The organism is Kitasatospora sp. NPDC036993 (assembly GCF_055607525.1).
Genome location: NZ_JBVJRP010000009.1, coordinates 215,900 through 271,058, shown reverse-complemented (window position 1 = coordinate 271,058; position 55,159 = coordinate 215,900). Strand labels below are relative to the sequence as shown.

The following is a 55,159-nucleotide window of genomic DNA, read 5'->3' as shown; positions in this document are numbered from 1 at the left end:
TGCTGCTGTTCGTGATGGGGCTGGGCAAGTGGCAGGAGACCAAGTCGGACGTCTGGCTGTTCGGCTCGCTCGGCTTCCTGCTGGCGCTGGTGGTGGTCTCGCTGATCCCCACCGGCGGCAAGGGCGGGAAGGGCGGCAAGAAGGGCTGAGCGGGTGTCCTGAAACCCCCGGAGGCGGGCCCGGACGGCGGGGCTCCGGTGATCAGGGAGAATGGAGCCCATGAATGCCCCTTCCTCCTCGTACCGCTCCGGGTTCGCGTGCTTCGTCGGCCGGCCCAACGCGGGCAAGTCGACCCTGACCAACGCTCTGGTGGGGACGAAGGTCGCGATCACCTCCGACCGCCCGCAGACCACCCGGCACACCGTGCGCGGCATCGTGCACCGCCCGGACGCCCAGCTCGTGCTGGTCGACACCCCCGGTCTGCACAAGCCGCGCACCCTGCTCGGCGAACGCCTCAACGACCTGGTCCGCACCACCTGGGCCGAGGTCGACGTGATCGGCTTCTGCCTGCCCGCCGACCAGAAGATCGGCCCCGGCGACAAGTTCATCGCCAAGGAGATCGCCGGGATCAAGAAGACCCCGAAGGTCGCCATCGTCACCAAGACCGACCTGGTCGACTCCAAGCGCCTGGCCGAGCAGCTGATCGCGATCCACCAGCTCGGCATCGAGCTGGGCTTCGAGTGGGACGAGATCATCCCGGTCTCCGCCGTGGGTGGTCAGGCAGCGGGACGCAGTCCCTCGGACAAGGGTGGTGGTGGGCGAGGGGCCGGCCAGGTCGAACTGGTCGCCGACCTGCTCACCAAGCTGCTGCCGGAGGGCGACCAGCTCTACCCGGAGGGTGACCTCACCGACGAGCCCGAGCAGGTCATGGTCGCCGAGCTGATCCGCGAGGCCGCGCTGGAGGGCGTGCGCGACGAACTGCCGCACTCGCTGGCCGTCGTGGTCGAGGAGATGCTCCCGCGCGAGGGCCGCCCGGCGGACCGCCCGCTGCTGGACATCCACGCCAACGTCTACATCGAGCGGCAGAGCCAGAAGGCGATCGTGATCGGCGCCAAGGGCGCGCGGCTGAAGCACGTCGGCACCACCGCCCGCAAGCACATCGAGGCGCTGCTCGGCACGCCGGTCTACCTGGACCTGCACGTCAAGGTCGCCAAGGACTGGCAGCGCGACCCCAAGCAACTGCGCAAGCTGGGCTTCTGAACCGGGGGCTTCCGGACCGGGGGCTCGTGAACCACGGCCCCTGACGGGGGAGTTCACCACGGCGGGACCGTCGAGGGCCCGGCCGGACGTTTCGCGTCCGGCCGGGCCCGTGTCGTCGGTCCGGCCCCACGGGGCGTCAGGCGGGGGGCCGCCCGGCCCCTTCCCGGCGCTAGGCGCCCTCGCGCAGCACCAGGGAGACCAGCTCGCGCTGCGAGTCGGTGAGCTTCGGGTCGGCGCAGTGCACCGTCCGGCCGTCGACGGTGATCTCGTAGTGGAAGCCGTCCGGCACCCCGTACGAGGGCGCGCGCAGCCCGCCCGCGACGGCCTCGCGGGCGAGTGCGTGCACGTGCGGGGCGTCCGTGCGGTCGGCGGTGTCGATCTCCGCATGGCGGACGATCCCCGCGAAGCCGCCGGTCCGGGTCACCTGGATACGCATGGTGTCCATGGTGCTACCCGGGGAGGGGGTTTGCCGGGCTTTTCCCGGACCGTGACCTTAAGCCCGCCTCAACCCGGTCTCAACCATCACCGGGCCCGGACCGCCGCCCCCGGAGCGCCACCCGCGGGCCGCCGACCGCCCGGGCCGCCGGGCGCCGTCACCCCGGGCTGACCCCGACCTGCGCCCAGGAGGCCGTGACGGTGTCCACCACCGACCGGTCGCCGGGGTAGCGGGCCCCGGCGGCGGCCACGGTGGCCCGGGCGAAGGCGGTGAAGTCGGCGTCGGCGGGCAGCGTGCGCCCGGTCAGCGCGTCGTACCAGATCCGCCCCGCGCGCTCCCAGGCCGAGCCGCCGAGCGCGGTGGCCAGCAGGTAGAACGCGTGGTTGGGGATGCCGGAGTTGATGTGCACCCCGCCGTTGTCCTGGGAGGTGTCCACGTAGTCCCGCATGTGCGCGGGCTGCGGGTCCTTGCCGAGCCGCGGGTCGTCGTAGGCGGTGCCGGGCGCCTTCATCGAGCGCAGTGCCACGCCCTGGACACCGGGGGCGAGCAGCCCGGCGCCGATCAGCCAGTCGGCGTCGGCGGCGCCCTGGTGCAGCGCGTACTGCTTGACCAGCGAGCCGAAGACGTCGGAGACCGACTCGTTGAGCGCGCCGGGCTGGTCCTGGTAGTCCAGGCCGGCGGTGAACTGGGTGACGCCGTGGGTGAGTTCGTGGCCGATGACGTCGATGCAGGCGGTGAAGTCGCCGAACACCACGTTGTCGCCGTCGCCGAAGACCATCTGGTGGCCGTTCCAGAAGGCGTTGTCGTAGTCGCGGCCGTAGTGGACGCTGGCGTCCAGCCGCAGGTTCCGGTCGTCGATCGAGTGCCGGCCGAAGGCGTCGGCGTAGAGCGCGAAGGTGGCGCCCAGGCCGTCGTAGGCGCGGTTGACGGAGCTGTCGGAGGACGCGCCCTGCCCCTCGGCGCGCACCCGGCGGCCGGGCAGCCGCTGGCCGTGGGCGGCGTCGCAGACCACCCTGCTGAGGCCGGGGGCGCCGGCGACGGCCGGGGGCGGGGCGAGGCGGGCCGCGCGGTGCGCGGCGTCGAGGGCGAGGGAGTGGACGGCGGGCTCGTGACCGGCCTCGGCGAGGTGGTCCAGGACGTACGGCGGGACGATCGTGCAGAGCGGCACTGCTGCGGTCATGTCGCCCAGGGTGAGGCCTCGATGACTTGTTGTCACCACCTTTGACGGGACCGGCCGGTGTCTCAAGGAGTGGAACGGAAGCCCGGATCACTTCGGGGGCGCGCGGCGCTGGGTTACGCTGGGGCCATCATGCGCAACGGGCTGCTTCTTCTTAGCTGCCGCGTCGAGGGCCTGTAGTCCACAGGGGCCGGCACCCTCGCCGCGGGGAACGAGCTGTGCGCGCAATCGGCGATCCGACGGTGTATCGCGAGCGGCAGCAGAGGCCGGCCAGTCGGTGTCGACCAGGTGTCGACCACCGGACCCGCCCGCAGTACGCATCACAGGAAGCCGAGTCACCTCCATGACCGAGCAGAACTCCGCCGCGCCCGTCCCCGCCGGCCGCCCCTTCGTCGACCGCCCCACCCCGATCACCGCCGCCTCGGTGCGCCAGCGCCCGTCCGGCATGCGGTACGGGCGCTACCTGCCGTTCGGCACCGTGGACCTGCCGGACCGGACCTGGCCGGAGAAGGTGATCACCAAGGCGCCGCGCTGGCTCTCCACCGACCTGCGGGACGGCAACCAGGCGCTGATCGACCCGATGTCCCCGGCCCGCAAGCGGATGATGTTCGACCTGCTGGTGAAGATGGGCTACAAGGAGATCGAGGTCGGCTTCCCCTCCTCCGGCGCCACCGACCACGCCTTCGTACGGTCGCTGATCGAGGAGGGGGCGATCCCCGAGGACGTCACCATCTCGGTGCTGACGCAGGCCCGCGAGGAACTGATCGAGAAGACCGTGGAGTCGCTGGTCGGCGCCCCGCGGGCGACCGTCCACCTGTACAACGCGACCGCGCCGCTGTTCCGCCGGGTGGTGTTCCGCAACGACAGGGCGGCCACCAAGGCGATCGCCACCGAGGGCACCCGGCTGGTGATGGAGTACGCGGAGAAGCTGCTGGGCGAGGACACCGCCTTCGGCTACCAGTACTCGCCGGAGATCTTCGTCGACACCGAGCTGGACTTCGCGCTGGAGGTCTGCGAGGCGGTCATGGACGTCTGGCAGCCGGGCGAGGGCCGCGAGATCATCCTGAACCTGCCCGCCACCGTCGAGCGGGCCACCCCCAACGTCCAGGCCGACCAGTTCGAGTGGATGTCGCGCCACCTGTCCCGCCGCGAGTCCGTCTGCCTGTCGGTGCACCCGCACAACGACCGCGGCACCGCCGTCGCCTCCGCCGAGCTGTCCTACATGGCCGGCGCGGACCGCATCGAGGGCTGCCTGTTCGGGCAGGGCGAGCGGACCGGCAACGTCGACCTGGTGACGCTGGGGATGAACCTGTTCTCGCAGGGCATCGACCCGCGGATCGACTTCTCCGACATCGACGAGGTGCGCCGCACCGCCGAGTACTGCAACCAGATGGAGGTGCACCCGCGCCACCCGTACGCCGGCGACCTGGTGTACACCTCCTTCTCCGGTTCGCACCAGGACGCCATCAAGAAGGGCTTCGACGTCCTGGAGGCGGACGCGAAGGCGGCGGGCGTGCCGGTGGAGGAGCACACCTGGGGCGTGCCGTACCTGCCGATCGACCCGAAGGACGTCGGCCGCACCTACGAGGCGGTCATCCGGGTCAACAGCCAGTCCGGCAAGGGCGGCGTGGCGTACGTGCTGAAGAACGACCACAAGCTGGACCTGCCGCGCCGGATGCAGATCGAGTTCTCCCGGATCATCCAGGCCAAGACCGACGCCGAGGGCGGCGAGGTCAGCCCGGCCGAGATCTGGCGGGTCTTCGAGGACGAGTACCTGCCGACCACCGACAACCCGTGGGGCCGGATCGCGCTGAGCGGCTCGCGCACCCTGACCACCGAGGACGGCCGGGACGCGCTGACCGCCGAGGCCCTGGTGGACGGCGCTCCGGTGACCATGACCGGTACCGGCAACGGCCCGGTCTCGGCCTTCGCCGACGCGCTGGCCAGGATCGGCGTGGACGTACGCGTCCTGGACTACGCCGAGCACGCGCTGAGCGAGGGCGGCGACGCCCAGGCCGCCGCGTACGTGGAGTGCGCGGTGGACGGCAAGGTGCGGTGGGGCGTCGGCATCGACGGCAACACCGTGCTGGCCTCGCTGAAGGCGATGATCAGCGCCGTCAACCGGGCGCAGCGCGACTGATTCGCGAGGGTGGTGTGCGAAGGGCCGTCCCGCGGGGCGGCCCTTCGCCGTGCCCGCCGCGCACCGCGCCCGGCGCTGTGTCCTGCGCCACATTTTTTCGGATCGGAAGCCGTTCGAGGTACTGACACGTGCCGGTAACCGTGGCAACATCGATCCACCGGAAAGCCGGGTCGGTGGGACGGCTCGGTGTCCGGTCGCGTGACCTGCCCATTGTCGAGCAGGCCGCCTGCCATGTCTGGGGAGTGGCGCCGTGACCAGGTTGTGGGGTGTTCGCCCGAGGTGGCGGACTGACGTTCTCGGTGACTTCTTCTGCCCCGGCTGTGGCGGGGACCGCAACTACCGCCGGCAGCACGGCCGGCGGTGGCTGCGGCTGCTGGGGACCCCGGTGGTCCCGCTCGGACCGGTGATCGGCAGTGTGCAGTGCACCGGCTGCCACGGCCGGTACGGCGTCGAGAGCCTGGAGCAGCCCACCAGCGTGCGCCTCGGCGCGATGCTGCGGGACGCGCAGTACACCATCGCGCTGGCCCTGCTCGCGGCCGGCGGCACCGCCCACCGGGCGGCCCGCGAAGCGGCCTGCGCGGCGGTGCGCGAGGCCGGGTTCGAGGACTGCGGCGAGGCCCAGGTGCTGGCCGCGCTCGCCGCGCTCTCCGGGCTCGGCGGTGAACTCCACGAAGCCCACGACCTGGGGGCACCTCCCGGCCGGGGGCTGGGGGAGTCCGGCGGGCTGGCCGTCGAACTGCACGCGGTGCTCGAACCGCTCACCCCGCACCTGGCCCACCACGGCCGCGAGCGGCTGTTGTTGCAGGGCGCGGGGATCGCGCTGGCCGACGGGCGCTACCTGCCGCAGGAGCGCGACGCGCTGGCCGCGGTCGGGCAGTGCCTGGACCTGCCGAAGTCCAGGGTCGGGGCGCTGCTGGAGGCGGCGACCCGGGCACCGTACAAGTAGCCGACGGCGCGACCGGTCGACGCTACGGACGACCGGCCGCACGACCGCGGGCCGCACGACCGAAGGCCGCGCGAACGACCGACGGCACGGATCAGCCGACGGCACGAACAGTCCGGTGGCGCCACACCGGGATTCCCGCAGACCACTCCGAATCCCCCACAAAACGGGCCCGGACTCCCCCCTCCGGGCCCGCCGTGACCCGCACCGCAGTGGTCCTCCCCCACGGCCCCGGTGCGGGCAACACGGCTGTCCGGCACCGGTGCCGGGTGGGGGAGAATGGTCTCCATGAGTCTTTTCCGGGACGACGGCGTCGTGCTGCGGGCGCAGAAGCTCGGCGAGGCCGATCGGATCATCACCCTGCTGACCCGCCACCACGGCAAGGTGCGGGCGGTCGCGCGCGGGGTGCGGAAGACCAAGTCCAAGTTCGGCGCCCGGCTGGAACCGTTCTCGCACGTGGACGTGCAGTTCTTCAGCCGGGGGAGTGAGCTGATCGGCCGCGGGTTGCCGCTCTGCACCCAGGTGGAGACCATCGCGCCGTACGGCGGTTCGATCGTCACCGACTACGGCCGCTACACCGCCGGCACCGCGATGCTGGAGACCGCCGAGCGCTTCGCCGAGAACGAGGGCGAACCGGCCGTCCAGCAGTACCTGCTGCTGGTCGGCGCGCTGCGCACCCTGGCGGCCGGACTGCACGAGTCGCACCTGGTGATGGACGCCTTCCTGCTGCGCTCGCTCGCGGTGAACGGGTACGGCGCGAGCTTCACCGACTGCGCCAAATGCGGCCTGGAGGGGCCGAACCGTTTCTTCTCGCTCCCCGCGGGCGGGGTGCTCTGCGGGGACTGCCGAGTGCCCGGATGTGCCGTACCCTCCCCTGAGACACTGGTACTGCTCGGGGCGCTGTTGTCAGGGGACTGGCAGACGGCCGATTCCTGTGAGCCCCGGTACTGGCGGGAGGGCAGCGGCCTGGTCGCGGCCTATCTGCAGTGGCACCTGGAGCGGGGCATCCGCTCGATGAGATACGTGGAGAAGTGAGCACATGGCAGCGCGACGGCTCTTCGGCGGCGGCAAGCAGAGGGCGTACGTCCCCCCGACCCCGCACCCCAGCGGCGCACAGCCCCCGAAGATCCCCGGCGAGCTGGTCCCCGGCCACGTCGCCATCGTGATGGACGGCAACGGCCGTTGGGCGAAGGAGCGCGGGCTGCCCCGCACCGAGGGCCACAAGGTCGGCGAGTCCGTGGTGCTGGACGTGCTCAAGGGCGCCATCGAGCTCGGGGTCAAGAACATCTCGCTGTACGCGTTCTCCACCGAGAACTGGAAGCGCTCGCCCGACGAGGTGAAGTTCCTGATGAACTTCAACCGGGACGTCATCGCCCGCCGCCGCGACGAGATGGACGCGATGGGCGTGCGGATCCGCTGGGCGGGCCGGATGCCCAAGCTGTGGAAGAGCGTCGTCCAGGAGCTCCAGGTCGCCGAGGAGCAGACCAGGGACAACGACGCCGTCACGCTCTACATGTGCGTCAACTACGGCGGCCGAGCCGAACTCGCCGACGCGGCGCAGGCGATCGCCCAGGACGTCGCGGCCGGGAAGCTGGACCCGAAGAAGGTCAACGAGAAGACCCTGGCCAGGTACATGTACCACCCGGACATGCCGGACGTGGACCTGTTCCTGCGCCCCAGCGGTGAGCAGCGCACCTCCAACTTCCTGCTCTGGCAGTCGGCTTACGCCGAGTTCGTGTTCCAGGACGTGCTCTGGCCGGACTTCGACCGGCGTGACCTGTGGCGCGCCTGCGAGCAGTACGCGATGCGCGACCGGCGCTTCGGCGGGGCGATCCCGAACGAGGTCGGCGCGCCCGTCCCGTCGCCGCGCTGAGGCGCTCCGGCACCTGCCTCGGACCCGTACGACGGACCCGTACGACGGACCCGTACGAAGGAGAGGACCCACCGGCTACCCGGTGGGTCCTCTCCGTCGTACGGGCCGTGCTCAGATCCTCTTGGCGCACTCCGCGCAGGTCCCGAAGATCTCCAGGGTGTGCGCGATGTCGCTGAAACCGTGCTCGGCGGCGACCGAGTTGGCCCAGCGTTCCACCGCGGGGCCCTCCACCTCGACGGTGGCACCGCAGTGCCGGCAGACCAGGTGGTGGTGGTGTCCGCTGCTGCACCGGCGGTAGACCGCCTCGCCGTCGGCGGTGCGCAGCACGTCCACCTCACCGGCGTCCGCGAGTGACTGGAGCGTGCGGTAGACCGTGGTCAGACCGACGGAGTCCCCGCGGTGCTTGAGCAGGTCGTGGAGCTCCTGCGCGCTGCGGAAGTCCGCGATCTCGTCCAGGGCGGCCGAGACGGCGGCACGCTGCCGGGTCGATCGGGCGCGCGGCGACGGGCCTGCGGTGGTCACCGTGGGTCCTCCTGGGGTCGTGGGCGTCTCGCACATCATTGTGCCAGCCCGGCCCCCCGCCCAGGGGTGGTCGTGTCGGAGGGACCGGAGGCGGCCTGTTCCGGCAGTTCGACGTCGCAGACCTTCGGCCCGTTCTCGGCCGCGCCGCGGTGGCGCCGTCGGGCGAGCGGGGCGGCGAGCAGGCTGAACACCGCGAAGACCGCGATGGCGAGCAGCACGATGGCCGGCCCCGAGGGCACGTCGAGGTGGTAGGAGCCGGTGACGCCGGCCAGCGAGACGATCACGCCGAGCGCGATCGAGGCGGCCTGGGTGGCGGCGAAGGAGCGGGTGAGCTGCTGGGCGGCGACCACCGGGACCACCATCAGCGCGCTGACCAGCAGCAGCCCGACCACCCGCATGGCGACCGTGACGGTGACCGCGGCCATCACCGCGAGCAGCAGGTTGAGGGTGCGCACCGGCAGGCCGGTGACCCGGGCGAAGTCCTCGTCCTGGCAGATCGCGAAGAGCTGGCGGCGCAGGCCGACGGTGACCGCGATGACCACCGCGCCGAGCCCCGCGATGACGGCCAGGTCGGCGGGGGCGACGGTGAGGATGGAGCCCCACAGGTAGCTCTCCAGGGAGCCGGCCCCGGCCTGCGCGGAGAGCGAGACCAGCAGCTTGCCGCAGGCCATGCCGCCGTAGAAGAGCATCGCGAGGGCGATGTCGCCGCGCTGGTTGCCGCGCGAGCGGACCAGCTCCATGGTGACGGCGCCGAGCACGCAGACCAGCACGGCCATCCAGACCGGGCTGGTCTGGAAGACGAAGCCGAGGCCGACGCCGGTCATCGCGACGTGGCCCATGCCGTCGCCCATCAGCGCCTGGCGGCGCTGCACCAGGTAGATGCCGACGGCCGGGGCGGTGATCCCGACCAGGACGGCGGCGAGCAGCGCGCGCTGCATGAAGTCGTAGGAGAGCATCTCGGTCATGCGAGCAGCCTCGGCGGGGTCAGGTCGGCGTGCGGGTGGACGTGGTCGTGGCCGGGCAGCGCGTGCAGGCCGGTGTTGGGCACGGGCGGGCCGTCGTGGGCGACGCAGCCGTCCCGCAGTACCACGGCGCGGTCGATCAGCGGCTCCAGCGGCCCGAGTTCGTGCAGCACGAGGAGGACGGAGGCGCCGCGGCCGACCTCGGCGCGCAGGGTGTCGGCCAGCACCTGCTGGCTGGCGGCGTCCACGCCGGCCATCGGCTCGTCCATGATCAGCAGGTCGGGGGAGCCGACCAGGGCGCGGGCGATCAGCACCCGCTGCTGCTGGCCGCCGGACAGGTCGGCGACGCCGTCCTCGGCCCGCTCCAGCATGCCGACGGCGGTCAGCGCGCGGTCCACCGCCTCGCGGTCCCTGCGGCGGAACGGCAGCAGCCGGTGCTGCGGCAGCCGCCCGGTGGAGACCACCTCGCGCACGGTGGCGGGGACGCCGGAGGCGGCGGTGGTGCGCTGCGGGACGTACCCGATCCGGTGCCAGGCGCGGAAGGAGCGGCGCGGGGTGCCGAACAGTTCCAGGGTGCCCTGCTCCAGCGGGACGGAGCCGATCACGGCCTTGACGGTGGTCGACTTGCCGGAGCCGTTGGCGCCGAGCAGGGCGACGACCTCGCCGGGGCGGACGGTGAGGTCGACGCCGCGCAGCACCGGCCGGCCGCCGCGCGAGGCGACGGCGTCACGGAGGCGGACGGCCGGGGGTATCGGGTCGGTCATGGTGCGGATTCCCGTCAGCTGGTGGCGGCAGGGGTGGTGGTGCCGGCTCCGGGGGTCCCGGCCGGAGTGGTGGCGTCGGTCGCGGCGGGGGCGGCCGGGGCGCCGAGGGCGGCCTGGAGGTTGGCCAGGTTCTGCCTCATGACGGACAGGTAGTCGTCCTTGGCGGTGTCCTTGACGCCCTCCAGGGGGTCCAGGACGGCGGTCCTGAGGCCGAGGTCCTTGGCGACGGTGTCGGCGAGCTTGGGGTCGACCAGGGTCTCGAAGAAGATCGTGGTGACGCCGTTGTCCTTGGCGGCCTTCTGCACCGCGGTCAGGCGGGCCGGGGTGGGCTCGGACTCCGGGTCGACGCCGTTGATGGCGACCTGGGTGAGGCCGTAGTGGTCGGCGAGGTAGCCGAAGGCGGCGTGGCTGGTGACGAAGGTCTTCGTCCCGGTGTCCTTCAGTCCGGCCCGGAACTCCTGGTCGAGCGCGGTGAGCCTGGTGACCAGGTCGTCGGTGTTCTTCCGGTAGTCCTCGGCGTGGGACGGGTCGGCCTTGGCGAACTCGTCGCCGACGCTCTTGGCGATCGCCGCGTAGCGGGTCGGGTCGAGCCAGATGTGCGGGTCGCCGGCCGGGCCCTCGTGCTTGTGGCCCTCGCCTCCGTGGCCCTCCTCCTCGGTGCCCTCGTCGAGGTGGTGGTCGACCAGCGGGGCGGCGGCGGTGGCGTCGATCTTGTGCTTGCTGGACGACTGCGCGACGGCCTGGTCGACGGTGGGCTGGAGGCCCTTGAGGTAGATGATCGCGTCGGCCTTCTGGACCGTGCCGACCTGCTTGGCGGTGAGCTCCAGGTCGTGCGGCTCGACGCCGGCCGCGGTGAGGTCGGTGACCGCGACGTGCTCCTTGCCGATCTGCTGGGCCAGGTACTCCATCGGGTAGAAGGACGCGACGACCTTCAGCCTGCCGCTGCCGTCCGCGGCGCCGCCGCTGCCTCCGCAGGCCGTGAGGGCCAGCGAGGCGGCGAGGGCGGTGGTGCCGATGGCTATGGAGCGGCGAGCGCGTCGTCGAGTCAGTCCGATCATCATGACAATCATTCTCATCTTAGATGGAAATGATTGTCAACTCACTCGGACGGGTGAACGGAAGGTGACGGAGGGTGGGGGCGGCCGGACGATACCGATTTGAATCACGTACCCGTATGGCCGGTAACCTGAGGTATTCGGGTACGCGTAACCAGCCGTGCCCTGACCGTGCCGTACGTACTGAAGAGAGCACTGTGGCCGCCGACAAGATCGACACGATCGTCAGCCTGAGCAAGCGCCGTGGCTTCGTCTACCCCTGCAGCGAGATCTACGGCGGCACGCGTGCCGCCTGGGACTACGGACCGCTGGGTGTCGAGCTCAAGGAGAACATCAAGCGCCAGTGGTGGCGTGCGATGGTCCAGGCCCGTGAGGACGTCGTCGGACTCGACTCGTCGGTGATCCTCGCCCGCGAGGTGTGGGAGGCCTCCGGCCACGTCGCGACCTTCAACGACCCGCTGACCGAGTGCCTCTCCTGCCACAAGCGCCACCGGGCCGACCACCTGGAGGAGAAGTACGAGGCCAAGCACGGCTTCCCGCCGCCGAACGGCCTCAAGGACGTCAACTGCCCCGACTGCGGCACCAAGGGCCAGTTCACCGAGCCCAAGGACTTCTCGGGCATGCTGAAGACCCACCTCGGCGTCACCGAGGAGGCGAGCGGCCTCGCGTTCCTGCGCCCGGAGACCGCCCAGGGCATCTTCACCAACTTCAAGGCCGTCCAGACCACTTCGCGCAAGAAGCCGCCGTTCGGCATCGCCCAGACCGGCAAGAGCTTCCGCAACGAGATCACCCCCGGCAACTTCATCTTCCGGACCCGCGAGTTCGAGCAGATGGAGATGGAGTTCTTCGTCAAGCCGGGTGAGGACGAGGAGTGGCACGAGTACTGGCTCCAGCAGCGCTGGGACTGGTATGTCGGCCTCGGCCTGCGCACCGAGAACATGCGCTTCTTCGAGCACCCGAAGGAGAAGCTCTCCCACTACGCCAAGCGCACGGTGGACATCGAGTACCGCTTCAACTTCGGCGGCACCGAGTTCTCCGAGCTGGAGGGCGTGGCCAACCGCACCGACTACGACCTGCGGGTGCACAGCGAGGCCTCCGGCCAGGACCTGAAGTACTTCGACCAGGAGTCCGGCGAGCGGTACTTCCCGTTCGTCATCGAGCCGGCGGCGGGCCTCAACCGCGCCATGCTGGCGTTCCTGATCGACGCCTACTTCGAGGACGAGGCGCCGAACGCCAAGGGCGTCATGGAGAAGCGCGTCGGCATGCGGCTCGACCCGCGGCTGGCCCCGGTCAAGGTCGCCGTCCTGCCGCTGTCGCGCAACGCCGAGCTGTCCCCGAAGGCCCGCGGCCTGGCCGCCGACCTGCGCACCGCCTGGAACGTCGAGTTCGACGACGCCGGCGCGATCGGCAAGCGCTACCGCCGCCAGGACGAGATCGGCACGCCGTTCTGCGTCACGGTCGACTTCGACACCCTCGAGGACAACGCGGTGACCGTCCGCGACCGCGACACCATGTCGCAGGAGCGGGTCTCGCTGGACCAGGTCAAGGCGTACCTGGGCGCGCGGCTGATCGGCTGCTAGGCGGGTCCCTGTTCGAGGAGCCCTCGTCAGCCCCGGTGGGGCGGGCGAGGGCTCCTTGCCGTCCGGGGGCTTCCCCGGCCTGCCGCACGGAGCGGGCCGGCCGGCCCGGGCGCTACCGCCGTCCCCAGCGGGAGCGCGGGGCCGCGGGCGGGCGGGTCGGGAGGCCGGCGGTGCGCAGGGCGGCGAGGGTGGTGCGGTGGCGGGCCTCGTCGGCGAGCAGCGCGGCCAGCAGCTGCCCGTACAGCCCGGAACTGCCGGCGCCGTCCAGGGCGGCGGCCAGCCGGACGACCTCGACGGGCGGGCGCAGGACCGCGAGTTCGTGCAGCAGGAGGGTGGCGAGCGCGGGCGGCAGGCCGGTCGCGAGGTCGGCGAGGTCGGGGGTGGAGCGGCCGGCGGCCTGGCGCAGCAGGGTCCGGACGTCGCCGGCCCGGCCGTGCTGCTGGAGGCAGGCGGCGAGGGAGGTCAGCTCGGGCACCGGCGCCGAGCCCCACTCCCAGAGCAGCGTCGCGCTGTCGGCGGCCAGCCCGGCCCGCTCCAGCGCGGAGAGCAGGCCGGGGAGGGAGGCGGCCGGGTGGCTCCAGAAGGCGTGGAACACCTCGGCGGCCTCCTCGGCCAGACCCAGTTCGCGCAGCTCGGCGAGCACGGCGACGGAGTGCTCGGGCGCCGACCGGGCGATGCCGCGGGCGAGTTGGAGGGAGGCGCCGGCCGGGCCGTACCGGGACAGCATCCCGACCAGCAGCGCGGCGTCGGCGGGGGTGAGGCGGGCGGCGGCCGCGTCGATCACCTCGGTGGCCTCGGCGAGGGAGCCGGACCGGTGGAGGGCGGTGATCCGCTCGGTGAGGGCACCGATGTCGGGGCGGACGGGCGTCAGCGTGGCCTGCTGCCGGTGTTGCCGAGGTGGTGGCGGTGGCGGCTGGTGCTGCCGCGCCGGCGGCTGCGGGTGCTGCTGTGGTGACGGCTGTTGCGGCGGCTGTTGCTGCTGCGGTGATGGCGGCTGCTGCCGTTGCCTGATCCGGCTCTCCAACTCCTCCAGCTGATCGCTGAGTTGGAGGCAGCGGGCGCTCAGGCCCTCGCGCAGGGTGCGGGCCTGGGTGAGCTGCCGCAACAGCTCGTCGTCCGGCCGCTGGCGGCCGGGGGCGGCCCGGACGGCCTCGTCCAGTCGTCGTTCGCGCTGACTCGCGTAGCGGCTCGCGCGGAGTAACTCGTCCAGTTCTACGCGGAGTTCGGCGACCTGTTGCTCGCCCTCCGGCTGTCGGCCCGCGGGTTGTGCCGTCGGCCGCATGCGCATGATCGCCCCAACCTGTCCATCCAGACCCTGACTGCGTGACATCCTGGCGTCAGTATGTGGCTGGGGCGTTAAGAGTGCACGACCAGTCGTGTCCGAGTGGTGTCAAGGAGCGCGCAGAGGGCGGTCGTTGTGAGAAGTGCGCCGGTCGCGCTCCGGAGGAGGGTCGCCTCGTAGTAGGGGCCCGGAGCGAGGGTCGCGACGGCCCATCCTGCGGCGACTCCGGCGAGGGCCGGGAGCAGGAGCGGCGACACGTCCCCGCGGACCGCTGCGCCGACCACCAGGAGCCCTGCCAGGGCGGCGAGTTCGGGTGTGCCGAAGGTCTGCGCGTACCGGATCGCCAGCGCGGGGACGAGGAACAGCGCGAGGGCCCGGCCGATCGTGCCGGCGAGTGCGGCGGTGCGCGGGCCGGGCGGCCGCGGGGCCCGGGCCGGAACGGCGCGGGTGGCGACGAGTACCGCCAGCGCGGCCGCGGCGGACGGGAGACGGTCGCCGATCCGGGCGAGGTTGTAGAGCAGCACGGTGTCGTACAGCACCAGCATCAGCTGGCCGTACGCCCACAGGTCGAGCGCGAAGCGGAACAGGCTGCGGGCGGGCTCGCCGCCGGCTTCGGGCTCGCCGCAGGTCACGGGTTCGCTCCGGGCCAGCCAGGCGATGAGCGGGGGTGTGAGGCAGGCCGCGAGCCCGCGCAGGACGAGGTCGTCCACGGTGTACGGATTCCGCAGGTGCCACTCCACCGCGCCGAACGCCACCGTGTAGGAGACGGCGGCGAGCGGGATCAGCGGTGAGCGGGCCAGCCGGACGTACAGCGCGCGGTCCAGCCGCCGGACGACGGCGGTGAACGCCAGCAGTACCAGCGGCAGTTCGAGGAAGGCCTGGACCCGGAGCACGGACGGGGCCAGCAGCTCCGGGGCGGGGAAGCGGGCGGCGAGGGGGCCCAGACGCGGGACGTCGAACCACCCGGGCGGCAGGTAGCGGGTGATGAAGGAGACGTCGCCGCCGTGCACCCGGTCCACGTGGACCGCGACGAGGACCTGGTTGAGGAAGACCAGCGCGACGACGGCCGCCAGCACCGGCTCCGGGCCGAACGCGCGGCCGAACACGCGGCCGGGCCGCCGGGCCGGGGCCCCGCGGCGCAGCACCCTCGGCGCCAGGACCAGGGCGACGGCGGCCGAGGCCACCACCGTCCCGTCCAGCAGCGCGGCGACCGTACTCACGCGCCCAGCCGGGCCCTGGCCTCCATCAGCGCGAAGCCGAGCAGGTTCGACCCGCGCCACTCGGCGGGCTGCTGGGACCGGATGTCGTCGGCGGCGAGCCCGATGCCCCAGATCCGGTCCAGCGGGCTGGCCTCCACCAGCACCCGGTCGCCGGTGCCCAGCAGGTAGCCGCGCAGTGCCTCGTCCTGGCCGAACTTGGCGACGTTGCCCGCCACCACCAGCTCGAAGCGGCCGGCCACCCAGGTCTCGTCGTCGAAGCCCTGGACCAGCCGGCCCAGCTTCTTCGCCTCGGCGGGCGTCCGGGCCGCCAGCACCCGCCGCACGATCTCCTCGTCACCGAACATCCGGGCCTTGCCGGCCATCATCCAGTGCTCGGCGGAGGCGTACGTGACCCCGTCGACGGTGAACTCGCCCGGCCACCACTGGCTCAGGCACTCCTGCCTGGTCCCGCCGCCCTTGCGCTCGGTGTGCCCCCAGAACATCACCCACTTCGGACGCGCCCCGTCGGCCATCGCCGCGGCCAGCTCCTCGCGGCTGCGGACGGCGGCCAGGTCCCCCACGTGCATCTCGCTCATATCGTCATCCTGACACAAAGGGTTCGGGGGTCGCCAACCGTTTGGGGGGCCGCCCGGCGGGTCGCTCCGGGGCCGGTCGCCCTCCACGGCCGGCCCTTCGCGGTCGGCTGTCCTCGGTCAGCCCTTCGCGGCCAGCTCCAGGAAGCGGAGGCCGACCCCGGTCACGTCGTCGGCGGTCCAGGAGCGGGCCTGCTCGCCGAGACTGACCTCGGCCATCGCGAGGCCGGGGGCGGCGTCCTCCCAGTGGGAGACGAACCAGATCCCCTCCTGCTCGGCGAGCGCCAGGTGGGCGGCGTTCAGGGCCTCGGCGGGGTGGGGGAGCCAGAGCTGGAACTCGTGGGTGGGCGGGACCACCGGGTGGAGGCGGGCGCCCGGAAGCGCGGCCAGCGCCGGGGCGAGGGTGGTCGCGGTGTGGCGGACGCAGTCGGGCAGGAGGGGCAGCACGGTGTCCAGGCCGTGGAGGGCGGCGAGGGCGGCCGGCCACTGCTGGAAGAGCTTGCCGCCGTAGCGGTGGCGCCAGGTGCGGGCGTACGAGGTGAGAGCGGCGTCGCCCGCGAGAGCGGCCCCGCTGATGCCGCCGAGGTCCTTGTAGTAGGAGACGTAGACGCTGTCGGCGAGGGCGGCGATCTCGTCGAGCGGCCGGTCGAAGTGGACGGTGGTGTTCCAGAGCCGGGCGCCGTCGAAGTGCACCCGGGCGCCGGCCTCGCGGGCGGCGGCGACGAGGGCGGTCAGCTCCTCCCAGGTGGGGAGGAGGTAGCCGGGGTCGCGCAGCGGGAGTTCGACCGCCAGGGTGCCGAACGGCTCGCCCAGCGCGTGGAGTTCCGCCGGGGTGGGCTGGCGCTGCCCGGCGGTGGGCCACAGGCCGCGCAGGCCGGTGAGCTGGGTGTGGGCGTGCCGCTCGTGCCGCTCGATGTGGCTGAGCGGGTGGAGGGCCACGGCCGGGTTGCCGGTGCGCTCGGCGTGGTGGCGCAGGGCGACCTGCTGGGCCATCGTCCCGGTCGGGAAGAAGACCGCGTCCTCCTTGCCGAGCAGCGCGGCGGTCCGCTCCTCCAGCTGTCGCACCGGCCCGTCGTCGCCGTAGACGTCGGGGACGGCGTCCGAGCCGTCCAGGGCGGCGAGCTGGGTGAGGCGCTCGCGGATGCTGAGGAGGCGGTCGCCGGAGAGGAAGCGGGTGGCGGACCTGCGGGCCGCGCGGCGCCGGTGGGGCAGGCTCTGATCGTCGGTCATCCGACGATTGTCGAACCCGTGGCGCGGTCGGGCCAACTGCTTTCCGGCCCGGCTGCCGCCCGGCGATCCCGCCCTGCCGTCCTGTCGCCCTGCCGTCCTGTCGCCCTGCCGCCCGGCGGCCCCGGCTCCGGGCCGACTCCTCCGGGTCCGCCCCGGCCGTCAGCGGGACCGGTAGTAGGCCTCGACGGGGGTCCGGGCCTCTTCGTACAGGGCCGGGCCCTCCTGCGCCACCACCGGCCAGGCGCCGGACTCCGGGTTGAGCGCGACGAGTTGCTCCGTCGACAGCGCGTACACGACCCGGCCGATGCCGGAGCGGACGATGCCGCCGCCACACATCCCGCACGGCCGGCAGCTGGTGTACATCGTGGTGCGTGCGGCCGCGTCCGGGTCGAGTTCGCGGGCGGCCCAGCGGGCGAGCTTCAGCTCGGGGTGGGCCGTGATGTCGTCGTCGCGGCGCACGGTGTTGTGGGCCTCGGCGAGGATCCCGCCGTCCGGGCCGGCCAGCAGGGAGCCGTACGGGGCGTCGCCCAGGACGACCGCGCGGGCGGCGATGGCGATGGCGCGGCGCAGCAGGGCCTCGTCGGCTTCGGTGATCACGCGGTCCTCCAGTGGGTGGTCAGGGTGGTGAGTGCCTGCCAGGCCTCCCGCGGTCGCCGGGTGTCCTCCGGACTCCCGTGGTAGGGGTCGAACACGACGGTCCCGGCGCCGAGTTCGCGCAGCTGGTGGAGGTCGTCGAGGACCTGGTCGAGGGTGCCGACTCCGGCGGGCCGCTCGGGGCCGTCGACCGGCGTGGTCGTCAGCCGCAGGGCGATGCGCGGGGCGAACCCCGGCATCGGGTGCTCGCCCAGGACCGACCGCATCCGGGCGAGCGGGAGCCGCAGCGGGTGCCAGGCGTCGCCGAACCGGACCGTCCGCCGGAGTGCCGCCTCGCTGTGGCCGCCGACCCAGACCGGTACCGTCCGGCGGTCGGGCTCACCGGCCCAGACGTCCCGCAGGGTGCCCAGGTACTCGTCGGTCAGCCTGCCGCGCGCGCCGAACGGCACGCCGAGGGCGTCGAACTCCTGGCGTGCCCAGCCGACCCCCACGCCGAGGACGAACCGGCCGCCGCTGAGCCGGTCGAGGGTGCTCGCCATCCGCGCCACCAGCAGGGGGTTCCGGTAGGGCAGGACGAGCACGGTCGTGCCCAGCCGCAGGCCGGGGGCGATCCCGGCCAGCCAGGAGAGCGTGGTGAACGGCTCGTAGAACGGCTCCGGGTACCGCTCGGCCACGTCCGGGGTCACCGCCACGTGGTCCGACACCATGAGGAGGTCGAAGCCGAGGCCCTCCGCGGTCCGGGCCCACTCGCGCAGCACGCCGGGGTCGGTCCCCGGGCCGAAGTTCGGTACGTTGACGCCAAGTTGCATGCTGTGAGGCTATCCCCGTGATCATGGCGGACGGAATGGGATCTTCCCCGTCCTGGCCGTTGACCGCCGTGGTTCTCCCGGTAGATTCGTGCCATGGCCGTGAATCTCGACGACATCGACTGGGCGATCATCGAGCAGCTGCAACGGGAGGCCCGCATCTCCCTCAGCGAGCTGGGGCGGCGGGTCTCCCTCAGCCCGTCGGCGACCACGGAGCGGGTGCGGAACCTGGAGTCGCTGGGCGTCATCACCGGCTACCACGCGGTGGTGGACCTGGCGAAGGTCGGCTATCCGGTGCTCGCCGTCGTCCGGCTGAAGTACCCGGGCAACCGCCACGAGCCGCTGCGCCGGCTGCTCGCCGAGCGGCGGGAGATCCTGGAGTGCCTGCGCACCACCGGCGACGACTGCTACACCCTGAAGGTGGCGGCCGCCTCCATGGAGCACCTGGAGACCCTGGTGGACGAGCTGGCGGGCTTCGGCAGCACCACCACCAGCGTCGTCTACAGCCGGACGCTGCCGCTGCGCGGGCCCGGCCGGCCCTGATGTCCGCGGGCGAAGGTGCTCCCTCGATCGGGGGAGGCCGGCCGCTCTCCGCGCGACCAGACTGGCGGGCGTGACCAGGGAGATTCCTTGCTCCCCACGTTCCCAACGGAGTTGAACCGTGCGCCGTCCGAAGATCCGCCACATGGCACTCGCCCTCTCGCTCTCGACCGCCGCGGCCGCCGGGGCCGCCGGGGTGCTGACGCCGTCCACCGCATCGGCCGCGGCCTCACCGGACGCGGTGCAGCAGGGGCTGAACGCGCTGGTGCGGACGGACGGGGTGCCCGCCGCGCTCGCGACCGTCCGGGACGGGCGGGGCCGGACCCGTGACTACACCGCAGGGGTGGGGGACCTGGCCACCCGCGCCGCGGTCCCCGCCGACGGACAGGTGCGGATCGGCAGCAACACCAAGACCTTCACCGCCGTCGTCGTGCTCCAGCTGGTGGGGGAGGGGAGGATCGACCTCGACGCCTCGGTCGACACCTACCTCCCCGGGCTGGTCCGCGGGGAGGGCGTCGACGGGCACGGCATCACCGTCCGGCAGCTCCTCCAGCACACCAGCGGCCTGCCCGACTACGAGGGGCTGCTGGACGAAGCCTCCCTGCGCCAGCGGTACTTCGAGCCCCGGGAGCTGCTGGACATGGCCCTCGGGGGGAAGCCGGTCTTCGCCCCCGGCGAGAAGTTCGGCTACAGCAGCACCAACTACGTGCTGGCGGGCCTGATCGTCCAGCGGGTCACCGGGCGGCCGCTCGCCGAGGAGATCGACCGGCGGATCGTCCGGCGCATCGGGCTGCGGCACACCTACTTCCCGGCCGCGGGGGACCGGACCATCCGGGAGGCCCATCCCAAGGGCTACCGCAAGGACTCCGCCGACGGGCCGCTGACCGACTTCACGGAGATGGACCCCTCGGCGGGCTGGGCGGCCGGACAGATGATCTCCACCAACGCGGACCTCAACCGCTTCTTCACCGAGCTGCTGACCCCGGGCCGCCTGCTGCCGGAGGCCCAACTCGCCCAGATGCGCACCACCGTGCCGATCGGGGACAGCGGCGCGGGCTCCGGACTGGGCATCCTCAGCCGGCCGCTGACCTGCGGCGGGGTCTACTGGGGGCACGGCGGCGACATCCCCGGCTACGAGACCCGGGGCGGCGTCACCGAGGACGGGCGGGCGGTGAACATCACGGTGACCACCATCCCGGCCGACTACGCCGTCACCGAGCGGCTCGAAGGAGTCGTGGACGCCGCCCTGTGCCGCTGACCGGTGCGCTGACCGGACCGCTGATCGGACGTCCGGCCGTGGGCTGGTCGGACCGCTGACCGGACCGCTGGTCGGTGCGCTGATCGTCGGCCGCTTCGCTGGACCGGGTGGTCAGGAGCGACGGCTGTTCCCCTCGTCACCCATGACGGCGTTCCCGTGGTGGACGGAGATGCTGGAGTACGTCGCCCGCATGCGTGCGGCGTGGGCGGTGCGCTGCTGCTCGATCAGGATTCCCTCGGCGTCGTCGAACTGGTGCCGCCGCGCCCGTTCCCGGAGCACCAGGTAGGTGGTGGCGCCGATGACGGTGCCGACGAGTACGAGCAGGAACACCGTGACGAGGACCATGACGTCACCCTTCCCCTGGTTCGAGTGCGTCCCCTTCTTATCTCACAGTTGCTCCGTGATGTCACCGGCTCACTGAGGGCCGACGGGTCGATGGTCCCCGGGGCGTCGCGGGCACACCGGGCGCCGCGGGCATGACTTTCGACAGATCCGGTGCGCCGGCGGCCCTCGTAGGGTCGTGGGCATGCGGATGAGTGGGGTGGCGCTGCCGGTGGCGGCGTCCGTGTGTGTCGGGCTGGCTGTCACGAGCCTGTGGTGGGCTCTGCCGGCGATCGGGTTCTCCTTCCTGGCCGGGCTGCGGACGGACCGGGTACGGCCGGCAGCGGTGGTGTTCGCCGTCCTGGTCGGGGGCGGGGTGCTGGTGGTCGGGTCGGTGCCCTCCTGGATCGTCCTCGGCCTGCGGTTCGTCGCGCTCGCCGTGAGCGCCGGGATGGGCCCGTGGCTGCTGGGCCGGTTCTGGTGGCAGTCGCAGGAACTCGTCCGTGCCGGGTGGGAACGGGCCGAGCGGCTGGAGCGCGAGCAGCAACTGGTCGCCGAGCAGGCCCGGCTGCGCGAACGGGCCCGGATCGCCCAGGACATGCACGACGCCCTCGGCCACGACCTCAGCCTGATCGCGCTGCGTGCCGGGGCACTCAAACTCGCCCCTGACCTGGCCCCGCCCCACCGGGAGGCCGTCCAGGAGATCAGGGCGGGTGCGGCCGCCGCCGTCGAGCGGCTCGGCGAGGTGATCGGCATACTGCGCGACGGGGACGAGAGCGACGGCAGCGCCCGCAGGGCCCACGGGCCGGCGGACTCGGACATTCCGCAGCTGGTCGCCGAGGCGGCCGCCGCGGGCCTGGACGTCCGCTCGGAGATCCTCGGTGAGCCGGGCGGGCTGCCGCGCGCGACCGAGCATGCCGCGTACCGGGTGGTTCAGGAGGCGCTGACCAACGCAGCGAAGCACGCCCCGCGGGCTCCCGTCACCGTGGAGGTGGCGTACTCGGCCGAGGGCGCTCGGGTCCGGGTGGCCAACGGCCCTGCGCCTGTGTCCGCATCCGCTCCTGTGTCCGCGGCCGCATCCGCGTCCGTGTCCGTGCTTCGGCCCACGCCCGCCGGCCCCGGCGCGGCGCCGTCGGCGCCGGCGTCAACCCCGCGCGGCGCAACGCCCACCGGAACGTTCACCGGCAGCTCCACGCCGGCCGCCGGAGCGCCCACCGCGACGCCCACCGCGACGCCCGCCGTACCGCCCGTCGGCGGCCGCGGTCTGGTCGGGCTGACCGAGCGCGTCCGGCTCGCGGGCGGCACCTTCGCCCACGGGGCCCGCCCGGACGGCGGGTTCGAGGTCACGGCGGACCTGCCACGCCGCGCCGCCGGGCCCGTCCCGCCGCCGCCCGCCGCCCCGCCGTCGCCGGTGCGCGAGCTGCGCCGGGCACGGCGGAAGGTGGGCCGGACGCTGGCCGCCGTGGTGCTCGTCCCGCTGACGACGGCCGTGCTGCTGATCGTGGCCCTGCGAGTATGGACGTTCTACGTGGTCGGCCTGTCGGTGCTGGACCCGGAGGTCTACGCCTCCCTCCAGCTCGGGCAGGACCAGGCCTCGGTCGAGCGCCTGCTGCCGGGCCACCGGTTGCCGTACCGTCCGCCGAGCGGGCCGTCGACGCCCGCGCTGCCGTCGGGGGAGGGGATCTCGTGCACCCACTACGCCATCACCGCCGAGCTCTTCGTGGACCGGGCCGGCGACGCCTACCGGCTGTGCTTCCGGGACTCCCGGCTGCTCTCGCGTGATGTGCTCCGGTCCTGACGGACCGGCACACCCCGCCTCCGCCCTCACCTTCTTTCCCACCTCAGCCCGTACCTCCGTACCGGGCGACCGACAGGAGCCGCCGATGACCACCGCACCGATCCGGGTGCTGCTCGCCGACGACGAGCCCATGATCCGCGCGGGCCTGTGCGCGGTGCTCGCGACCGACCCCGGCATCGAGATCGTCGCCGAGACCGGGGACGGCCGGGAGGCCGTCGAGCTGGTCCGGCGCCACCGGCCGGACGTCGCCGTGCTGGACATCCGGATGCCCGGGACGGACGGCATCACGGCCGCCGCCGAGATCCGCCGGACCGGCCTGGCCACCGGAGTACTCATGCTGACCACCTTCGGTGAGGACGACTACATCCTGCGCGCGCTCAGCGGCGGCGCGAACGGGTTCCTGATCAAGTCCGGTGAGCCCGAGGAACTGCTCGCCGGGGTGCACGCGGTGGCGGGAGGGGCGGCCTACCTCTCACCCAAGGTGGCCGCCCGGGTGGTCGCCCACCTGGCCGCCACCGGCGCCGGTGGCCCCGCCGACCGGCGTGCCGGAGCCAGGGAACAGGTGGCCGCCCTGACCGCCAGGGAGCGGGACGTACTGACCCTGATCGCCGCCGGGCTGTCCAACGGCCAGATCGCCCGCCGACTGGGGGTGGTGGAAGGCACCGTGAAGGCCCATGTGAGCTCCGTCCTGGCGCGGCTCGGCGTGGCCAACCGGGCGGCCGCCGCCGTTCTCGCCCACGAGGCCGGGCTGACCCTCGGCGCGACCTGCGCGGGCGGCCCACGGGACTGAGACGGCCGGGGGCGCGATTGTCGGCGGGGCGGTGGTCACGCCGGAGCCCCCGTCCGGGCCCGGAGCCGAGGCCCCGCCCGAGCCCGGGGCCGACGGTATCGGCGGTGCCGACAGCAGCTTCCCGAGCACGGGCGCCCCGGCCAGGGCCGTCACGGCGCCGGTGGCCACCGGCCGCAGGACGAGGACCACGGCCGCCGTGACGGTGCCGCCGAGCGCGGCGCCGGCCAGCACGTCGTGCGGGTAGTGCACCCCGGCCGCCACCCGCAGCGCCGCCGTGGCACCGCCGACGAGTACGGCCGGCAGCGCCCAGCGCGGGCGCAGCAGCACCAGCCCCGTCGCCAGCGCGACGGCCAGGGTGGCGTGGTTGCTGGGGAACGACCAGTCGCCCGGCGGCGGGCACTCGGCGGTGGCCGTGCCCGGCAGCCCGGTCAGGGCCCGGCAGGGCCGCTCCTCGTCGAGGACCACCTTCAGCGCCTCGCTCGCCCCGTAGGCCAGCACGGTGCCGAGCCCGACCAACGCCACCCCCGCGACCACATCGGCGGCCCGCCGGGCCCGGGCCGTCCACCAGCAGAAGACCAGCAGGAGCCCCAGCACCAGCAGCCCGACCTCGGTGGCCGGCTCCAGCAGCGAGGCCACCGCGTCCGGAGCGTCGCCGACGGCCTCCGCCACCCGCCGGTAGCCGCCGGCCGACCACCCGGACAGCACGCGCACCGGCCCCGCCCCGCCCCCGCCACCCCGCTCCGGCGCCAGCCAGGCCACCACCCCGGCCCCCGCGCAGAGCAGGGCCACGGCGAGGGCGGGCCTGCCCCTGCCCGACGCCCCGCTCGCCCGGGTCCGGGCGGCCCGGGTCGCTCCGGCCGCTCTCCCGGGACCGGCGGCACCGCTCGGGCCGGTCGTCCTGGAATTCCTGTCCGTGTACGTCATGGTCCGGACGGTAGAAGCCGAGGAGCCCTTTCCACCCGACCCGAAAGTCAGGTAACGACCATGACGATGGTCAGGGTTGACACGGCGACACAGGCCGCGCGGGTACCCTGCGCCCATGTCCGCCCGCAACGCGCCGACCTTTCCCACCCGCCACTCCGGCGACCCCGGCCGGGTCGCCCTGATCGTCCCCGGCACCGGCTACTCGCCCGCCAGGCCGCTGCTGCACGCCGGCCAGGCGCTCGTCATGCGTGACGAAGGCCGTGAGCACGTGCTCAGGGTGTTCGGCGCAGGCGAGGTGAACGGCGTCGAGCGTGCGGAGGCGCCGGGCGCGGAGCAGCCGGTCGAGCGGGTCGGTGGACGTGTCCGGCAACTCCTGTGGTGCGCCGGTCCGGATCAGCGCGCGCGGTACCTCGACCCGGGCCAGGCACTGGTCGTACGGCCTTCGGGACCGTGCGACGAGAGGAGCGCGCCCAGCGTCGTGGATTCGTTCTCCGGCACCAGGGGCACCAGGGGCACCAGGGGCTCGAGGGGCGCGCAGGAGTCCAGGTGGATCAGTGGTCCTCCTCGCCCCGCATGGCGAGCAGGGCACCGGCGGCCGAACCGAGCCCGGCCCCGGCCCCGGGGAGTGGCCAGTCGGCCAGGCCGCGCGCGGTGGCGGCGTTCTCCGGGTCGATGGTGCCGTCACGAACGAGGCCCTCCGGCACCTGATGTTCGGGGTCGGTCAACTCACTGGTGTGCTACTGGAGTTGGCGGATGTGGGCGCCGACTGTCATACGACTTCACGGTAGGGCCGGCCGTGCGGCGATGACGAGGACGTGCGTCGATTTCACACGAAGGAGTGCAGCCAGACTCTCACTCCCGCCCCGGGAACCCGTGCCGCCGTCCGCCGACGGTCACGGCCAGTGCGACGGCCAGCAGGACGAGGGCGGACCAGGGCAGCGCGGTCGGCCCGGCGTGGTCGAGGAGCAGGCCGCCCGCCATCCCGGCCACGGCGATGCCGAGGTTCCAGCAGGTGACGAGGAGTGACTGGGCGATGTCCCCGGCCGGGCCGGACGCGTCGGCGACGGCGGTCTGGAGGAGGGTGGCGGCGCCGCCGAAGCCGAGGCCCCAGACCGCGGCGGCGGCGTAGACGGGCAGGCCCGTCCTGCCGAGCAGGGCGGCGGCGATGACCAGTGCCGCGACGGCGAGGAGGACGCAGGAGGCGATGGTCAGGGTGCGCAGGTGCCGGTCGATGAGGGCGCCGGTGCCGAGGACGCTCACCAGCGAGGACAGCCCGATGACGAGCAGGACGACGTCCGTCCGGCCGTCGAGCCCCAGCGGTTCGAGCAGCGCGGCGACGTACGTGTAGAGGATGTTGTGGGCGAGCACGAAGGTCGCCGTGACGGCCAGGACGGTGGCCACGCCCGGAATCCGCAGCACCTGCCGCACGGGGGTGCGGGCCCGGCCCTCGCGCCCGGGCAGTTCCGGCAGCGCGAGCAGCATCCAGCCGGTCAGCGCCACGGCGATCACGCTCATCAGCCCGAAGGTGGCCCGCCAGCCCGTCAGGCCGGCCAGCAGGGTGCCGGCGGGCACGCCCACCGACAGGGCGACCGTCGAGCCGGTCATGGCGACGGCCATCGCCCGTCCGCGCTGCTCCGGTGTGACGATGCCCCGGGCGTACCCGGCGAGCAGGGCCCAGAGCAGCCCGGCGACCAGGCCGGCCGCGAACCGGGCGGCCATGGTGAGCGGGTAGCTCGGTGAGAGCGCGGTGACGGCGTTGGCCGCGGCGAAGCCGCCGACGGCGACCAGCAGCAGGCGCTTGCGCGGCAGGCGTCCGGTCACGGCGGTCAGCGGGATGGCGGCCGCGATGGAGCCGACCGCGTAGAGGGTGACGGACTGTCCGGCGGCGGACTGGCCGACGCCGAGGTCCGCGCTCATGGCGGGCAGCACCCCGGCGGGCAGGGCCTCGGTCATGATCGTGACGAATCCGCCGGTGCTCATGGCCAGCAGCGCGGGCCAGGGCAGCCGGGGCGCGGGGGCCACCGGCGGGCCGGGGGCGCGGAGTTCAGGGCTGCGGAGTTCGGAAGTGGGGAGCTCGGGAGTGGGCATGGGCCCGATCGTCTATCGTTGACATCCATGTCAAGGTCCAGCCGGGAAGCTCCGGCCCGGGGTGAGGGTGGTCACACATGCGCATCGGCGAACTCGCCGGACTGACCGAGACGACCCCGCGCCTGCTGCGCTACTACGAGCAGCAGGGGCTGATCACGCCGCGCCGCGAGGCCAACGGCTACCGCGCGTACGACGAGTACCTCGTGGACCGGGTCCTGCAGATCCGTGGGCTGCTGGACGCGGGGTTGCCGACCCGGATCATCAAGCAGATCCTGCCCTGCCTGGACACCCCGCGGACGATCCACTTCGTCGACGCCACACCGGAGATGCTCGCCACCCTGGAGTCCGAGACGGACCGGATGACCAGCCGGATCCAGTGTCTGACGCGCAACCGGGACGCCATCCGGGAGTACCTGGACGTGGTCAAGAGCCTCTCCGACCCGGCCGTCCGACCCGCCGCTTGACCTTGTCACCGGTGTCACGGTTGGACGCTACGGTCATGACCGACTCCGCGATCCACCACACCGCCTTCGGCGAGGGCACCCCGATCGTCCTGATCCACGGCTACACCCTCGACCACCGCGTGCTGCTCCCGCTCGAACCCGCCTTCGCCGGCCGCCCCGGCTGGCGGCGCCTCTACCTCGACCTCCCCGGTCACGGCACCAGCCCCCGGCTGCCGGGCCCCGCCTCGGCGAGCACCCTGACCGAGGCCGTCCTCGGCTGGATCGGGGCCACGGTCGGCCGGGAGCCCTTCGCCGTGGTCGGGCAGTCCTTCGGCGGACAGCTGGCGAGGGCGGTGACCGCGCGGTTCGGCGAGCAGGTGCTGGGTTCGGCGCTGCTGGTCCCGGTGGTGCGCTGGGGCGCCGACCGCGCCCTGCCCGAGGAGACCGTGGTCGAACGGGACGAGGAACTCGTCGCCCGACTCCCGGTCGCCGACCGCGAGCTGTTCCGGTACGTCATGGCCCGGCAGACCGAGGAGAGCCGGGAGCTCTTCGAGCGGTACGTCCGGCCGGGCTGGCAGGCGCACGACCGGGCGGCCGCCGCCGAGCTCGAAGCCGACTTCCTGCTGCCGCGCTGGCCCGAGCACGGCGCCCCGCAGCACCGCGGCCACCACCTCCTGGTCACCACCCGGCAGGACGCCCTGGTCGGCTGGCGCGACCAGCTCGCCCTGCTCGACCACTACCCCAGGATGGCCGCCACCGTCCTCGACGGCGCCGGCCACAACCCCCAGGTGGAGGCCGCCGAAGCCGTCCGCGCCCCGTTCGGCGCCTGGCTCGACCGGCTCGCCCTGCTCGAACGCTGAGGACCGGTACCGCGAACGCCGACGCCCTCGCGGCCACCGGAAGTACCGGTGGCCGCGAGGCCGTTCGCCGCCGTCGGAGCCCGAGAGCCCGAAGCCCGAGAGCCCGAAGCCCGCAGGCCCGGATCAGCCGATGGAACGGGGAAGGCGGGTGGTCAGGTACAGGATGGTGAAGGAGCCGAGGAGCTGGATGCCCAGGCAGAGGACGAGGGCCCGGTCCAGGCCGAGGCTGGGGGAGAGCGAGAGGTAGAGGGTGCCGAGGGTGGCGACGCCGAGGGCGAGGCTGGACTGCTGGCCGGTGGCCAGGACGCCGCTGCCGACGCCGGCCCGGGCGGCGGGCACCTTGGCGAGGACGACCCGGAACAGCGGGGTGCCGATCAGGCCCTGCCCGATGCCCGCGAGGGCGACGCCAGGGGCCATCCGCAGCGGGGAGAAGTGGGCCCAGTCGGCCGTGATGGTCAGGGCCAGGGTGGCGAGGCCGGCGGCCTGCACGACGGCGCCGGCGCTGAGCACCCGGCTGCCCCAGCGGCTGATCAGCCGCGGTCCCGCGAGCGAGGCGGAGAAGTAGCCGACGGCCATCGGGACGAGGGCCCAGCCGGCCGCGACCGGGCCGAGGTGGAGGCCCTGCTGGAGGGCGACCGCGATGACGAACATGAAGCCGCCGAAGCCCGCGAAGTAGGGGAGCGCGATGCCGAGACCGCGCCGCATCTCCGGGATGCGCAGCAGGGAGGGCGGCACCAGCGGGGTGTCCCCGCGCCGTTCGGCGCGGCGCTCGACGACGCCGAAGGCGACGGCGAGGACCGGGAACAGGGCCAGCAGCACCCAGGACCAGAGCGGCCAGCCGGCGGCGCGGCCCTCCATCAGCGGGATGAGCAGGGAGATCAGCGCGGCGGTGAGCAGGACGGTGCCGGGGATGTCGATCCGGGCGGCCCGGGGGGCCTTGCTCTCCGGGACGTAGCGGACCGCGAGCACCACGGCGAGCAGCGCGAACGGCACGTTCAGCAGGAACACGGAGCGCCAGCCGGTGCCGAACAGGTCGGCGGCGACCAGCATTCCGCCGAGCACCTGCCCGATCACCACCGAGATGCCGCCGACCGCGCCGTAGACGCTGAGCGCGCGGCCGCGCCTGGCGCCCTCGGTGGCGGCGGTGATGGTGCCGAGCACCTGCGGGATCAGCAGCGCGGCCGAGGCGCCCTGGGCGGCCCTGGCGGCGACCAGGGACCACGCGCCTGGGGCGAGGCCGCAGGCCAGCGAGGTGAGGGCGAAGGCGGCGGCGCCGACGACGAAGAGCCGGCGCCGGCCGTAGGTGTCGCCGAGGCGCCCGCCGAGGACGAGCAGCACGGCGAAGGCGATGCCGTAGCCGGCGGCGACCAGTTCGAGGACGGCGGGCCCGGCGGCCAGGTCGTGGTCGATGGTGGGCAGGGCGACGTTGACGATGAAGAAGTCGAGCATCGGGAGGAAGGCGCCGAGCAGGACGGTGACCAGCCCGGCGGTGCCGAGGGTGGCGGCCGCGGATCCGGCGGGGCCGGGGGCGGCGGTGCGGTCGGCCGCGGTGCCAGGGGTGGCGGCGGTGCGGTCCGATGAGGGGGCGACGGCGAGTGGTTGGGTCACTGGTCCTACGATCCGCCGCTCCGTACCCTGGTACCAGAGTGTGGTTATCCGGGTATAAGAAGTACCTGGCAACGGGCCGGCAGCTGTCGCATGCTGGGGAGCATGAGCCTCGCCACACGCCCCGCGCAAGCCCGTCCGGCCGCCGACGCCGCGCACCGGACCACCCCCGGCGACGCCCGCCGGCACGAGCTGGGCGCCTTCCTGCGCAGCCGCCGCGAGCGCATCGCGCCCGAGCAGGTGGGCCTGCCGATGACCGGCCGCCGCCGGACGCCGGGGCTGCGCCGGGAGGAGGTCGCGCAGCTCGCCGCGGTCGGGGTGACCTGGTACACGTGGCTGGAGCAGGGGAGGGAGATCCAGGTGTCCACCCAGGTGCTGGACGCGGTGGCCAGGGCGCTGCTGCTGGATCCGAGCGAGCGCGCCCACCTGTTCACCCTGGCCGGCGCGGACGACCCGGCGCCGGTGAAGGAGTGCCCCTCGGTGACCCCGGGCGTGCGGCTGCTGCTGGAGCAGTTGGCGCCGTACCCGGCGGTGGTGCTCAACTCCCGCTACGACGTGCTGGCGTCCAACGCCCAGTACACCTCGATCGTCGGCGACCTCGGTGAACTGGCCCCCGAGGACCGCAACCTGATCTGGATGGCGTTCACGCCCTCGCAGTTCCGCGAGGTGCTGGTCGACTACCGCACCGAGCGCCTCGGGATGGTGGCCCGGTTCCGCTCGGCGATGGCCGACCACAGCTCGGAGCCGGCCTGGAAGGCACTGCTGGCCCGGCTGCTCAAGGCCTCGCCGGACTTCGCGGAGACCTGGCAGCGGCACGACGTGATGCGGCCCGGGAACGGCATCAAGCGGTTCCGGGTGCCCGGCGTCGGACTGCTGCGCTGCGAGTACACCAACTTCTGGCTCAGCCCGCGGCAGGGGAGCCGGATGATCACGTACACCCCGCTGGACGACGAGACCCGCGCGCTGATGGACGAACTGCCCACGAGGGGCTGACTCAGCCCCGCACCGCGGCGTCCCGCCCGAGCCGCAGGCACACCACCGCGAGCGGCAGCTCGATGCAGAAGGCCATCACCAGGGCCGCGAGCATCGCGGGGCCCGGTCCCGCGCAGGCTATGTCGGCCAGCGCGTCCCCGGTGAGCAGCAGGGCCACCGCCGCGCCGGCCCACAGCGCGGCGGCACTGCGCCGGCGCAGCAGCGCGTCCAGCGAGAGCAGGGCCGCGAACTCCGTGAGGTCGAGCACGACCCACGGGGTCTCGTGGCAGACGGCGAGGACCGCCAGCCAGGGCAGCAGCGCGACCGCCGCCAGGACCGGCACCCGGGCGAAGCGCGCGGGCAGGACGTACGGGGAAGCGGCGCGAGGGGCGAGGACGGCGGTGCTCATGCCGCACCCCGGACCCGACGCGCCCGGCCGGGAGCGGGCCACCGGCCCGGGCCCTGCTCCCGCACCCGCTCCAGCGGCAGCCGCTCGGCCGTCCCGCCGGCCGGGTGTCCGACCCGCACCGCGTCGAACGGCCCCTCGGCCCAGGAGACCCAGAACCGCCCGGCGACCGTGACCACCTCGGCCGACGCCCGTACCCGGCGGAACGGCCGGCGCCCGGTGAACACCACCGAGGGCGCCGCGCCGTCGGCCGCCAGCCGGCCCCAGGCGAGCACGTGCCTGGCCCGCCCGGCCGACGGGCAGTGCCGCGCCCCGCGCAGCAGTTGCGGGGTGAGCCGGGAGGCGACCAGGACGTCGGTCAACTCGCCGTGCTGGTACAGCTCCAGCGCGGCCCGGCCGCGCCCGGACCCGACGATCCGGACCGACCAGGGGCCGGCCCCGGTGGGCAGCGACCCCTCCGCCCCCGACGCCGACCGGAGCGCGGCCCCGGAAACACCCCCGTGGCTCCCGGGGCCGGGCCGCCCGTGCGGCGGAGTGGCGGAGTGCGATGCAGTGCTCGTCATGCCCTCAAGACTTCCGGCCCGACCCCCTTCCTGTCGGTGGTGCCCCACACCGAATCGGGGGTGTAGCTAGATACACCCCCACTGGGAACCCCCCTTCATGGCGGCCCGTGATCACCGGGCCCTACGCTGTCCGGCATGCCCTCCACCACGTTGCGCCGAGCGCTCGTCAGGAGCCTCCGGCGCCCACCGTGGTCGCCCGAGGTCTGGCGGGACATCCGCTTCACGGCCGCCGGAACGCCGATGGCGCTGCCGGTCTGGCTGGCCGTCACCGATCCGCGGCTGCTGTTCCCCGCGCTCGCCGCCGTCCTGCTCTGCTCCCGCCCGCTGACCGCGGTCCAACGCGGCCGGCTGCGCGCCCTGTACGGGGTGGAGGTGCCGCCGCTGCGGCCGCCGGTGGGACGCCAGTTGCTGCTGCTGGGAGTGACCTGGCGTCAGGCCCTCTACCACCTGGTGGCCGGACCGCTGCTGGCGGCGGGCGCGCTGGTGGTGCTGTACGCCTGGGCCGCCGCCGTGGTGCTGGCCACCGTGTACGGCTGGGTCTGGCTGATGCCCGCGGGGACGGACGTGCGCACCGGCCTGGCGGGGGAGGACGTCCTGTTCACCCTCGCCGGGGTGCTGCTGCTGGCGGTGCTGCCCTGGCCGGGGACGCAGCTGGCCCGGCTGGAGGCGTGGGCGGCGCGCCGGCTGCTCGGCCCCGACCGGGTGGAGGCGCTGGAGCGGCGGGTCGAGGAGATCGCCGAGAGCCGGGCCGGGCTGGTCGACGAGGTGGACGCCGAGCGCCGCCGGATCGAGCGCGACCTGCACGACGGCGCCCAGCAGCGGCTCACCTCCCTCGCGATGAACCTGGGCCTGGCCCGGCGCACCCTCAAGGACGTGCCGCCCGAGGCGATGCAGGTGATCGTCGACGCCCACGAGGCGGCCCAGGCGGCCATCGACGAGCTGCGCGACCTGGTCCGAGGCCTGCACCCCGCCGTCCTGGAGGACCGCGGCCTGGACGCGGCGCTGTCCGGTGTCGCCGCCCGCGCGCCGCTGCCGGTGCGGCTGGACGTCGACCTCTCCGAGCCGGTCGCCCCGACCGTCGAGGCGGTCGCCTACTTCACCGTCTCCGAGGCGCTCACCAACGTGGCCAAGCACGCCAGGGCCAACCGGGTCGACCTCTCGGTACGGGCGGCCGGCGGGCGGCTGCGGCTGGTCATCAGCGACGACGGCGTGGGCGGCGCGGACCCGGCGCGCGGCACCGGGCTCACCGGCCTGCGCAAGCGCGCCGCCTCGGTCGACGGCACGCTGTCCGTTCTCAGCCCCCTCGGGGGGCCCACCACCATCACCGTGGAGTTGCCGTGCGTGCTGTGATCGCCGAGGACTCGGTCCTGCTGAGGGTCGGCCTGGTCAAGGTCCTGGAGGCGGTGGACTTCGAGGTCGTGGCGGCCGTCGGGGACGCCGAGGAACTGCTGGCCGCCGTCGAGGAGCACCGCCCGCAGGTGGTGGTCGCCGACGTCCGGATGCCTCCCGGCTTCAGCGACGAGGGGGTGAAGGCGGCGATGGTGATTCGCCGGCAGTGGCCGGACACGGCCGTCCTGCTGCTCTCCCAGTTCGTGGAGGAGCGCTACGCCGCGGACCTGCTGGCGACCAACACCAGGGGGGTCGGCTACCTGCTCAAGCAGCGGGTGGCCAACGTGGACGACTTCCTGGAGGCGCTCCAGCGGGTCGCGGCGGGCGGCACCGCGCTGGACCCCGAGGTGGTCGCCCAGCTGCTGCTGCGCCGGCACCGGGACCCGCTGGAGAAGCTGACCCCGCGCGAGCGCGACGTGCTCGCCCTGATGGCGGAGGGCCGCTCCAACGCGGCCATCGCCGGCTCGCTGGTGGTGAGCGACAGCGCGGTGGCCAAGCACATCAACTCGATCTTCACCAAGCTCGACCTGCCGCCGGCCGAGGACAGCCACCGCCGGGTGATGGCCGTGCTGCGCTTCCTGGAGGTCGGGTAGCGGTGAGTGGGGTGAAGGCCTGGCGGGTCGTCGGGGCGGGCGTGATCGTCCTGGTCATGACCGGCGGCGCGCTGCAGACCTGGTCGATGGCGGTGCAGCAGCGCACCAGCAGCAGCCGGCCGTACGACAAGGCGATCCGCGGGGTCCGGCTGGAGACCGGCAACGCCTCGGTCAGGGTGCGGGCCGGCCGGGAGGGCCACGTGGTGGTCCACCAGAGCCTGGACTGGCTGGTGCGCAAGCCGGTGGTGTCCGTCACCATCGTCGACGGGGTGCTCACCGTCGCCATGCGCTGCCGCAGGGTGCTGCCGTTCGCGGACTTCGGCTGCGGCGCCGAGATCGAGCTGGAGGTACCGGCCGCGACCGAGGTGTCCGGATCGGTGGGCTCAGGATCCGTCCGGGTGGAGGGGCTGAGCGGGAACGTGCGGATGGAGCTGACCTCCGGGGAGCTGGTGCTGTCGGACACCTCGGGGGACGTGACCGTGGGCGTCACCTCCGGGCAGGTGCGGGGTGGCAACCTGAGCGCCCGGCGGGTGACGGCCCGGGCGAACTCGGGCTCGGTGTCGCTGAACTTCGCCAAGGCCCCGGCCGTGGTGGACGCCGCGGCCACGTCCGGTTCGGTGGAGATGACCGTGCCGAAGGACAGCCGGTACGCCTTCTCCAGCGAGACCGGCAGCGGGCACGGCGGGATCGACCCGCTGCTCGCGGACCCCGGGAGCCCGAACCGGATGCACGTCGCGGTCACCTCCGGGTCGATCTCGGTCAACCCGTCGATGTCGTCGGAGCCGTCGGAGCCGTCGGAGCCGGTGGAACCGCCGGAGCCGTCGTCCCACCCGGATCCGACGTTCGCGCCGCGGTCGGCCCCGTAGCCGGGGCCTCCCGGCGCGACGCGGAGGCCGCTCACCCGGGTGGGGGACAATGGAGAGTCCCGTCCCCACCACCCGAGGTCAGCCGCGCATGACAGCCACGCCCGCACCCACCGCGTCGGACACCGAGTTCGCGCCGCTCGACATCGGCCCGATCCGGGTGTGGCCGCCCGTCGTGCTGGCGCCGATGGCCGGCATCACCAACGTGCCGTTCCGCACCCTGTGCCGTGAGCAGAGCGGCGGCAAGGGCCTGTACGTCTCGGAGATGATCACCACCCGGGCGCTGGTCGAGCGCAACGCCAAGACCATGCAGCTGATCAGGTTCGACCCGAGCGAGAAGCCGCGCTCGATCCAGCTGTACGGGGTGGACCCGGAGACCGTCGGCAAGGCCGCCCGGATGATCTCCGAGGAGGGCCTGGCCGACCACATCGACCTCAACTTCGGCTGCCCGGTCCCCAAGGTCACCCGCAAGGGCGGCGGCTCGGCGCTGCCGTACAAGCGCAACCTGCTGCGCGAGATCCTGCGCGAGGCCGTCGCCAACGCGGGCGACCTGCCGGTGACCATGAAGATGCGCAAGGGCATCGACGACGACCACCTCACCTACCTGGACGCCGGCCGGATCGGCGCGGAGGAGGGCGTGGCCGCGATCGCCCTGCACGGCCGCACCGCCGCCCAGCACTACGGCGGGACGGCCGACTGGTCGGCGATCGCCCGGCTGCGGGAGTCCGTCCCGGCGCACATCCCGGTGCTGGGCAACGGGGACATCTGGTCGGCCGACGACGCGCTGCGGATGATGCGCGAGACCGGCTGCGACGGCGTGGTGGTGGGCCGCGGCTGCCTGGGCCGGCCGTGGCTGTTCAAGGACCTGGTCGCGATCTTCGAGGGCGACGTGGACTACGCCCGCCCCGACTTCGGCTACGTGGCCGCGGCGATGGTGCGCCACGCGCAGCTGCTCGGCGAGTGGATCGGGGACGAGACGCGCGGCGTGATCGACTTCCGCAAGCACGTCGCCTGGTACACCAAGGGCTTCTCGGTCGGCTCCGAGCTGCGGGTGCGGCTCGCCGGCTCCTCCTCGTTGGCCGAACTGGCCGAAACCCTCGCCCAGGTGGAGCAGTCCCAGGCCTGGCCGGCCGGTGCGGACGGCCCGCGCGGGCGGACCAGCGGCAACAACCGGGTGGTTCTGCCCGAGCACTGGTTGGACGATCCGTATGACTGCGCCCGGCCGGGTGCGGACGCCGAATCGGACACCTCTGGTGGCTGACCTGGCCGAAGTGTAGAAAACGGCCTTCCGGGGCCGTCTGCCACTAAGGCCCAGCCCTCTTGTCCATCCTGGACAAGAGGGCTCCTTTTCGTCGTCCGAACATCACGGAGCGGGCACGTTTCCGGACGCAGTGCGACGATCGGCTGAGGTGTTCTACGTCCGACCCGTGGGATGCCCTGGTGACGCTTGCCACATACGGTGGAGGCCGGCGGCCGGCCGGTGGACGAAATGGACAGGTCGACCGTGAATCGCTTCCCGAAGCCGACCGCCCGCCGATCGGGCGATCCGGGTGCAGGAAATCAAGCCGGGGCAACGCGACGGAACCGCGGCCGCTACCGTGCGTCCCGATCGTGCGACGTTCGGGTTGGCCGTGTTCAAGAATTGAACACTCACTAGCGTCAGGCGGACGATTTCGCCACAGAGGTGAACGCCTTTATGTACATTCGATCTAACGGGTGACCACTCGGTACGAGCCTCGGCTGGCCTATTCAGGGCAGAGAAGTGCCTTCGAAATGGGTATGTTCTCCGGCGTCAGGGCAACCGCGTACGAGGAGACCGACCCGTGCCGTCCCAGCAGAAGTTTGTTTACTCCTTCACTGAAGGAAACAAGGAGCTCAAGGATCTTCTCGGCGGCAAGGGCGCGAACCTGGCCGAGATGACCAACCTGGGCCTCCCCGTTCCTCCCGGGTTCACCATCACCACCGAGGCCTGCAAGGTCTTCCTGGAGACCGGCAGCGAGCCCACCTCCCTCCACGAGGAGATCAGCGCCCACCTGGACGCCCTCGAACAGGAGATGGGCAAGAAGCTCGGCCAGGCCGACAACCCCCTCCTGGTCTCGGTCCGCTCCGGCGCGAAGTTCTCCATGCCCGGCATGATGGACACCGTCCTCAACATCGGCCTCTCGGACGCCTCGGTGGCCGGCCTCGTCGCCCAGTCCGGCAACGAGCGCTTCGCCTGGGACTCCTACCGCCGCCTGGTCCAGATGTTCGGCAAGACCGTGCTGGGCGTCGACGGCGAGCTGTTCGAGGAGGCCCTGGACGAGGCCAAGCACGCCAAGGGCACCATCGACGACCTGGCCCTGGACGCCGCCGACCTCAGGGAACTGGTCGAGGTGTTCAAGGGCATCGTCGAGCGCGAGACCGGCCGGGCCTTCCCGCAGGACCCGCGCGTCCAGATGGACCTCGCGATCCACGCCGTCTTCCACTCCTGGAACGGCGACCGCGCCCGGCTGTACCGCCGCCAGGAGCGCATCCCGAACGACCTGGGCACCGCGGTCAACGTCTGCACCATGGTCTTCGGCAACCTCGGCGAGGACTCCGGCACCGGCGTCGCCTTCACCCGTGACCCCTCCACCGGCACCCAGGGCGTCTACGGCGACTACCTGTCCAACGCCCAGGGCGAGGACGTCGTCGCCGGCATCCGCAACACCCTGCCGCTGGCCGAGCTGGAGAAGCTCGACAAGAAGTCGTACGACGAGCTGATGGCGATCATGCAGAAGCTCGAGAACCACTACCTCGACCTCTGCGACATCGAGTTCACCATCGAGCGCGGCAAGCTCTGGATGCTCCAGACCCGGGTCGGCAAGCGCACCGCCGCGGCCGCCTTCCGGATCGCCGTCCAGCTGGTCGACCAGGGCCTGATCGACCTGGACGAGGCCCTGATGCGGGTCACCGGCGGCCAGCTCTCGCAGCTGATGTTCCCCCGGTTCGCCCCCGACGCCGGGTCGCGGCAGATCGCCTGGGGCCTCGCCGCCTCGCCGGGCGCCGCGATCGGCAAGGTCGTCTTCGACTCGTACACCGCCGTCAAGTGGTCCCGCTCGGGCGAGAAGGTCATCCTGGTCCGCCGCGAGACCAACCCCGACGACCTGGACGGCATGATCGCCGCCGAGGGCATCCTGACCTCGCGCGGCGGCAAGACCTCGCACGCGGCCGTGGTCGCCCGCGGCATGGGCAAGACCTGCGTCTGCGGCGCCGAGGAGCTGGAGGTCGACACCAAGGCCCGCCGCTTCACCACCGCCGACGGCCAGGTGATCCACGAGGGCGACGTCGTCTCGATCGACGGCGCCACCGGCAAGGTCTACCTCGGTGAGGTCCCCGTCCTGCCGTCCCCCGTGGTCGAGTACTTCGAGGGCACCCTGCACGCCGGCGCCGACGTCCAGGGCGGACTGGTCCAGGCCGTGCACCGGCTGATGTCGCACGCCGACGGCCGCCGCCGGCTGGCCGTGCGCGCCAACGCCGACAACGCCGAGGACGGCGGGCGCGCCCGCCGCTACGGCGCCCAGGGCATCGGCCTGTGCCGCACCGAGCACATGTTCCTCGGCGAGGAGCGCCGCAAGGAGGTCGAGCACCTGATCCTCGCGGACAACGACAAGGACCGCGAGCTCGCCCTCTCCACCCTGCTGCCGCTCCAGAAGAGCGACTTCCTGGAGCTGTTCCAGGCGATGGACGGCCTGCCGGTCACCGTCCGGCTGCTCGACCCGCCGCTGCACGAGTTCCTGCCGGACATCACCGAGCTGTCGGTGCGCGTCGCCCTCGCCGAGGCCCGCAAGGACCCGAACGAGAACGACCTGCGCCTGCTCCAGGCGGTGCACAAGCTGCACGAGCAGAACCCGATGCTCGGCCTGCGCGGCGTCCGTCTCGGCCTGGTCATCCCCGGCCTGTTCGGCATGCAGGTCCGGGCCATCGCCGAGGCCGCCGCCGAGCGGAAGCTGGCCGGCGGGGACCCTCGCCCCGAGGTGATGATCCCGCTGGTCGGCACCGTCCAGGAGCTGGAGCTGGTCCGCGACGAGTGCGAGCGGGTGCTCGCCGAGGTCGCCCGGTCCACCGGCGTCCAGCTGGACATCAAGCTCGGCACCATGATCGAGCTGCCGCGCGCCGCGGTGACCGCCGGGCAGATCGCCGAGGCCGCCGAGTTCTTCTCCTTCGGCACCAACGACCTCACCCAGACGGTCTGGGGCTTCTCCCGGGACGACGTGGAGGCCTCGTTCTTCACCGCCTACCTGGAGAAGGGCATCTTCGGGGTCTCCCCGTTCGAGACCATCGACCGCGACGGCGTCGGCTCGCTGGTCAAGCACGCCGTCGAGGCCGGCCGGGCCACCCGCCCCGACCTCAAGCTCGGCGTCTGCGGCGAGCACGGCGGCGACCCGGACTCGGTCCACTTCTTCCACGAGGTGGGGCTGGACTACGTCTCCTGCTCCCCCTTCCGGATCCCGGTGGCGCGCCTGGAGGCCGGCCGCGCCGCCATCGAGACGGCGGGCAGCGACTCGCGCTGAGGAGGGTAGGCATCCCCTCCGCACGCGCGGGTACGACTGACCGCTCTCCCTCCCGTCGGGAGGGCGTACACCGGAGCTCGGCGCAGGAGAACCGGCGTACGTGACACGGCCGGGCGGGGACGGACAACGGCGTCCGTCCCCGCCCGGCCGTACAGCTGTGCACGGCCCCGGGCACCGGCCGGTGTGGCGGCGGCCACGTGTGTAGCCGGCCCGGTACGGCCCGGCCGCCTGCCAAGCTGGACCGCATGACCAACCGCAGAAACCCGCTCGTCGTCGTGGCCGTGCTGATCCTGGCGCTGCTGGCCGGGGCCGGGTACCTCCTCACCAACACGGGGAGCAGCCACCCCAAGGCCGCCGCGAGCCCCACGGCGGCCGCCACCGCCGGTGCTTCGACGTCCGGGTCCGCGGCGCCCAAGCCCTCGGCCCCCAAGCCGAGCCCGCCCGCCGGGGCCACCGCCCCCGCCCCGGCCGGCACCTGGGTCCCGACCGACCCGGCCATGGCCGACGTCTGCCGCACCAAGCTCCCCAGCCAGGCCGTGGACACCCTCACCCTGATCGCCAAGGGCGGGCCGTACCCCTACAACCGCGACGGCATCGTCTTCGAGAACCGGGAGAGCCGCCTGCCCAGGAAGGGCGGCGACTACTACCACGAGTACACCGTCGTCACCCCGGGCTCCAACGACCGGGGCACCCGCCGCGTCGTGACCGGCACCTCGGGCGAGCAGTACTGGTCCGCCGACCACTACGCCACCTTCCAGGAGATCGACTCCCGCTGCTGACCGGCGCCGCAGGGGGGGAGCACCCCCCTCACCGGGCCCGGCGCCAGGTGATGCGGGGGTGCGGGGCGTGCGGGCCGGTGGTGACCAGGGCGGTCAGTTCGTGGAGGACCGGCGCCGGGTCGCGGCGGAGCTGGGACGGGGTGGTGCGGACCACCGGGAGGCCGGCGGCGGTGAGCCGGTTGGCACGGGCCAGCCCCCGTTCGTGGTCGGCCGGGCGCAGGTGCCAGGAGCGGGAGTCGATCTCCAGGGCCACGCAGGAGTGCGGCCAGTAGGCGTCCGGGACGGCGAGGAAGCGGCCGTCCAGGAAGAGCACCGGGTTCCACAGTGGCTCCGGCAGGCCCGCGTGGGCCAGCAGCTCGCGGGCCTCGCCCTCCACCACCGACCGCACCCCGGCCGTCAGGTCCTCCACCACCCGGGCCACCCGGGGCAGCCCGAGCGCACCCGGCCTGGACAGCAACTGGTCGAGCAGCTCGCCTAGTTCGCAGTGCCGCCGCTGGACGGCCTCCGCGCACAGCGCCCGGAACCGGCGCTCCCCGGTCTCCCTCGGGGCGAGATCGGCCAGCGCCCGGGCGACGGTGGTGCTCCACAGCCCGTCGGCCCGCTCGAAGCCGCTCGGCATCGCCCCTGAGGCCCGGTGGATCCGGACGAACTCCCGGTCGCCGACGCGCCGTTGGCCGGGGATCAGGATGTCGACGGAGCGCAGGTCGGCCGGGTGCCCGGCGCTCGGCAGCCCGGCCTGGGCCAGGACCGCGAATCCGGTCAGCAGCACCTCCCCGATCCTCGGGTCCCGCCCCTTGGGGGTCGCGTACGCCAGGGCGGCCCGCAGCTTCTGGTGGATCGTCAGTCTTCCGCTCTGGAGGCAGATCACCCGGGGCAGCACCTGCTGCCAGGGCCCGCCCGGCCGCAGCCGGTGGGCGATGGTGCCGGAGGGCACCCCGAGGCGGCGCAGCTGCGCCCGGGTGGCGATGTGCTGCTGGTCGGCGCCGAGCAGGGCGACCGGGTCGAGGGGATTCGCGCGGATCATGCCCCGGTGCCTGCCCGTCGCGTTCGGATGTATGCGAAACATCCCCCGTCGGTGGGGCCGGCGTCGGCGGAGGTTGACGGACCGGCCGGCGAGCCGCTGAGCTGGGGGCATATGACCACACCAGTTTCGCGGTGGCGGCCGCGTACGCCGTGCGGGCGCGCACCCGGCCGGTGGCTCCGGAACGCTTCCTGGAGTCGGTGGCCGACCTCACCCCGGACGGCCCGGTCAGGGACGGCCTCACGGAGGCCCGCGAGCTGCTCGCCCAGCCGGACTTCCGGGTCGCCGCGCAGGTGCTCGGCAACGGCAGCCGCACGTCCGCGGCCGACACCGTCCCGTACGCGCTGTGGTGCGCCGCCAGGAACCTGGCCGACTACCGCACCGCCCTCTGGGAGGCGATCGCGGCCGGCGGCGACATGGACACCGTCGCGGCCGTCACCGGCGGAGCGGTCGCCGCCCACACCGGCACCGGAGGCATCCCGCGCGCCTGGCTGGCCGCCCGGGAGCCGCTGCCCGGGTGGACGTTCCCCGAGCCGGGCGGTGTCCGCGCGGGCGGCGAACCGCACCTGGCACCGATCAGCCTGCCCCGCCCGTACCCGGTGCCCGACCTGGCCTGGTCGGACGGCCGGTGGGAGCGGATCAGGCGCGGTCTGGGGCCCCGGGAGGCGGACGGGCGCTGGGTCTCGTACACCTCCGGGGGCGTCCTGCACCTGCACCGCGGCACCGACGGCCGGGAGATCTGGCGCGTCCGGGTGGGCCGGGTGAAGGGCGGCTGGCGGCCGGTGTCGGCCCTGGTCGAGGCCGACCCCGGATACCTCCGGGGCCGGGACGGCCACGGCCTCCTGCGGGACGCCCTGGAGGCGGCGGAACCCGGCCGCGACGCGCGGGGGTACGGCCTCAGGCCGTGATCATCAGCTGCCCGGCGCCGCCGCCGCCCTGTCTAAGGCACTCCTGGTTGATCGCCGGATCCGGGGCGCTCGGCGAGGTGGCGGCGGCGATCCGCAGCTCGATGATGTCCCGGACGGCCGGCCACTCGTCGCCGAGGATCGAGTAGAACGCGGTGGAGCGCACCACCCCGTCCAGCCCGCGCGAGTGCGCCCGGCGGACGCCCTCGGAGGTCGCGCCGAGCCGCTCGATCGCGGTGCGCGAGCGCAGGTTGCGGGCGTCCGCGCGCAGCGAGACGCGCTGCACGCCCCAGGTCTCGAAGGCGTGGCGCAGCATCAGCAGCTTGGCCTCGGTGTTGATGCCGGTGCCCTGGGCGCGCGGCGAGAGCCAGGTGTTGCCGATCTCGGCCGCGTCGGGGACGGCCGTGGCCGGATCGCCGAACGGGACCCCGGGCACCGGCGGCCACACCAGCGGCCCCTGCCAGTAGTCGAGTTCCAGGAACCGGGTGGAGCCGACCACCCGGCCGTCGGCGACGTTCACCGTCGCGAACGACAGTGACCGGCCCGCCGCCTGTTCCGCGAGCGCCCGCGCGACGTAGTCGCGGGCGGCTTCCAGGCCGTGCGGAACGGGGGTGAAGGCGTAAGTCGTACGGTCCTCGGCGCCGGCCTGGGCGATGGCCTCGGCATGGCGCGCGGCGAGGGGCTCCAGCCGCACGGTGCGGCCGGTGAGGATGACAGGTACGGGCACGGAACCTTCGGTCCTTCATCGGTCGGAGGGTGCCTCCCGCGCCGGGGTACGGCACGGGGTGCGCTGGTCTGGGTACGCCTGGGCCCGGGTCCGTGCGCCGGGTACCCGCGCACGCCGGAGGTCCGGTCGGACGGGGTGGGGGCGACGGCCCGGAACGGGCGGCGCGGGGTGCCGGAACGGACACGGGTCCTCGGACCGGTCCGGCAGGAGCAGCGAGGGGACAGTGTGCGTCCGCGAAATGGCCGAAGAGGAAACGAGAGCGCGAAGGGAAGCGGGCGGCCAGGTGAAGGCAAGATGCGTCGTGGGTGACTGGCCGAGCACCGGACCGGGACGTGGCCGACGGCGTTACGGACGACGTGACGACGACGCGACGATGCGAGGCAGCGAGAGGACGATACCCGCCAGAAGGCGGTGCGTCACCTCGCGGCGCGCCCATGGCCGCGCGGGTCCTTCGCGGGCCCTCCGGACGGGCCCCTTCCGGGGCCGTGACCAGGGGCTCTTCCCCCGGGTGCGATCATGGTCCGGAGCGGTCGGCCGAGGCCGTCGGGCGAGTCCCCCGGGGGTTGTCGGGGGAGCCGCCGGACGCTCCGGGACGGTTCCCCGGCGGGTCCTCCGCAGGACGGGGGCCGGGGCGGGAATTCCGGCGGGGCCCGGCACGCTGGACTGGACGACGAGCCGGTCGACCGGGACGAGCAGAGAACGGGGTTGGGTGCGCGGTGCGTGACTTCCAGGCGCTGTACGAGCTGGATCAGCAGGGCGTGGCCGCCGTGGCCGCGGCCAACGAGCAGTTGCGCGACACCGGTGCCGGCCTGGTGCTGCTCCAGCACTTCGAGGGCTTCATGGACGCCGGGGAGGCCGGCGGCCAGGTGGTGGACCACCTGCTGGAGACGGGATCGCCGCAGGTGGTGGCCCGCTTCGACCACGACCGCCTGGTGGACTACCGGGCCCGCCGCCCGGCGATGGTCTTCGACCACGACCGCTGGGCCTCCTACGACCCGCCGGAGATCCTGCTCCAGCTCGTCCACGACGCCGCCGGCGCGCCGTTCCTGCTGCTCAGCGGCCCCGAGCCGGACGTCGAGTGGGAGCGTTTCGCGGGTGCCGTCCGCGAGTTGGCGGAGCGGTTCGAGGTCAGGCTCGCGGTCGACTTCCACGGCATCCCGATGGGCGTGCCGCACACCCGTCCGGTCGGTCTGACGCCGCACGGCAACCGGCTGGACCTCGCCCCCGGCTACCCGCAGTGGTTCGAGCAGGCGCAGGTCCCCGGCAGCGCCCAGGCGCTGGTGGAGTACCGGCTGGCCGAGGCCGGGCACGACGTCCTGGGCTTCGCCGTGCACGTCCCGCACTACGTCGCCCGCTCCGCCTACCCGGCGGCGGCGGTGCAGATCCTGGAGGCGGTGCAGTCCGCCACCGGGCTGGTGCTGCCCGGCACCCCGCTGCGCGAGCGGGTCTCCGAGGTCTACGCCGACATCGAGGAGCAGCTGGCCCAGGGGGACGGCGAGTTGCGCTCGGCGATCCGCGGCATGGAGGGCCAGTACGACGCCGTGGCGGGCGCGGAGAGCCGGGAGAGCCTGCTGGCCGAGCCGGTGGACCTGCCCTCGGCGGACGAACTGGGGCGGCGCTTCGAGCAGTTCCTGGCCGAGCACGAGCGCGGCGCGGAGTAGCGCGGGTACGGCGCGCGGCGGGGCGGGTGCGGCGCGCGCACGGCGCCGGCGGGCTCCGGGCGCCGGGCCCGCCCGGGGGCGGATTCCGGCCGGTTCGGGCCCGCGGGGGGACGACTTCGCCGGGGCGGGAGTCATCGGCCACGGCCGTTCGTTGGCCCTGGGGCTGCCCGGGGGACGGGCCGCCGTGAGGAGCCGACCATGACTCGTTTCCCCGGGGGGAGACCATGCCGAGGACCGTACGTCCGACCTTCGCCCTGACCGCCGCGACGGCGGCGCTGCTGCTGGCCGGGTGCACCGGCGGAGGGGGTTCGGACAGCAAGGGGACCGGTTTCGGGGGCGCGGTGCCCGACCGCGCGCAGGCCGGCGCGACCGCGTCGCCGACCCCCACCCCACCGCCCACCGGCCCGTACGTCGCACTCGGCGACTCGTACACCGCGGGGATGAAGCTCCCCCCGCGGGCCGGCGGGCCGGACGGCTGCTACCGCTCGGGGGCCAACTACCCGTCCCTGGTGGCCAAGGGGCTCTCGATCGCCGCCGGGCAGTTCAAGGACGTCAGCTGCTCCGGCGCCCGCACCGAGGACCTGACCGGCCCGCAGAAGGTGCCGGGCGGCACCAACCCGGCCCAGCTGGACGCCCTGACCGCGGACACCCGGCTGGTCACCCTGGGCATCGGCGGCAACGACGCGGGCTTCATGGAGGTCGTGACCGAGTGCGCCAAGGACAACCTGGTGGACATCCTCAAGGGCGTGATCACCGACGGCGGCGACCGGGCCGGCAAGTCGCCCTGCCGTGACCACTACGCCTCCGGCAACGGCACCGACGAGGTCCAGCGCAAGGTGGACGCGGCCGGCGACCGGCTCGGCCAGGTGCTCCAGGACGTCGGGAAGCGCTCCCCGAAGGCCAGGGTGTACGTGATCGGGTACCCGGGTCTGCTCCCGGCCGACCCGGCGAGCTGCCTGCCGGTGCTCGGCAAGACGGTGGCCGTCTCCGACCTGGGCTTCCTGGTGGAGAAGGAGCAGCAGCTCAACGGCATGCTCAGGAAGCGCGCGGAGGCGGCCGGCGCGGTGTTCGTCGACCTCGCCGGGCCCTCGGCCGGGCACGACATGTGCGCGGGGGAGGACAAGCGCTGGGTCGAGCCGCCGCTCCCGGCCAGGGGGCTGGTGCCGATCCACCCCAACGCCAGGGGGCAGGAGGCGATGGCCGGCGTGGTCCAGAAGGCGATCAAGGGCTGAGGGCCGGTCAAGGGCCGAGGGCCGGTCCAGGGCCGAGGACGCCCGGGGCTCCGGGCGCCGGGGCGCGACGTACGGGCTGCGCCGTCCGGGTGGGGCCGGTTCACGGTGGCGGGCACCCGCCCGCCCCGCACCGTTCATGCCCCGGCCCGCGCGCCTTCGTGCGCGGCACACCCCGCGTGTCGGGGGCGCGGCGTACCGTGAGTGGCATATGGATGACACCGCGCACCGCCTCGCCGCCCCGAACCCGTACGACCACGCCGCCGAGGCCCGCTGGGTCCCCGAACCCGACAAGCGCCCCGGCCGTACGGCCTTCCAGCGCGACCGCGCCCGGGTGCTGCACTCGGCGGCGCTGCGCCGGCTGGCCGGCACCACCCAGGTGGTCGCCCCGATGCGCAGTGACTTCCCCCGCACCCGGCTCACCCACTCCCTCGAATGCGCCCAGGTCGGGCGGGAGTTGGGCGCCGCCCTGGGCTGTGACCCGGATCTCGTGGAGGCCGGCTGCCTGGCCCACGACATCGGCCACCCGCCCTTCGGCCACACCGGCGAGGAGGCCCTCGACCAGGCCGCCGAGGCCTGCGGCGGCTTCGAGGGCAACGCCCAGTCGCTGCGCATCCTGACCAGGCTCGAACCCAAGCGCTTCGCGCCCCAGGAGGAGCAGCCCGCCGCCCGGCTCGCCCCCTGGCCGGGCCGCAGCGTCGGCCTCAACCTGACCAGGGCCGCCCTCGACGCCGCCACCAAGTACCCGTGGCCCAAGGGCGCCCACCCCACCGACCCGGCCTCGCCCAAGTACGGCGTCTACGCCGACGACCTGCCGGTCTTCCGCTGGCTCCGGGCCGGCTCCCCGGCCGGGCGCAAGTGCTTCGAGGCCACCGTGATGGACTGGGCCGACGACGTGGCCTACTCCACCCACGACGTCGAGGACGGCCTCCAGGCCGGTCACATCGACCCGGCCGCCCTGCGCGCCCCCGGCGAGCGCGCCGGGCTCTTCAAGGTCGCCGAGCGCTACGCCCCCGACGCGGAGCCGGAGGAGCTGGCCGCCGCCCTGGACCGGCTGCTCGCCCAGGAGTGGTGGCCCCGTTCGTACGAAGGCACCGCGCGCGCCCGGGCCGGGCTCAAGGACCTCACCAGCCAGCTGATCGGCCGCTTCTGCCTGGCCGCCGAGCAGGCCACCCGGGCCCGCTACGGCCCCGGCCGGCTCACCCGCTACGCCGCCGAGCTGGTGGTGCCGAGGGACGTCCGGCTGGAGTGCGCGGTGCTCAAGGCGGTCGCCGTCCGCTACGTGATGCAGCGCGACGAGCAGGCCCAGCTGCGGGCCCGCCAGCGGATCGTGATCGCCGAGCTGGCGTACGTCCTCACCCAGCGCGCCCCCGAGGGGCTGGACCCGGTGTTCGCCGCCATGTACCGCGAGGCCGAGGACGACCGCGCCGCGCTGCGCACGGTCGTCGACCAGATCGCCACCCTGACCGACGCCTCCGCCCTGGCCCTGCACGCCAGGCTCGTCGGCGCCGCCTGGGCGTGACCGGTGCGGGAGCGCGCTGGCGGACGGGCCCGGCTCCCCGCCGGAAGGCCCGGCCGCACCAGTAGACTTCCGGGGTGGCCGGGCGGATCAGGGACGAAGACGTACAGGCGGTGCGCAGCGCACTGCCGATCGACGCGGTGGTCGGCGACTACGTACAGCTGACCAACGGTGGCGGTGGCGAGTACAAGGGCGTCTGCCCCTTCCACGACGAGAAGTCCGCCTCCTTCTACGTGAACCCCGCCAAGGGCGTCTTCCACTGCTTCGGCTGCCAGGAGAACGGCGACACCATCGCCTTCCTGATGAAGATCGAGCACTTCACCTTCGCCGAGGCCGTCGAGCGGATGGCCGCCCAGGCCGGCATCACCCTGCGCTACGAGGAGGGCGGCTACAACCCCCGCCACCAGCAGGGCGAGCGCACCCGCCTGGTCGAGGCGCACAAGGTGGCCGCCGCCTGGTACCAGGAGCAGCTGGCCTCGGCGGAGGGGGAGATCGGCCGCCGCTTCCTCGGCGAGCGCGGCTTCGACGAGGAGGCCGCGAAGACCTTCGGCGTCGGCTACGCCCCCGCGGGGTGGGAGCACCTGGTCCGGTACCTGCGCGGCAAGGGCTTCACCGACAAGGAGATCCTGCTCGGCGGCCTCGCCTCGCAGGGCCAGCGCGGCGGCCTGATCGACCGCTTCCGGGGCCGGCTGGTCTGGCCGATCCGGGACATCGCCGGCGAGGTGATCGGCTTCGGCGCCCGCCGCCTGCGCGAGGACGACAACGGCCCGAAGTACCTCAACACCCCCGAGACGCCGATCTACAAGAAGTCCCACGTGCTGTACGGCATCGACCTGGCGAAGAAGGAGATCGCCAAGTCGGGCCGCGCGGTGGTGGTCGAGGGCTACACCGACGTGATGGCCTGCCACCTGGCCGGGGTCACCTCGGCGGTGGCCACCTGCGGCACCGCCTTCGCCGAGGACCACATCAAGATCATCCGCCGGCTGCTGATGGACACCTCGCAGTACCGGGGTGAGACCGTCTTCACCTTCGACGGCGACGCGGCCGGCCAGAAGGCGGCCCTGCGCGCCTTCGAGGACGACCAGAAGTTCGCCGCCAAGACCTCCATCGCGGTCAGCCCCGGCGGCATGGACCCGTGCGAGCTGCGCCTGGCCCAGGGCGACGAGGCGGTCAAGCAGCTGATCGACAACCCGGTCCCGCTGTTCGAGTTCGCGCTGACCTCGGCGGTGGCCCGGCACCGGGTGGACACCCCGGAGGGGCGCTCGGCGGCGCTGGAGGAGGCGGCCCCGATCGTGGCCAAGATCAAGGACCGCTCGATCCAGCACGAGTACGCGGTCCGGCTGGCCGGCATGCTCGGCATCCTGGACGAGCAGTTCGTCGTCCGCCGGATCTCCCAGCTGGCCCGCTGGGACCGCGAGCGCCAGCAGAACCCGCGCGGAGCCGCCCAGCGCCGCCCCGAGCCCGCCCAGCCGCAGCGCCCAGCGCAGCCCGCCTTCCGGCTCAACCCGCGCGACCCGGCCCAGTTCGTCGAGCGCGAGCTGCTCAAGCTGGCGCTCCAGCACCCCGACCTGGTCAGCCCGGCCTTCGACCACTACGGCGAGGACGAGTTCCCGACCCCGCCGTACACCGCCGTCCGGCAGGCCGTCGCGAAGGCCGGCGGCGCCGCGTACGGGGCGACCCTGCCCGACTTCACCAGCGCGGTGCGCGAGGCGGCCCCGGACGACCGGGTGCGCTCGCTGGTCACCGAGCTGACCGTCGAACCGGTGCGCTCGCGCCGCAAGGTGGACGCGATCTACGCGGGCGAGTTCCTGGTCAAGCTGCGGCTGCTGGCGGTGGAGCGGCGGATCACCGAGGTCCGCGGGTACCTCCAGCGGCTCGGGCCCCGCGCCGAGGCCGAGCAGCAGCACGCGGTGCAGACCGAGCTGTGGCAGCTCCAGCAGTACGGGCAGCAGTTGCGCAGTGGTGGTGCGGCGGCGCTGTAGTACCGGCCGCACCACCGGCCGTGCAGAAAGTCGGCGCACGAGTCTCGGCCACGGAGTGTGGCGTACCGCACACTGGAAGGCGTCCCACCTCCGTACAGCGCGGGTCCGCCAGAGTCGCGCCCGCCCCGAGGGGATGCCCGTGGAGCAAGGCCTCGTCGCAGCGACCACCACCAGTACGGGAGCGAACCCCGCCGGTCCGGCGGGCCGGCAGCAGGCCGGGGAGCAGGAGACCCACCACGCCAGGGCCGGGACGGCGCCGCCGGACGGCGCGAGGGCTCCCGCCCGGGGCCTGCCGGAGGGCCACCCGGAGAGCCCCGAGCCCGATCCCGATCCCGAAGCGCAGGCCGAAGCGCGGGCCGGGGAGGAGGAGCCGGAGGAGCGCCGCGCGCCCGCCGACGACACCGGCCCGGCCGCCGACCTGCTGCGCCAGTACCTGCGCGAGATCGGCCGGATCCGCCTGCTCACCGCCGAGGAGGAGGTCGAGCTGGCCCGCCGGGTGGAGGCCGGAATCTTCGCCGAGGAGCGGCTGAACGGCGACCCGCCGCCGCCGGACCCGTCGGCCGGCGAGCTGGACACCCTGGTGGTGCGGGGCCGGATCGCCAAGCGCCGGCTGATCGAGGCGAACCTGCGCCTGGTCGTCTCCGTCGCCAAGCGCTACGTCGGCCGCGGGCTGACCCTGCTGGACCTGGTCCAGGAGGGCAACCTGGGCCTGATCCGGGCGGTGGAGAAGTTCGACTACACCCGGGGCTTCAAGTTCTCCACGTACGCGACCTGGTGGATCCGGCAGTCGATGAGCCGGGCCCTGGCCGACCAGGCCCGCACGATCCGGGTGCCGGTGCACGTGGTCGAGCTGATCAACCGGGTGGTCAGGGTGCAGCGCGGCCTGCTCCAGGAGCGCGGCCTGGAACCCACGGCGGCCGAGGTCGCCGCCGCCCTGGAGCTCACCGAGGAACGGGTGCGCGAACTGCTCAGGCTGGCCCAGGAGCCGATCTCGCTGCACACCCCGGTCGGTGAGGAGGAGGACGTCGCCCTGGGGGACCTGATCGAGGACGCCGACGCCGCCTCACCCGCCGAGTCCGCGGCCTTCCTGCTGCTGCGCCTGCACCTGGACGCGGTCCTGGCCACCCTGGGCGAGCGGGAGCGCCAGGTCGTCCAGCTCCGCTACGGGCTGGACGACGGCCGCCCGCGCACGCTGGAGGAGATCGGCGCGGTGTTCGGCGTGACGCGGGAGCGGATCCGCCAGATCGAGTCGAAGACCCTGGTCAAGCTCCGCGACCACGCGTACGCCGAGCAGCTCCGCGGCTACCTCGACTAGTGCCGGCCGCGGCTAGGACGGATCCGCCGGGCCGGGCTCGGCCGGCGGGCCGGTCCCAGCCGGCGTCGCGACGGGGTCGGCCGGTGTGGCGGCGGGGTCGGCCGCCGCCGGGGTGGCCGGGGCCGGGGTCGTGGGTGCGCCGGCGCCGGCGCCCGGCGGGGGAGAGGCCGGCCCGATCGGGATCGGGGTGGAGGCCACCACCGAGGCAAGGCCGGAGACCACCGCCGTGCAGTCGTGGCCGGCCGGCTGGTACCCGCAGACCTGGAAGGTGACGGCCGGGTCCGCCGCGTTCAGCATCGGCGAGTAGTTGTCGTAGCCCCAGTGGATGAGCGCCGTCTCGCTGTCACCGCTGCCGTCGGTGATCGTCGCGTAGTCCTTCGGCTGGCCCTCGGTGATGGCCGCCCAGGCGGCCTGGCAGGTCCGGCTGTACCGGAGGTAGACGACCACCTTGCCGATCACCTGGGTCTGCAGGGTCCTGGCGTCCTTGCCGCAGCCGGTGGTCTTGGGGTCCTTGTGCGCGCAGCCGACGGCCTGGCAGTCCGGTCCCGTCCTGGCCCCGGCGGTACCGCCGGCCGTGGCGGAGGGCGACCCGGCCGCCGGTCCGCCGACCGCCGCGGCCTGCCCGTCGTGCCGGCTGATCCGCAGGCCGGTCAGGACCAGCAGCAGTGCCAGGACGGCGGCGACGGAGACCAGCGCCGCCGGGCGCCGCCACCAGGCGGCGGGGGCGGGTCCGGGCTCCTGCCCGGTCACCAGCGCCTCGTCGGCGGCCGGTTCCTCGGCGGGCGGCTCCTCCGGACCCGAGGGTCCGTCAGCGACGGCCTCGGCAGCGACGGCCTCGGCAGGGGCGGTCTCGGCAGGGGCTTCGGCGAGGGCGGGCCGCTGCGGGACCCCGGCCGTGACGGCGGGCCCCGCCACCGCCTGCCGCCACAGCGCCCGCAGCGCGGCCCCGTCGCAGTCCACCGCACCGACCAGCGCGTCCAGCGCCTGCTCGGTGACGATCCGTTTGCCGTTGAGCCAGCGCTCCCAGGACGCCCGGCTGTAGTGCGTCCTGGCGGCCAGCTCGGACAGCGACAGTCCGGCGGCGTCCTTGATGGCCCGGAGCTCCTGCGCCAGGCGTCTGGCGGGCTCGGACAGCTCCTCGGGCAGCTGCTTCCAGGCGGAACCCAATACGGCGCTCCAAATTCGCGAAACGGGACGTGGGGCGGGTGACCGGAAGGGTCCCGGCCCGGGCCGTTCGGCGTTTCCGCTTCTCCAACCTCACCGGCCCGGCGTCCCAAATCCCAGGTCACGGCGCTGAGACGGACGGAAGTGTCTCACAACCCCCGGAGACGCTCGACCGTGCACGTCGCCGTCGTGCACAGTTCTCTGGCCGGTGCGGTCCGGCCGTCGGCGAACCGTTCGGACACCGATCGACGACCCGTCATCGGTCCGCACCCGGTCCCGGTTCCCCCACCGGTCCCGGACAGCCTCGCGGGGGGAGGCTGCCCGGGACCGTCCGGGATGCTCCGGTGGGGAGGACGCTTCGCCGCGCCCTCCCCACCGTGACGTTCCCCGCCGTGACGTCCCCTGCGGTGGCGCTCGGCGGCCCCGACCTCTCCGCCGTGTGGACGATCAGTGGTGGAAGCCGGACCTGGCCGGCACCCCGAGCTCCTTGAGCGGGACGGGCTGGCGCCGCAGCTCGGGCAGCAGCCGGTCGAGGTCGGCCAGCAGGAGGTCGGCGAGGTCCCGGGAGAAGCCGTTGCGGCAGACCACCCGGAGCACCGACAGGTCCTCCCGGTCCGCCGGGAACCGGTACGCGGGCACCTGCCAGCCGCGCTCGCGCAGCCGCCGTGAGACGTCGAACACGTCGAAGGGGAGGTCCCCTTCGGTGGTGAACGCGAACACCGGGAGCTGGTCGCCCCGGGTCAGCAGCCGGAAGCAGTCCAGTTTCCCGATCTGCCCGGCCAGGTAGGTGGCGACCTCGCGGCAGGCGCCCTGGACGGCCCGGAAGCCCTCCCGGCCGAGCCGCAGGAAGACGAAGTACTGGGCCACCACCTCGGCGCCGGGCCGGGAGAAGTTGAGCGCGAAGGTCGGCATCTCGCCGCCGAGGTAGTTGACCCGGAAGACCAGTTCCTCGGGCAGCGCCTCCTTGTCGCGCCAGAGTGCCCAGCCCACGCCCGGGTACACCAGCCCGTACTTGTGGCCCGAGGTGTTGATCGAGGCCACCCGGGGCAGCCGGAAGTCCCAGACCAGCCCGGGGTCGAGGAAGGGCGCCACCATGCCGCCGGAGGCGCCGTCCACGTGCACCGGGACGTCGATGCCGGTGCGCTCCTGGAGGGCGTCCAGGGCCGCGCAGATCTCCGTGACCGGTTCGTACGAGCCGTCGAAGGTGGAGCCGAGCACGCCGACCACGCCGATGGTGTTCTCGTCGCACAGCGCGACCGCCCGCTCGGCGTCCAGGTGGAAGCGGGTGCCCTCCATCGGGGAGGTGCGGGCCTCGACCTCCCAGAAGTTGCAGAACTTCTCCCAGCACACCTGCACGTTGACGCCCATCACCAGGTTGGGCCTGGCCCCGGCGGCGTAGCGGTCGGCGTTGCGGCGCGTCCAGCGGCGCTTGAGCGCCATGCCGGCCAGCATGCACGCCTCGCTGGAGCCGGTGGTGGAGCAGCCGACCGCGGCGTCCGGGACGGGGGCGTGCCAGAGGTCGGCGAGGATCGCCACGCAGCGCCGCTCCAGCTCGGCGGTCTGCGGGTACTCGTCCTTGTCGATCATGTTCTTGTCCAGGCACTCGGTCATCAGCCGGGTGGCCTGGGCCTCCATCGAGGTGGTGACGAAGGTCGCCAGGTTGAGCTTCGCGTTGCCGTCCAGCATCAGCTCGTCGTGGATCAGCTGGTACGCGGTGTCGGCCGCGACCGGCCCCTCGCCGAGCCGGTGCAGCGGCGGGGCCAGCTTCATCGCGCCCAGCGGGTCGGCGGCGCTCGGGTACGGGCCGATGCTCAGCCGGCGGTCGCCGCCGGCCCCCTTGTGCAGCGCCATGGCGTCCTGCCGCCCTTCGCGTCGGTGGCCGTGTCCCGTCCCACGCTGCCACCGGGCGCCGGGTGACGCATCCGCACCGGCCGGCGGCCGGTACCCCGACCCCGGATCAGGCCGCCGTCTCCGGGTGGACCTGGTCGCGGGCGGCCCGGTACTGCTGACGCACCGCCGAGCCGATCGCCAGGTCCTGCTCCCCGTCCGGTTCCACGGTCTCGGCGTCCGGCAACTCCCACCGCGGCGGCTCCGGGGTGCCCGCCAGGGCCCAGGCGGCCTGCCGGGCGGCCCCGCGGGCGGCGTGCGCACCCGGCGGCGGCACCACGACCGGGACGCCGAACAGCATCGGGGCGATGTGCCGGACGGCGGGCAGCCGCCCGGCCGTGCCGAGCAGGAACACCCGCTTCACCTCGACTCCCTGGGCGCGCAGCACGTCGAGGGCGTCGGCGATGTTGCACAGCATGCCCTCGACGGCGGCCCTGGCCAGGTGCTGAGGGGTCATCGCCTCGGCCCGCAGGCCGGTCAGGGTGCCCGCCGCGTGCGGCAGCGCGGGGGTGCGCTCGCCGTCCAGGTAGGGCAGCAGCACCAGGCCGTACGCGCCGGGGGAGGAGTGCAGGGCGAGGTCGCTCAGGCCCTCCAGGTCCCGGCCGAGCAGGGCGGCGGTGGAGCGCAGCACCTGGGCGGCGTTGAGGGTGGCGACCATCGGCAGGTGCCGGCCGCTGGCGTCGGCGAAGGAGGAGACCAGTCCGGAGGCGTCCACCACGGCCTCCTCGTGCACCGCGAAGATCGTCCCGGCGCTGCCGAGCGAGACCACCGCGTCGCCGGGGCCGAGGCCCAGGCCCAGCGCGGCGGCCATGTTGTCGCCGGTGCCGGCCGAGATCAGCAGGCCTTCGGGGGTGTGCCCGGCGGGCTCGGACGGGGGCAGGACGTCGGGCAGCCTGAGTTCGTGGCCGAGTGCCAGCTCGACCAGGTCCTGGCGGTACTCGCCGGTGACCGGCGACCAGTAGCCGGTGCCGGAGGCGTCGCCGCGGTCGGTGGTGCGGCGCCTGGGGTGGCCGAGCAGCTGCCAGACCAGCCAGTCGTGGGGCAGCAGCACCTCGGCGACCCGGCGGGCGTTGGCCGGCTCGAACTCGGCCAGCCAGCGCAGCTTGGCGACGGTGTACGTGGGGGCGGGCACGGCGCCGATCGCGGCGGTCCAGGCGGCCGGGCCGCCGAGGGCGTCCAGCAGCTTGGCGGCGGCGCCGCTGGAGCGGGGGTCGTTCCACAGGATCGCCGGGCGGACCAGCACCCCGCCCGCGTCCAGGCCGATCATCCCGTGCTGCTGCGCGCTGACCCCGATCGCCCGGACGCCCTCCAGCAGGCCGCCGGTGGCGGCGTCGCCGAGCGAGTGCAGCCAGACCTGCGGGTCGGCCTCGCCCGGGCGCAGGTCCTGGTCCTCGGGGACGGGGTGCGGCGCCTTGCCCGAGCGCAGGACGGCGCCGGTGTCGGCGTCGCACGCGACGATCCTGGTGCGGTTGGTCGAGCTGTCTATCCCCGCGACGATGGCCATGTCGAGATCATGCCTCAGCCCGGCTCCGGACGCGTCCGGGCCGGGCGGGCCGTTGCCGGTTCGCGACACCGGGCCCGGGTGCGCGTGGCCCGGGCGTCACCGTCCCGTCACGGACGGGCGGTGGGTCACCGGCCCACCGCCTCACGTGAGGCGGTGGGCCGGCTGCCCGTCACGGCCGGAAGGTGCCCCAGCCGTCGTCCTCCGCCCGGGAGCGGTTGAAGTACGGCACCCGGTCGGTGACGACGTTCGGCAGCCGGTCGCCGACCCGGTCCGCGACCACCCCGGCGGCCTTCCCGGCCACCGCGCCGGCCTGCTGCCGTGCCCGGTCGGTCGCCCCCTGCACCGTGGGGTTCCGGGCGATCTGCCGGGTGACCTTGGAGATCTGTTCGTAGCGCCGGCGCCCGGCTCGCGAGCCCAGGACGTAGCCGGCCGCGAAGCCCGCGGCCAACGACAGCTTCCACATGATCGGATCCACCCTCTCCTGGCGGCTTCTGCCGCATTGCCCTACCCGTCCGTCGGGACGGCGAACCGTCGGGACGGCGAACCGTCCGCGCCCCAGCATCCCCGCCCCCGTCGCCGGGCGCGCGCGGGGCACGCCGGGCGGCCGCCCGGCGGCAACCCTGGAAAGCGATTGGCGGACCACCCCCCCGAGTGCGCTAATGTATGTCCCGCAGCGAGCGCCGAGGAACCCGGGACACCGGGGGCCGAAGCGGAAGCCGATCCCCCATAGCTCAATTGGCAGAGCAGCCGACTGTTAATCGGCAGGTTATTGGTTCGAGTCCAATTGGGGGAGCCGGGAGCGAAGCCCTCCGGGGCCCAGTTCCCTTCCGTGGTACGGAAGTCGAGTACCGCGATCCCGCATAGCTCAATTGGCAGAGCAGCCGACTGTTAATCGGCAGGTTATTGGTTCGAGTCCAATTGCGGGAGCTGCACCGGGTCCGCCCGGTGACTGCTCAGAGCGAAGGCCCCTCGGTCGACCGGGGGGCCTTCGTGTTGTCCCCGCACGCTCGCGCGACGTGACGTACGCGACACCGGGCCCGGGTACGGGCCGGGGTGGGCGCCGCCGCCCCGCCCGGTTCCGGGTCAGGTGGTCGCGGTCCGGTAGAGGGCGGCGACCCGCTGGTCGAAGGTGATGCTGTAGGAGGTGCCCGGGGTCTCCCCGCCC

General features: G+C 73.6%; 52 protein-coding genes, 2 tRNA genes and 1 pseudogene (2 of these 55 cut by a window edge). 29 read left to right on the top strand and 26 right to left on the bottom strand.

The features are described from left to right. Together ACZ7C5_RS21125 and ACZ7C5_RS21120 are read left to right on the top strand one after the other, a co-directional pair. Positions 1 to 149, top strand: partial view of a hypothetical protein gene (locus ACZ7C5_RS21125; RefSeq protein ID WP_188298274.1) — the 3' portion only. 28 nt of this gene lie to the left of the window's left edge; 149 of the gene's 177 nt are visible here — the last part of the coding sequence; its start codon lies off the left edge, out of view; it ends in the stop codon at positions 147 to 149. Positions 150 to 219: 70 nt separating this feature from the next. Beyond that, positions 220 to 1,200, top strand: coding sequence for a GTPase Era (locus ACZ7C5_RS21120; protein ID WP_401078062.1), 981 nt, complete (start codon positions 220 to 222; stop codon positions 1,198 to 1,200). Between the two features lie 169 nt (positions 1,201 to 1,369). Here the strand turns inward: ACZ7C5_RS21120 and ACZ7C5_RS21115 are convergent, their stop codons facing one another. Beyond that, positions 1,370 to 1,636, bottom strand: coding sequence for a protealysin inhibitor emfourin (locus tag ACZ7C5_RS21115; protein WP_188298276.1), 267 nt, complete (start codon positions 1,634 to 1,636; stop codon positions 1,370 to 1,372). Positions 1,637 to 1,793: 157 nt separating this feature from the next. Then, the gene (locus ACZ7C5_RS21110; protein ID WP_401078067.1) at positions 1,794 to 2,816 is read right to left on the bottom strand and encodes a M4 family metallopeptidase; all 1,023 of its coding nucleotides are present in this window, start codon (positions 2,814 to 2,816) and stop codon (positions 1,794 to 1,796) included. Positions 2,817 to 3,156: 340 nt separating this feature from the next. Between ACZ7C5_RS21110 and leuA the strand changes: the two genes are divergently transcribed. The 4 genes from leuA to ACZ7C5_RS21090 all read left to right on the top strand — a co-directional run bounded on the left by leuA (position 3,157) and on the right by ACZ7C5_RS21090 (position 7,769). Continuing rightward, positions 3,157 to 4,953: a 2-isopropylmalate synthase gene (gene leuA, locus ACZ7C5_RS21105; protein WP_401078070.1), complete on the top strand. Its 1,797-nt coding sequence runs from the start codon at positions 3,157 to 3,159 to the stop codon at positions 4,951 to 4,953. 250 nt (positions 4,954 to 5,203) lie between these two features. Then, positions 5,204 to 5,899, top strand: a complete 696-nt coding sequence (locus ACZ7C5_RS21100) for a TerB family tellurite resistance protein (RefSeq protein WP_401078073.1) — start codon at positions 5,204 to 5,206, stop codon at positions 5,897 to 5,899. A 285-nt stretch (positions 5,900 to 6,184) separates the two neighbouring features. Beyond that, positions 6,185 to 6,931, top strand: a complete 747-nt coding sequence (recO, locus tag ACZ7C5_RS21095) for a DNA repair protein RecO (protein ID WP_401078076.1) — start codon at positions 6,185 to 6,187, stop codon at positions 6,929 to 6,931. 4 nt (positions 6,932 to 6,935) lie between these two features. Continuing rightward, positions 6,936 to 7,769 carry an isoprenyl transferase gene (locus ACZ7C5_RS21090; RefSeq protein WP_401078079.1) on the top strand — a complete coding sequence of 278 codons (834 nt, stop codon included), beginning with the start codon at positions 6,936 to 6,938 and terminating at the stop codon, positions 7,767 to 7,769. Between the two features lie 111 nt (positions 7,770 to 7,880). Here the strand turns inward: ACZ7C5_RS21090 and ACZ7C5_RS21085 are convergent, their stop codons facing one another. The 4 genes from ACZ7C5_RS21085 to ACZ7C5_RS21070 are packed head-to-tail and all read right to left on the bottom strand — an operon-like array spanning position 7,881 to position 11,078. Then, positions 7,881 to 8,291, bottom strand: coding sequence for a Fur family transcriptional regulator (locus ACZ7C5_RS21085; RefSeq protein WP_188298282.1), 411 nt, complete (start codon positions 8,289 to 8,291; stop codon positions 7,881 to 7,883). Between the two features lie 35 nt (positions 8,292 to 8,326). Then, the gene (locus tag ACZ7C5_RS21080; protein WP_401078083.1) at positions 8,327 to 9,256 is read right to left on the bottom strand and encodes a metal ABC transporter permease; all 930 of its coding nucleotides are present in this window, start codon (positions 9,254 to 9,256) and stop codon (positions 8,327 to 8,329) included. Next, entirely contained in the window at positions 9,253 to 10,017 is a 765-nt protein-coding gene (locus tag ACZ7C5_RS21075; protein WP_401078086.1) for a metal ABC transporter ATP-binding protein, read from the bottom strand. Before ACZ7C5_RS21075 ends, ACZ7C5_RS21080 begins: the two co-directional genes overlap by 4 nt. Before the next feature lie 14 nt (positions 10,018 to 10,031). Next, positions 10,032 to 11,078: a metal ABC transporter substrate-binding protein gene (locus ACZ7C5_RS21070; RefSeq protein WP_401078090.1), complete on the bottom strand. Its 1,047-nt coding sequence runs from the start codon at positions 11,076 to 11,078 to the stop codon at positions 10,032 to 10,034. A 191-nt stretch (positions 11,079 to 11,269) separates the two neighbouring features. On the opposite strand from ACZ7C5_RS21070, the gene ACZ7C5_RS21065 reads away from it, so the two are divergent. Next, entirely contained in the window at positions 11,270 to 12,652 is a 1,383-nt protein-coding gene (locus ACZ7C5_RS21065) for a glycine--tRNA ligase (protein WP_188298285.1), read from the top strand. A 112-nt stretch (positions 12,653 to 12,764) separates the two neighbouring features. On the opposite strand, the gene ACZ7C5_RS21060 is transcribed toward ACZ7C5_RS21065, so the two are convergent. The 6 genes from ACZ7C5_RS21060 to ACZ7C5_RS21035 all read right to left on the bottom strand — a co-directional run bounded on the left by ACZ7C5_RS21060 (position 12,765) and on the right by ACZ7C5_RS21035 (position 18,359). Continuing rightward, complete coding sequence (locus ACZ7C5_RS21060; protein ID WP_470323198.1) at positions 12,765 to 13,940, bottom strand: hypothetical protein; 1,176 nt, start codon at positions 13,938 to 13,940, stop codon at positions 12,765 to 12,767. Positions 13,941 to 14,008: 68 nt separating this feature from the next. Continuing rightward, positions 14,009 to 15,154 (bottom strand): hypothetical protein, encoded by a 1,146-nt coding sequence (locus ACZ7C5_RS21055; RefSeq protein WP_401078097.1) that lies wholly within the window; start codon positions 15,152 to 15,154, stop codon positions 14,009 to 14,011. Next, positions 15,151 to 15,729: an NADAR family protein gene (locus ACZ7C5_RS21050; RefSeq protein WP_401078100.1), complete on the bottom strand. Its 579-nt coding sequence runs from the start codon at positions 15,727 to 15,729 to the stop codon at positions 15,151 to 15,153. The genes ACZ7C5_RS21055 and ACZ7C5_RS21050 overlap by 4 nt, the downstream gene beginning before the upstream one ends. Positions 15,730 to 15,846: 117 nt before the next feature. Beyond that, positions 15,847 to 16,956: a threonine aldolase family protein gene (locus ACZ7C5_RS21045; protein ID WP_470323197.1), complete on the bottom strand. Its 1,110-nt coding sequence runs from the start codon at positions 16,954 to 16,956 to the stop codon at positions 15,847 to 15,849. 159 nt (positions 16,957 to 17,115) lie between these two features. Beyond that, a complete protein-coding gene (locus ACZ7C5_RS21040; protein WP_401078106.1) occupies positions 17,116 to 17,553 on the bottom strand; it encodes a nucleoside deaminase in 438 nt (145 codons plus the stop codon). Then, positions 17,550 to 18,359, bottom strand: a complete 810-nt coding sequence (locus tag ACZ7C5_RS21035) for an LLM class flavin-dependent oxidoreductase (RefSeq protein WP_470323196.1) — start codon at positions 18,357 to 18,359, stop codon at positions 17,550 to 17,552. The genes ACZ7C5_RS21040 and ACZ7C5_RS21035 overlap by 4 nt, the downstream gene beginning before the upstream one ends. 93 nt (positions 18,360 to 18,452) lie before the next feature. Between ACZ7C5_RS21035 and ACZ7C5_RS21030 the strand changes: the two genes are divergently transcribed. After that, complete coding sequence (locus ACZ7C5_RS21030) at positions 18,453 to 18,899, top strand: Lrp/AsnC family transcriptional regulator (protein ID WP_401078112.1); 447 nt, start codon at positions 18,453 to 18,455, stop codon at positions 18,897 to 18,899. 142 nt (positions 18,900 to 19,041) lie between these two features. After that, positions 19,042 to 20,154, top strand: coding sequence for a serine hydrolase domain-containing protein (locus tag ACZ7C5_RS21025; protein ID WP_470323195.1), 1,113 nt, complete (start codon positions 19,042 to 19,044; stop codon positions 20,152 to 20,154). 111 nt (positions 20,155 to 20,265) lie between these two features. Here ACZ7C5_RS21025 and ACZ7C5_RS21020 read toward each other — a convergent pair whose 3' ends face one another. Next, a complete protein-coding gene (locus ACZ7C5_RS21020; protein WP_188298634.1) occupies positions 20,266 to 20,499 on the bottom strand; it encodes a hypothetical protein in 234 nt (77 codons plus the stop codon). 181 nt (positions 20,500 to 20,680) lie between these two features. Here ACZ7C5_RS21020 and ACZ7C5_RS21015 point away from each other — a divergent pair, with 181 nt between their 5' ends. Together ACZ7C5_RS21015 and ACZ7C5_RS21010 are read left to right on the top strand one after the other, a co-directional pair. Continuing rightward, the gene (locus tag ACZ7C5_RS21015; RefSeq protein WP_401078115.1) at positions 20,681 to 22,273 is read left to right on the top strand and encodes a sensor histidine kinase; all 1,593 of its coding nucleotides are present in this window, start codon (positions 20,681 to 20,683) and stop codon (positions 22,271 to 22,273) included. An 85-nt stretch (positions 22,274 to 22,358) separates the two neighbouring features. Continuing rightward, a complete protein-coding gene (locus tag ACZ7C5_RS21010; RefSeq protein ID WP_401078118.1) occupies positions 22,359 to 23,063 on the top strand; it encodes a response regulator in 705 nt (234 codons plus the stop codon). 237 nt (positions 23,064 to 23,300) lie between these two features. On the opposite strand, the pseudogene ACZ7C5_RS21005 reads toward ACZ7C5_RS21010, so the two are convergent. Beyond that, positions 23,301 to 23,528, bottom strand: a pseudogene (locus tag ACZ7C5_RS21005) (phosphatase PAP2 family protein); the annotation flags it as partial. A 34-nt stretch (positions 23,529 to 23,562) separates the two neighbouring features. Between ACZ7C5_RS21005 and ACZ7C5_RS21000 the strand changes: the two are divergent. Continuing rightward, entirely contained in the window at positions 23,563 to 23,742 is a 180-nt protein-coding gene (locus ACZ7C5_RS21000; RefSeq protein ID WP_401079825.1) for a hypothetical protein, read from the top strand. A 796-nt stretch (positions 23,743 to 24,538) separates the two neighbouring features. Here ACZ7C5_RS21000 and ACZ7C5_RS20995 read toward each other — a convergent pair. Both ACZ7C5_RS20995 and ACZ7C5_RS20990 read right to left on the bottom strand, forming a co-directional pair. Then, complete coding sequence (locus ACZ7C5_RS20995) at positions 24,539 to 24,712, bottom strand: hypothetical protein (RefSeq protein WP_401078121.1); 174 nt, start codon at positions 24,710 to 24,712, stop codon at positions 24,539 to 24,541. Between the two features lie 127 nt (positions 24,713 to 24,839). Further along, positions 24,840 to 26,075 (bottom strand): MFS transporter, encoded by a 1,236-nt coding sequence (locus ACZ7C5_RS20990; RefSeq protein WP_470323194.1) that lies wholly within the window; start codon positions 26,073 to 26,075, stop codon positions 24,840 to 24,842. Between the two features lie 77 nt (positions 26,076 to 26,152). Here ACZ7C5_RS20990 and ACZ7C5_RS20985 point away from each other — a divergent pair, with 77 nt between their 5' ends. Together ACZ7C5_RS20985 and ACZ7C5_RS20980 are read left to right on the top strand one after the other, a co-directional pair. After that, entirely contained in the window at positions 26,153 to 26,539 is a 387-nt protein-coding gene (locus ACZ7C5_RS20985) for a MerR family transcriptional regulator (protein WP_470323193.1), read from the top strand. 35 nt (positions 26,540 to 26,574) lie between these two features. Next, a complete protein-coding gene (locus tag ACZ7C5_RS20980) occupies positions 26,575 to 27,378 on the top strand; it encodes an alpha/beta fold hydrolase (protein WP_401078130.1) in 804 nt (267 codons plus the stop codon). A 123-nt stretch (positions 27,379 to 27,501) separates the two neighbouring features. Here ACZ7C5_RS20980 and ACZ7C5_RS20975 read toward each other — a convergent pair whose 3' ends face one another. After that, complete coding sequence (locus ACZ7C5_RS20975) at positions 27,502 to 28,986, bottom strand: MFS transporter (RefSeq protein ID WP_401078133.1); 1,485 nt, start codon at positions 28,984 to 28,986, stop codon at positions 27,502 to 27,504. Positions 28,987 to 29,088: 102 nt separating this feature from the next. On the opposite strand from ACZ7C5_RS20975, the gene ACZ7C5_RS20970 reads away from it, so the two are divergent. Then, the gene (locus ACZ7C5_RS20970; protein ID WP_401078136.1) at positions 29,089 to 29,976 is read left to right on the top strand and encodes a helix-turn-helix transcriptional regulator; all 888 of its coding nucleotides are present in this window, start codon (positions 29,089 to 29,091) and stop codon (positions 29,974 to 29,976) included. 1 nt (position 29,977) lies between these two features. On the opposite strand, the gene ACZ7C5_RS20965 is transcribed toward ACZ7C5_RS20970, so the two are convergent. Both ACZ7C5_RS20965 and ACZ7C5_RS20960 read right to left on the bottom strand, forming a co-directional pair. Next, the gene (locus ACZ7C5_RS20965) at positions 29,978 to 30,364 is read right to left on the bottom strand and encodes a hypothetical protein (RefSeq protein ID WP_188298626.1); all 387 of its coding nucleotides are present in this window, start codon (positions 30,362 to 30,364) and stop codon (positions 29,978 to 29,980) included. Then, on the bottom strand, positions 30,361 to 30,924 hold the full coding sequence (locus ACZ7C5_RS20960; RefSeq protein WP_470323192.1) for a hypothetical protein: 564 nt from the start codon (positions 30,922 to 30,924) through the stop codon (positions 30,361 to 30,363). The genes ACZ7C5_RS20965 and ACZ7C5_RS20960 overlap by 4 nt, the downstream gene beginning before the upstream one ends. A 135-nt stretch (positions 30,925 to 31,059) precedes the next feature. On the opposite strand from ACZ7C5_RS20960, the gene ACZ7C5_RS20955 reads away from it, so the two are divergent. The 6 genes from ACZ7C5_RS20955 to ACZ7C5_RS20930 all read left to right on the top strand — a co-directional run bounded on the left by ACZ7C5_RS20955 (position 31,060) and on the right by ACZ7C5_RS20930 (position 39,080). Further along, on the top strand, positions 31,060 to 32,274 hold the full coding sequence (locus tag ACZ7C5_RS20955) for a sensor histidine kinase (protein ID WP_401078143.1): 1,215 nt from the start codon (positions 31,060 to 31,062) through the stop codon (positions 32,272 to 32,274). Then, complete coding sequence (locus tag ACZ7C5_RS20950; RefSeq protein ID WP_470323191.1) at positions 32,262 to 32,906, top strand: response regulator; 645 nt, start codon at positions 32,262 to 32,264, stop codon at positions 32,904 to 32,906. The genes ACZ7C5_RS20955 and ACZ7C5_RS20950 overlap by 13 nt, the downstream gene beginning before the upstream one ends. A gap of 2 nt (positions 32,907 to 32,908) precedes the next feature. Next, positions 32,909 to 33,772 carry a DUF4097 family beta strand repeat-containing protein gene (locus ACZ7C5_RS20945; RefSeq protein WP_470323190.1) on the top strand — a complete coding sequence of 288 codons (864 nt, stop codon included), beginning with the start codon at positions 32,909 to 32,911 and terminating at the stop codon, positions 33,770 to 33,772. Between the two features lie 88 nt (positions 33,773 to 33,860). Beyond that, entirely contained in the window at positions 33,861 to 35,030 is a 1,170-nt protein-coding gene (gene dusB, locus ACZ7C5_RS20940; RefSeq protein ID WP_470323189.1) for a tRNA dihydrouridine synthase DusB, read from the top strand. A gap of 562 nt (positions 35,031 to 35,592) precedes the next feature. Beyond that, entirely contained in the window at positions 35,593 to 38,301 is a 2,709-nt protein-coding gene (ppdK, locus tag ACZ7C5_RS20935) for a pyruvate, phosphate dikinase (RefSeq protein ID WP_470323188.1), read from the top strand. Between the two features lie 245 nt (positions 38,302 to 38,546). Beyond that, on the top strand, positions 38,547 to 39,080 hold the full coding sequence (locus ACZ7C5_RS20930) for a ribonuclease (RefSeq protein WP_401078158.1): 534 nt from the start codon (positions 38,547 to 38,549) through the stop codon (positions 39,078 to 39,080). A 28-nt stretch (positions 39,081 to 39,108) separates the two neighbouring features. On the opposite strand, the gene ACZ7C5_RS20925 is transcribed toward ACZ7C5_RS20930, so the two are convergent. Next, on the bottom strand, positions 39,109 to 40,104 hold the full coding sequence (locus ACZ7C5_RS20925; RefSeq protein WP_401078161.1) for a hypothetical protein: 996 nt from the start codon (positions 40,102 to 40,104) through the stop codon (positions 39,109 to 39,111). 131 nt (positions 40,105 to 40,235) lie between these two features. Between ACZ7C5_RS20925 and ACZ7C5_RS20920 the strand changes: the two genes are divergently transcribed. Continuing rightward, complete coding sequence (locus tag ACZ7C5_RS20920) at positions 40,236 to 41,009, top strand: ADP-ribosylglycohydrolase family protein (RefSeq protein ID WP_470323187.1); 774 nt, start codon at positions 40,236 to 40,238, stop codon at positions 41,007 to 41,009. On the opposite strand, the gene ACZ7C5_RS20915 is transcribed toward ACZ7C5_RS20920, so the two are convergent. Next, complete coding sequence (locus ACZ7C5_RS20915) at positions 40,999 to 41,733, bottom strand: GNAT family N-acetyltransferase (protein WP_470323186.1); 735 nt, start codon at positions 41,731 to 41,733, stop codon at positions 40,999 to 41,001. The genes ACZ7C5_RS20920 and ACZ7C5_RS20915 overlap by 11 nt on opposite strands. 716 nt (positions 41,734 to 42,449) lie before the next feature. Between ACZ7C5_RS20915 and ACZ7C5_RS20910 the strand changes: the two genes are divergently transcribed. The 5 genes from ACZ7C5_RS20910 to ACZ7C5_RS20890 all read left to right on the top strand — a co-directional run bounded on the left by ACZ7C5_RS20910 (position 42,450) and on the right by ACZ7C5_RS20890 (position 49,439). Next, the gene (locus ACZ7C5_RS20910) at positions 42,450 to 43,394 is read left to right on the top strand and encodes a PAC2 family protein (RefSeq protein ID WP_401078168.1); all 945 of its coding nucleotides are present in this window, start codon (positions 42,450 to 42,452) and stop codon (positions 43,392 to 43,394) included. A 224-nt stretch (positions 43,395 to 43,618) separates the two neighbouring features. Beyond that, on the top strand, positions 43,619 to 44,626 hold the full coding sequence (locus tag ACZ7C5_RS20905) for an SGNH/GDSL hydrolase family protein (protein WP_470323185.1): 1,008 nt from the start codon (positions 43,619 to 43,621) through the stop codon (positions 44,624 to 44,626). A gap of 208 nt (positions 44,627 to 44,834) precedes the next feature. Beyond that, positions 44,835 to 46,145 carry a deoxyguanosinetriphosphate triphosphohydrolase gene (locus ACZ7C5_RS20900; protein ID WP_401078174.1) on the top strand — a complete coding sequence of 437 codons (1,311 nt, stop codon included), beginning with the start codon at positions 44,835 to 44,837 and terminating at the stop codon, positions 46,143 to 46,145. A gap of 74 nt (positions 46,146 to 46,219) precedes the next feature. Beyond that, positions 46,220 to 48,124, top strand: coding sequence for a DNA primase (gene dnaG, locus ACZ7C5_RS20895; RefSeq protein ID WP_401078177.1), 1,905 nt, complete (start codon positions 46,220 to 46,222; stop codon positions 48,122 to 48,124). A 133-nt stretch (positions 48,125 to 48,257) separates the two neighbouring features. Next, positions 48,258 to 49,439, top strand: coding sequence for an RNA polymerase sigma factor (locus tag ACZ7C5_RS20890; protein ID WP_401078180.1), 1,182 nt, complete (start codon positions 48,258 to 48,260; stop codon positions 49,437 to 49,439). A 12-nt stretch (positions 49,440 to 49,451) separates the two neighbouring features. On the opposite strand, the gene ACZ7C5_RS20885 is transcribed toward ACZ7C5_RS20890, so the two are convergent. The 4 genes from ACZ7C5_RS20885 to ACZ7C5_RS20870 all read right to left on the bottom strand — a co-directional run bounded on the left by ACZ7C5_RS20885 (position 49,452) and on the right by ACZ7C5_RS20870 (position 54,469). Beyond that, the gene (locus tag ACZ7C5_RS20885) at positions 49,452 to 50,606 is read right to left on the bottom strand and encodes a helix-turn-helix domain-containing protein (RefSeq protein WP_470323184.1); all 1,155 of its coding nucleotides are present in this window, start codon (positions 50,604 to 50,606) and stop codon (positions 49,452 to 49,454) included. Between the two features lie 444 nt (positions 50,607 to 51,050). Next, positions 51,051 to 52,454 (bottom strand): glutamate decarboxylase, encoded by a 1,404-nt coding sequence (locus ACZ7C5_RS20880; protein ID WP_470323183.1) that lies wholly within the window; start codon positions 52,452 to 52,454, stop codon positions 51,051 to 51,053. Between the two features lie 106 nt (positions 52,455 to 52,560). Further along, complete coding sequence (locus ACZ7C5_RS20875; protein WP_188298244.1) at positions 52,561 to 53,994, bottom strand: FGGY family carbohydrate kinase; 1,434 nt, start codon at positions 53,992 to 53,994, stop codon at positions 52,561 to 52,563. A gap of 169 nt (positions 53,995 to 54,163) precedes the next feature. Beyond that, a complete protein-coding gene (locus ACZ7C5_RS20870) occupies positions 54,164 to 54,469 on the bottom strand; it encodes a hypothetical protein (RefSeq protein WP_401078190.1) in 306 nt (101 codons plus the stop codon). Positions 54,470 to 54,714: 245 nt separating this feature from the next. Here ACZ7C5_RS20870 and ACZ7C5_RS20865 point away from each other — a divergent pair. Next, a tRNA-Asn gene (locus tag ACZ7C5_RS20865) sits at positions 54,715 to 54,787 on the top strand. Positions 54,788 to 54,848: 61 nt separating this feature from the next. Beyond that, positions 54,849 to 54,921 (top strand) — tRNA-Asn (locus ACZ7C5_RS20860). A gap of 156 nt (positions 54,922 to 55,077) precedes the next feature. Here the strand turns inward: ACZ7C5_RS20860 and ACZ7C5_RS20855 are convergent. Next, on the bottom strand, positions 55,078 to 55,159 hold the end of the coding sequence (locus ACZ7C5_RS20855; RefSeq protein ID WP_470323182.1) for a trypsin-like serine peptidase. It continues 665 nt past the right edge of the window; the window shows 82 of its 747 coding nt (coding positions 666–747); its start codon lies beyond the right edge, outside the window; it ends in the stop codon at positions 55,078 to 55,080.

Excerpts from the sequence above, each read along its gene's own strand:
- ACZ7C5_RS21120 (WP_401078062.1), top strand. The coding sequence starts at position 220 with ATGAATGCCCCTTCCTCCTCGTACCGCTCCGGGTTCGCGTGCTTCGTC.
- ACZ7C5_RS21115 (WP_188298276.1), bottom strand. The coding sequence starts at position 1,636 with ATGCGTATCCAGGTGACCCGGACCGGCGGCTTCGCGGGGATCGTCCGC.
- ACZ7C5_RS21110 (WP_401078067.1), bottom strand. The coding sequence starts at position 2,816 with ATGACCGCAGCAGTGCCGCTCTGCACGATCGTCCCGCCGTACGTCCTG.
- leuA (WP_401078070.1), top strand. The coding sequence starts at position 3,157 with ATGACCGAGCAGAACTCCGCCGCGCCCGTCCCCGCCGGCCGCCCCTTC.
- recO (WP_401078076.1), top strand. The coding sequence starts at position 6,185 with ATGAGTCTTTTCCGGGACGACGGCGTCGTGCTGCGGGCGCAGAAGCTC.
- ACZ7C5_RS21090 (WP_401078079.1), top strand. The coding sequence starts at position 6,936 with ATGGCAGCGCGACGGCTCTTCGGCGGCGGCAAGCAGAGGGCGTACGTC.
- ACZ7C5_RS21080 (WP_401078083.1), bottom strand. The coding sequence starts at position 9,256 with ATGACCGAGATGCTCTCCTACGACTTCATGCAGCGCGCGCTGCTCGCC.
- ACZ7C5_RS21075 (WP_401078086.1), bottom strand. The coding sequence starts at position 10,017 with ATGACCGACCCGATACCCCCGGCCGTCCGCCTCCGTGACGCCGTCGCC.
- ACZ7C5_RS21070 (WP_401078090.1), bottom strand. The coding sequence starts at position 11,078 with ATGATGATCGGACTGACTCGACGACGCGCTCGCCGCTCCATAGCCATC.
- ACZ7C5_RS21060 (WP_470323198.1), bottom strand. The coding sequence starts at position 13,940 with ATGCGCATGCGGCCGACGGCACAACCCGCGGGCCGACAGCCGGAGGGC.
- ACZ7C5_RS21050 (WP_401078100.1), bottom strand. The coding sequence starts at position 15,729 with ATGAGCGAGATGCACGTGGGGGACCTGGCCGCCGTCCGCAGCCGCGAG.
- ACZ7C5_RS21045 (WP_470323197.1), bottom strand. The coding sequence starts at position 16,956 with ATGACCGACGATCAGAGCCTGCCCCACCGGCGCCGCGCGGCCCGCAGG.
- ACZ7C5_RS21035 (WP_470323196.1), bottom strand. The coding sequence starts at position 18,359 with ATGCAACTTGGCGTCAACGTACCGAACTTCGGCCCGGGGACCGACCCC.
- ACZ7C5_RS21030 (WP_401078112.1), top strand. The coding sequence starts at position 18,453 with ATGGCCGTGAATCTCGACGACATCGACTGGGCGATCATCGAGCAGCTG.
- ACZ7C5_RS21025 (WP_470323195.1), top strand. The coding sequence starts at position 19,042 with ATGGCACTCGCCCTCTCGCTCTCGACCGCCGCGGCCGCCGGGGCCGCC.
- ACZ7C5_RS21020 (WP_188298634.1), bottom strand. The coding sequence starts at position 20,499 with ATGGTCCTCGTCACGGTGTTCCTGCTCGTACTCGTCGGCACCGTCATC.
- ACZ7C5_RS21015 (WP_401078115.1), top strand. The coding sequence starts at position 20,681 with ATGCGGATGAGTGGGGTGGCGCTGCCGGTGGCGGCGTCCGTGTGTGTC.
- ACZ7C5_RS21010 (WP_401078118.1), top strand. The coding sequence starts at position 22,359 with ATGACCACCGCACCGATCCGGGTGCTGCTCGCCGACGACGAGCCCATG.
- ACZ7C5_RS20990 (WP_470323194.1), bottom strand. The coding sequence starts at position 26,075 with ATGCCCACTCCCGAGCTCCCCACTTCCGAACTCCGCAGCCCTGAACTC.
- ACZ7C5_RS20985 (WP_470323193.1), top strand. The coding sequence starts at position 26,153 with ATGCGCATCGGCGAACTCGCCGGACTGACCGAGACGACCCCGCGCCTG.
- ACZ7C5_RS20980 (WP_401078130.1), top strand. The coding sequence starts at position 26,575 with ATGACCGACTCCGCGATCCACCACACCGCCTTCGGCGAGGGCACCCCG.
- ACZ7C5_RS20970 (WP_401078136.1), top strand. The coding sequence starts at position 29,089 with ATGAGCCTCGCCACACGCCCCGCGCAAGCCCGTCCGGCCGCCGACGCC.
- ACZ7C5_RS20965 (WP_188298626.1), bottom strand. The coding sequence starts at position 30,364 with ATGAGCACCGCCGTCCTCGCCCCTCGCGCCGCTTCCCCGTACGTCCTG.
- ACZ7C5_RS20960 (WP_470323192.1), bottom strand. The coding sequence starts at position 30,924 with ATGACGAGCACTGCATCGCACTCCGCCACTCCGCCGCACGGGCGGCCC.
- ACZ7C5_RS20955 (WP_401078143.1), top strand. The coding sequence starts at position 31,060 with ATGCCCTCCACCACGTTGCGCCGAGCGCTCGTCAGGAGCCTCCGGCGC.
- dusB (WP_470323189.1), top strand. The coding sequence starts at position 33,861 with ATGACAGCCACGCCCGCACCCACCGCGTCGGACACCGAGTTCGCGCCG.
- ACZ7C5_RS20930 (WP_401078158.1), top strand. The coding sequence starts at position 38,547 with ATGACCAACCGCAGAAACCCGCTCGTCGTCGTGGCCGTGCTGATCCTG.
- ACZ7C5_RS20925 (WP_401078161.1), bottom strand. The coding sequence starts at position 40,104 with ATGATCCGCGCGAATCCCCTCGACCCGGTCGCCCTGCTCGGCGCCGAC.
- ACZ7C5_RS20905 (WP_470323185.1), top strand. The coding sequence starts at position 43,619 with ATGCCGAGGACCGTACGTCCGACCTTCGCCCTGACCGCCGCGACGGCG.
- ACZ7C5_RS20900 (WP_401078174.1), top strand. The coding sequence starts at position 44,835 with ATGGATGACACCGCGCACCGCCTCGCCGCCCCGAACCCGTACGACCAC.
- ACZ7C5_RS20890 (WP_401078180.1), top strand. The coding sequence starts at position 48,258 with ATGCCCGTGGAGCAAGGCCTCGTCGCAGCGACCACCACCAGTACGGGA.
- ACZ7C5_RS20880 (WP_470323183.1), bottom strand. The coding sequence starts at position 52,454 with ATGGCGCTGCACAAGGGGGCCGGCGGCGACCGCCGGCTGAGCATCGGC.
- ACZ7C5_RS20875 (WP_188298244.1), bottom strand. The coding sequence starts at position 53,994 with ATGGCCATCGTCGCGGGGATAGACAGCTCGACCAACCGCACCAGGATC.